This window comes from Hyphomonas sp. (assembly GCF_013823385.1).
Taxonomy (GTDB): domain Bacteria; phylum Pseudomonadota; class Alphaproteobacteria; order Caulobacterales; family Hyphomonadaceae; genus Hyphomonas.
In genome coordinates this window covers 1-55336 of the sequence record NZ_PNMA01000027.1, presented here as the reverse complement: position 1 = coordinate 55336, position 55336 = coordinate 1, and the positions used below count along the sequence as shown (strand labels likewise).

General features: G+C 63.6%; 47 protein-coding genes. 19 read left to right on the top strand and 28 right to left on the bottom strand.

The annotated features are described in order from the left end of the window. The first annotated feature begins 461 nt into the window (after window positions 1–461). The 8 genes from C0456_RS14850 to C0456_RS14815 all read left to right on the top strand — a co-directional run bounded on the left by C0456_RS14850 (window position 462) and on the right by C0456_RS14815 (window position 8993). Entirely contained in the window at window positions 462–1907 is a 1446-nt protein-coding gene (locus tag C0456_RS14850) for an amidohydrolase (protein ID WP_291053708.1), read from the top strand. Window positions 1908–2030: 123 nt separating this feature from the next. Continuing rightward, on the top strand, window positions 2031–2417 hold the full coding sequence (locus tag C0456_RS14845) for a DUF6614 family protein (RefSeq protein ID WP_367179285.1): 387 nt from the start codon (window positions 2031–2033) through the stop codon (window positions 2415–2417). Between the two features lie 243 nt (window positions 2418–2660). After that, window positions 2661–3803 carry a quinolinate synthase NadA gene (nadA, locus tag C0456_RS14840; RefSeq protein ID WP_291053704.1) on the top strand — a complete coding sequence of 381 codons (1143 nt, stop codon included), beginning with the start codon at window positions 2661–2663 and terminating at the stop codon, window positions 3801–3803. Window positions 3804–3878: 75 nt separating this feature from the next. Continuing rightward, the gene (locus C0456_RS14835) at window positions 3879–4340 is read left to right on the top strand and encodes a hypothetical protein (protein WP_291053702.1); all 462 of its coding nucleotides are present in this window, start codon (window positions 3879–3881) and stop codon (window positions 4338–4340) included. A gap of 12 nt (window positions 4341–4352) precedes the next feature. Beyond that, a complete protein-coding gene (locus tag C0456_RS14830; protein ID WP_291053700.1) occupies window positions 4353–5942 on the top strand; it encodes an L-aspartate oxidase in 1590 nt (529 codons plus the stop codon). Window positions 5943–5953: 11 nt separating this feature from the next. Next, window positions 5954–7177 carry a hypothetical protein gene (locus C0456_RS14825; RefSeq protein WP_291053698.1) on the top strand — a complete coding sequence of 408 codons (1224 nt, stop codon included), beginning with the start codon at window positions 5954–5956 and terminating at the stop codon, window positions 7175–7177. Between the two features lie 94 nt (window positions 7178–7271). Next, on the top strand, window positions 7272–8129 hold the full coding sequence (gene nadC, locus C0456_RS14820; protein ID WP_291053696.1) for a carboxylating nicotinate-nucleotide diphosphorylase: 858 nt from the start codon (window positions 7272–7274) through the stop codon (window positions 8127–8129). A gap of 54 nt (window positions 8130–8183) precedes the next feature. After that, the gene (locus C0456_RS14815; protein ID WP_291053694.1) at window positions 8184–8993 is read left to right on the top strand and encodes an SDR family oxidoreductase; all 810 of its coding nucleotides are present in this window, start codon (window positions 8184–8186) and stop codon (window positions 8991–8993) included. Here the strand turns inward: C0456_RS14815 and C0456_RS14810 are convergent. The 4 genes from C0456_RS14810 to glyS form a co-directional block, all read right to left on the bottom strand. After that, entirely contained in the window at window positions 8990–9646 is a 657-nt protein-coding gene (locus C0456_RS14810) for an O-methyltransferase (RefSeq protein ID WP_291053692.1), read from the bottom strand. The two genes, C0456_RS14815 and C0456_RS14810, sit on opposite strands and share 4 nt — an antisense overlap. A gap of 3 nt (window positions 9647–9649) precedes the next feature. After that, window positions 9650–10786: a cell wall hydrolase gene (locus tag C0456_RS14805; RefSeq protein ID WP_291053690.1), complete on the bottom strand. Its 1137-nt coding sequence runs from the start codon at window positions 10784–10786 to the stop codon at window positions 9650–9652. A 450-nt stretch (window positions 10787–11236) separates the two neighbouring features. Continuing rightward, complete coding sequence (gene ppdK, locus C0456_RS14800; protein WP_291053688.1) at window positions 11237–13954, bottom strand: pyruvate, phosphate dikinase; 2718 nt, start codon at window positions 13952–13954, stop codon at window positions 11237–11239. Window positions 13955–14105: 151 nt separating this feature from the next. Then, complete coding sequence (glyS, locus tag C0456_RS14795; protein WP_291053686.1) at window positions 14106–16415, bottom strand: glycine--tRNA ligase subunit beta; 2310 nt, start codon at window positions 16413–16415, stop codon at window positions 14106–14108. A gap of 248 nt (window positions 16416–16663) precedes the next feature. On the opposite strand from glyS, the gene C0456_RS14790 reads away from it, so the two are divergent. Beyond that, a complete protein-coding gene (locus C0456_RS14790) occupies window positions 16664–17383 on the top strand; it encodes a DUF3047 domain-containing protein (protein ID WP_291053684.1) in 720 nt (239 codons plus the stop codon). Between the two features lie 13 nt (window positions 17384–17396). Here C0456_RS14790 and C0456_RS14785 read toward each other — a convergent pair whose 3' ends face one another. From C0456_RS14785 to C0456_RS14760, 6 genes are all read right to left on the bottom strand, one after another. Then, window positions 17397–17930, bottom strand: a complete 534-nt coding sequence (locus C0456_RS14785) for a hypothetical protein (RefSeq protein ID WP_291053682.1) — start codon at window positions 17928–17930, stop codon at window positions 17397–17399. Window positions 17931–17988: 58 nt separating this feature from the next. Further along, window positions 17989–18876 carry a glycine--tRNA ligase subunit alpha gene (locus C0456_RS14780; protein ID WP_291053680.1) on the bottom strand — a complete coding sequence of 296 codons (888 nt, stop codon included), beginning with the start codon at window positions 18874–18876 and terminating at the stop codon, window positions 17989–17991. A gap of 263 nt (window positions 18877–19139) precedes the next feature. Next, complete coding sequence (locus C0456_RS14775) at window positions 19140–19892, bottom strand: methyltransferase (protein ID WP_291053678.1); 753 nt, start codon at window positions 19890–19892, stop codon at window positions 19140–19142. Beyond that, window positions 19889–20848: a type I pantothenate kinase gene (gene coaA, locus C0456_RS14770; RefSeq protein WP_291053676.1), complete on the bottom strand. Its 960-nt coding sequence runs from the start codon at window positions 20846–20848 to the stop codon at window positions 19889–19891. Before coaA ends, C0456_RS14775 begins: the two co-directional genes overlap by 4 nt. A gap of 166 nt (window positions 20849–21014) precedes the next feature. Then, complete coding sequence (locus tag C0456_RS14765; RefSeq protein WP_291053674.1) at window positions 21015–21221, bottom strand: DUF2007 domain-containing protein; 207 nt, start codon at window positions 21219–21221, stop codon at window positions 21015–21017. Further along, window positions 21221–21709: a hypothetical protein gene (locus C0456_RS14760; protein ID WP_291053672.1), complete on the bottom strand. Its 489-nt coding sequence runs from the start codon at window positions 21707–21709 to the stop codon at window positions 21221–21223. The genes C0456_RS14765 and C0456_RS14760 overlap by 1 nt, the downstream gene beginning before the upstream one ends. Window positions 21710–21878: 169 nt before the next feature. Between C0456_RS14760 and C0456_RS14755 the strand changes: the two genes are divergently transcribed. After that, complete coding sequence (locus C0456_RS14755; protein ID WP_291053670.1) at window positions 21879–22892, top strand: polyprenyl synthetase family protein; 1014 nt, start codon at window positions 21879–21881, stop codon at window positions 22890–22892. A gap of 1 nt (window position 22893) precedes the next feature. Here the strand turns inward: C0456_RS14755 and C0456_RS14750 are convergent, their stop codons facing one another. The 4 genes from C0456_RS14750 to C0456_RS14735 all read right to left on the bottom strand — a co-directional run bounded on the left by C0456_RS14750 (window position 22894) and on the right by C0456_RS14735 (window position 27820). After that, entirely contained in the window at window positions 22894–23961 is a 1068-nt protein-coding gene (locus C0456_RS14750) for a hypothetical protein (protein WP_291053668.1), read from the bottom strand. Next, a complete protein-coding gene (locus tag C0456_RS14745; protein ID WP_291053666.1) occupies window positions 23958–24854 on the bottom strand; it encodes a 4-(cytidine 5'-diphospho)-2-C-methyl-D-erythritol kinase in 897 nt (298 codons plus the stop codon). Before C0456_RS14745 ends, C0456_RS14750 begins: the two co-directional genes overlap by 4 nt. An 11-nt stretch (window positions 24855–24865) precedes the next feature. Continuing rightward, complete coding sequence (locus C0456_RS14740) at window positions 24866–26611, bottom strand: tetratricopeptide repeat protein (protein ID WP_291053664.1); 1746 nt, start codon at window positions 26609–26611, stop codon at window positions 24866–24868. 72 nt (window positions 26612–26683) lie between these two features. After that, the gene (locus C0456_RS14735; RefSeq protein WP_291053662.1) at window positions 26684–27820 is read right to left on the bottom strand and encodes an N-acetylmuramoyl-L-alanine amidase; all 1137 of its coding nucleotides are present in this window, start codon (window positions 27818–27820) and stop codon (window positions 26684–26686) included. A 497-nt stretch (window positions 27821–28317) separates the two neighbouring features. On the opposite strand from C0456_RS14735, the gene C0456_RS14730 reads away from it, so the two are divergent. Next, window positions 28318–31083, top strand: a complete 2766-nt coding sequence (locus C0456_RS14730) for a ribonuclease E/G (RefSeq protein ID WP_291053660.1) — start codon at window positions 28318–28320, stop codon at window positions 31081–31083. Between the two features lie 76 nt (window positions 31084–31159). Here the strand turns inward: C0456_RS14730 and C0456_RS14725 are convergent, their stop codons facing one another. From C0456_RS14725 to C0456_RS14690, 8 genes are all read right to left on the bottom strand, one after another. Continuing rightward, window positions 31160–31714 carry a hypothetical protein gene (locus C0456_RS14725; RefSeq protein WP_291053658.1) on the bottom strand — a complete coding sequence of 185 codons (555 nt, stop codon included), beginning with the start codon at window positions 31712–31714 and terminating at the stop codon, window positions 31160–31162. A 132-nt stretch (window positions 31715–31846) separates the two neighbouring features. After that, a complete protein-coding gene (locus tag C0456_RS14720) occupies window positions 31847–34078 on the bottom strand; it encodes a 3-hydroxyacyl-CoA dehydrogenase NAD-binding domain-containing protein (protein WP_291053656.1) in 2232 nt (743 codons plus the stop codon). 3 nt (window positions 34079–34081) lie between these two features. Further along, entirely contained in the window at window positions 34082–34498 is a 417-nt protein-coding gene (locus tag C0456_RS14715; protein WP_291053654.1) for an endonuclease domain-containing protein, read from the bottom strand. Between the two features lie 65 nt (window positions 34499–34563). After that, window positions 34564–35769, bottom strand: coding sequence for an acetyl-CoA C-acetyltransferase (locus tag C0456_RS14710; protein ID WP_291053651.1), 1206 nt, complete (start codon window positions 35767–35769; stop codon window positions 34564–34566). A gap of 182 nt (window positions 35770–35951) precedes the next feature. Continuing rightward, entirely contained in the window at window positions 35952–36389 is a 438-nt protein-coding gene (locus C0456_RS14705) for a PaaI family thioesterase (RefSeq protein ID WP_291053649.1), read from the bottom strand. 295 nt (window positions 36390–36684) lie between these two features. After that, window positions 36685–37860, bottom strand: coding sequence for an acyl-CoA dehydrogenase family protein (locus C0456_RS14700; protein ID WP_291053646.1), 1176 nt, complete (start codon window positions 37858–37860; stop codon window positions 36685–36687). 109 nt (window positions 37861–37969) lie between these two features. Next, window positions 37970–39754, bottom strand: coding sequence for an acyl-CoA dehydrogenase C-terminal domain-containing protein (locus tag C0456_RS14695; protein WP_291053643.1), 1785 nt, complete (start codon window positions 39752–39754; stop codon window positions 37970–37972). A 111-nt stretch (window positions 39755–39865) separates the two neighbouring features. After that, window positions 39866–40345, bottom strand: a complete 480-nt coding sequence (locus tag C0456_RS14690; protein ID WP_035593225.1) for a MerR family DNA-binding transcriptional regulator — start codon at window positions 40343–40345, stop codon at window positions 39866–39868. Window positions 40346–40618: 273 nt separating this feature from the next. Here C0456_RS14690 and C0456_RS14685 point away from each other — a divergent pair, with 273 nt between their 5' ends. Beyond that, the gene (locus tag C0456_RS14685) at window positions 40619–44326 is read left to right on the top strand and encodes a peptidoglycan-binding protein (protein WP_291053639.1); all 3708 of its coding nucleotides are present in this window, start codon (window positions 40619–40621) and stop codon (window positions 44324–44326) included. A 12-nt stretch (window positions 44327–44338) separates the two neighbouring features. Here the strand turns inward: C0456_RS14685 and C0456_RS14680 are convergent, their stop codons facing one another. After that, window positions 44339–46510: a beta-propeller domain-containing protein gene (locus tag C0456_RS14680; RefSeq protein WP_291053637.1), complete on the bottom strand. Its 2172-nt coding sequence runs from the start codon at window positions 46508–46510 to the stop codon at window positions 44339–44341. A 131-nt stretch (window positions 46511–46641) separates the two neighbouring features. Between C0456_RS14680 and nudC the strand changes: the two genes are divergently transcribed. Next, a complete protein-coding gene (gene nudC / locus C0456_RS14675; protein WP_291053635.1) occupies window positions 46642–47559 on the top strand; it encodes an NAD(+) diphosphatase in 918 nt (305 codons plus the stop codon). A gap of 104 nt (window positions 47560–47663) precedes the next feature. Further along, a complete protein-coding gene (locus C0456_RS14670; protein ID WP_114104887.1) occupies window positions 47664–47888 on the top strand; it encodes a hypothetical protein in 225 nt (74 codons plus the stop codon). Between the two features lie 228 nt (window positions 47889–48116). Here the strand turns inward: C0456_RS14670 and C0456_RS14665 are convergent, their stop codons facing one another. Beyond that, window positions 48117–48581, bottom strand: a complete 465-nt coding sequence (locus C0456_RS14665) for a YHS domain-containing (seleno)protein (protein WP_291053632.1) — start codon at window positions 48579–48581, stop codon at window positions 48117–48119. Further along, window positions 48578–49096: a hypothetical protein gene (locus C0456_RS14660; protein ID WP_291053629.1), complete on the bottom strand. Its 519-nt coding sequence runs from the start codon at window positions 49094–49096 to the stop codon at window positions 48578–48580. The genes C0456_RS14665 and C0456_RS14660 overlap by 4 nt, the downstream gene beginning before the upstream one ends. A 124-nt stretch (window positions 49097–49220) precedes the next feature. On the opposite strand from C0456_RS14660, the gene C0456_RS14655 reads away from it, so the two are divergent. Then, a complete protein-coding gene (locus tag C0456_RS14655; protein WP_291053626.1) occupies window positions 49221–50141 on the top strand; it encodes a LysR family transcriptional regulator in 921 nt (306 codons plus the stop codon). Here the strand turns inward: C0456_RS14655 and C0456_RS14650 are convergent. Continuing rightward, window positions 50125–50961, bottom strand: coding sequence for a prephenate dehydratase (locus C0456_RS14650; RefSeq protein ID WP_291053624.1), 837 nt, complete (start codon window positions 50959–50961; stop codon window positions 50125–50127). The two genes, C0456_RS14655 and C0456_RS14650, sit on opposite strands and share 17 nt — an antisense overlap. 162 nt (window positions 50962–51123) lie before the next feature. Between C0456_RS14650 and C0456_RS14645 the strand changes: the two genes are divergently transcribed. Then, on the top strand, window positions 51124–51897 hold the full coding sequence (locus C0456_RS14645; RefSeq protein ID WP_291053621.1) for a cytochrome c family protein: 774 nt from the start codon (window positions 51124–51126) through the stop codon (window positions 51895–51897). A gap of 80 nt (window positions 51898–51977) precedes the next feature. Here C0456_RS14645 and C0456_RS14640 read toward each other — a convergent pair whose 3' ends face one another. Both C0456_RS14640 and C0456_RS14635 read right to left on the bottom strand, forming a co-directional pair. After that, window positions 51978–52838, bottom strand: a complete 861-nt coding sequence (locus C0456_RS14640) for an NlpC/P60 family protein (RefSeq protein ID WP_291053619.1) — start codon at window positions 52836–52838, stop codon at window positions 51978–51980. 30 nt (window positions 52839–52868) lie between these two features. Beyond that, the gene (locus tag C0456_RS14635) at window positions 52869–53261 is read right to left on the bottom strand and encodes a MarR family transcriptional regulator (RefSeq protein WP_290917925.1); all 393 of its coding nucleotides are present in this window, start codon (window positions 53259–53261) and stop codon (window positions 52869–52871) included. A 120-nt stretch (window positions 53262–53381) separates the two neighbouring features. Between C0456_RS14635 and C0456_RS14630 the strand changes: the two genes are divergently transcribed. From C0456_RS14630 to C0456_RS14620, 3 genes are all read left to right on the top strand, one after another. Further along, on the top strand, window positions 53382–53867 hold the full coding sequence (locus C0456_RS14630) for a transcriptional repressor (RefSeq protein ID WP_291053616.1): 486 nt from the start codon (window positions 53382–53384) through the stop codon (window positions 53865–53867). Beyond that, the gene (locus tag C0456_RS14625) at window positions 53864–54787 is read left to right on the top strand and encodes a thioesterase family protein (RefSeq protein WP_291053613.1); all 924 of its coding nucleotides are present in this window, start codon (window positions 53864–53866) and stop codon (window positions 54785–54787) included. The genes C0456_RS14630 and C0456_RS14625 overlap by 4 nt, the downstream gene beginning before the upstream one ends. Before the next feature lie 78 nt (window positions 54788–54865). Then, window positions 54866–55153, top strand: coding sequence for a DUF1330 domain-containing protein (locus C0456_RS14620; RefSeq protein WP_291053611.1), 288 nt, complete (start codon window positions 54866–54868; stop codon window positions 55151–55153). Window positions 55154–55336 lie beyond the last annotated feature (183 nt).

The window sequence follows — 55336 nt, the reverse complement described above, 5'->3', positions numbered from 1 at the left end:
CGACATGGCAGGGAGTATACATCCGTTCCCGGAGGGGGTGGATGAAATTCCTGGAAATCGCGGTTTTGCTGCAGGTGCAGCGGGAATTTTGTTGGATAGGCTTCGTTTTTGCGGAGAGGGGCCCCACCCGCTGCTCGGGCAATCGCGGTGCGATTGCTTATCCTCGCAGCCCCCACATCCATGGGGAGGGGACCTGTTGCGTTTGGGGAGCGGGACGGTTTCGGCGAAGAGTGACTTGCCCCCTCCCCGCTGGCGGGGAGGGTTGGGGTGGGGTGGTTATCCGCTTGAAACGCCATTGGAGGTTTTTCCGGAAAGCTCCAAAAAACTCCAACGGCGCTCCAGGGACAGATCTGGACAAATCCGGACAATCCCGGACACTTCCCGGACGCCCCCTTCCCCCTGGGGGCATTCCTGACTAGGCTTTGGGCCGTTGAGGGAAATCTGCTTGAAGGGGCGCTGCCATGATGATCCGCCGGAGTTTGCTTGTTGCCGTGATGGCGCTGGGGCTGGCCGCGTGTGGCGGGGAGAAGCCCGAAGAGGGCGGCGGCCCGAGGGAGCTGCGCCCGGACAATGGGGCGGCGGTTTCTACCGCGAGCGCCGTGACCGGCCTGCCGGTGGGCGAGTTGCGCTCAGCCGAGCCCAGCCTGGTGGAGCTTTACAAGAAACTGCATGCCAATCCCGAGCTTTCCTTCCGTGAGGTGGAGACCTCCAAGCTGATGGCCAGCGAATTGCGGTCGCTGGGCTTTACGGTGACCGAAGGGCTGGGCGACGCCTGGGTGCGCGAGAAGGCAATGAAGGACATTGGCGAGGTGAAGCCCGGCGTGGGCGGCTATGGCGTGGTGGGTGTGTTCGAGAATGGCCGCGGGCCGACGATCCTGATCCGCGCCGACATGGACGGCCTGCCCGTGCCCGACCAGTCGGGCTTTGACTTTGCCTCCAAGGTGGTGTCCCAGACCTGGACCGGCGTGGAGAGCCCGGTGATGCATGCCTGCGCGCACGACATCCACATGACCGTCTGGGTGGGCACCGCGCGGGAGCTGATCAAGAACAAGGACAAGTGGAAGGGCACGCTGGTGATGATTGCCCAGCCGGCCGAGGAGATCGGCCTGGGCGCGCAGGCGATGCTGGCGGACGGGCTCTACACGAAATTTCCGACCCCGGATTATAATCTCGCCCTACATGTTTCGGCGAGTGCGCCGGCAGGCGTGATCAACTATTCCTCCGGCTTTGCGCTGGCCAATGTCGACAGCGTGGACATCACCGTAAAGGGCGCGGGCGGGCACGGCGCCTATCCGCATACGACGCGCGACCCGGTGCTGATCGGCAGCCATATCGTGGTGGCGCTGCAGAGCCTTGTCTCGCGCAACACCAACCCGCTGGAGTCTGCCGTGGTGACGGTCGGCTCGTTCAAGGCGGGCGCCAAGCACAACATCATTGCGGATGAGGCTGAACTTCTCATCACCGTGCGTTCCTATGATGATGCCACCCGCAAGATGCTGCTGGACGGGATCAAGCGCATTGCCGAAGGCCAGGCCGCCGCCTTTGGCGCGCCCGCCCCGGAGATCAAGATCGAGAGCGACTATACGCCCGCGACCTATAATGATCCCGAGCTGACCGAGCGGGCGATGAAGGCCGTGGCCAAGAAGCTCGGCCAGGACAATGTGCGCGCGGTGCCGCCTGTGATGGGGGGCGAGGATTTCAGCCAGTTTGCGCGCACGGACGAAAAGATCCCCGGCGTCATCTTCTGGCTGGGCGCGGTGAATGCGGACAAATACGCCGCCTCGCAGATTGACGGAATGCCCCTGCCCTCCCTCCACTCCCCGCTGTTCGGGCCGGACTATGATCCGGCGATTGCCACCGGCGTGGAAGCGATGACCACGGCGGCGATGGACCTGTTCAAGGACTGAGCTTCTGGAGGTGCGAGGCTGCCTGTCAGGACAGGGATTGCCTCGCAGCGCCCAATTATGAACGAGAAGTTCACTTGAAACTTCGGGCCCGGAGTAAGGCTTGTTAAACGTCCGTATGCGTTAATGGCGTCCGGCAATCCAGCAAAGAGGAACAAGCCAATGAATCTCTACCATTGCATGGTTGAGCTCAAGGATCCTGACCGGTCTCTGGCGTTTGCCGCAGCTGTAGACGCCTGGCTTGGACTGCTGGAGCAGCAGCGCCTCATCCGCAACTGGCGGATGCTGCGGCGCAAGTTCGGGCTGGCCTCCGGTGCGCATACTGATTTCCTCATCGAAATCGAGATCGACAGCATGGGCGCGCTGGAAGATACGTTCGCCAGCCTCGCCAAGATGGATGATGAAAGCACGCGGCTGTATGAGCGCATGCACGGCATGATTGCCTCGATGCAGATCGGCCTTTACCGGCCCTATCCCGATCCGGCGCAGCGCGAACGCATCTCCCTGCTCTGACACGGCCGCCGCAGGTTAAGCCGCAGTTTCAATAAAGGCAGGATTTAGGCAGCGGCCTTGCCTTGGGGGGGCGTCTGCGCTAGATACCCTTTTGCTCAGACTGCGTATAAGGTTCATGCCTCCGTCGCAAACGAGCCCTGAAAGCCGGAGCGTTTTTGAGGGAGCCCTTGAAACGCTTCTTTTCAGGCCTAACTTATACTCAAATCGAGCATAAATAGCTCGATTGGTTGAAGGAGGTTCCTCATGGCGCGTCTGATCGATGCTGGTCCCGGCTGCCCGACCCCCACGCCGCTGCGCGGCAAATCTGCCGCCGAGGCGCGCGGCCTTGTGTATGACGACGCCGTAAAGGCGGAGACCGATCCGCTTTACCCGCTGGTGCAGGACTTCGTGACGCCGATGGAATGGCCCGCGATTGCGCCGCTGGTGGCCGGTATCAACCGGCTGAAGCGCGAGAAGAATGCGGTGATCCTCGCCCATAATTACATGACGCCGGATATTTTCCGCCTGGTGGGCGATTTCCGGGGCGACAGCCTGCAGCTGGCGCGGGAAGCCGCGACGGTTGAGCAGAAGGTGATCGTGCAGGCCGGCGTGCATTTCATGGCCGAGACCTCGAAAATCCTCGCGCCGGAGAAGACGGTGCTGATCCCCTCGCTGGAAGCGGGCTGTTCGCTCGCAAGCTCGATCACGGGCGCCGATGTGCGGCTGATCAAGCAGAAATACCCCGATTACCCGATCGTGACCTATGTGAACTGCACCGCTGAGGTGAAGGCCGAGTGCCATATTACCTGCACCAGCTCCAATGCGGCGCAGGTGGTCGAAGCCATCGCGAAGGAATGGAATTCGGACACCGTGATCCTGGTGCCGGATCAGTATCTGGCCAAGAATGTGGCCGCGCAGACGGGCATCCGCATCCTCACCTGGCCGGGCGCCTGCGAGGTGCATGAGCAATTCTCCGCAGAGGACGTCAAACAGCTGCGCGAGGCCCATCCGGGCGTCGTCATCCTGGCGCACCCCGAATGCCCGCCGGATGTGCTGGAGGCGGCCGACTATGCCGGCTCCACCTCGGCGCTGGCCAATTATGTGTCGGAGAAGCGGCCCAGCAAGGTCGTGCTGCTGACCGAATGTTCGATGAGCGACAATGTGGCGGCGGAAAACCCTGGCGTGAACTTCATCCGCCCGTGCAATCTCTGCCCGCACATGAAGCGCATCACGCTGGAAAACATCTATGACTGCATGGTGACGGGCGTGCATGAGGTGACCATTCCGGAGGATGTGCGGGTGCGCGCCAAACAGGCGCTGGACGCGATGCTGGCGCTGCCCAAGATGGAGCGGCCGCTGGATTTCGTGACCGGCCTCAAGCCGATGGAACTCGAACTCGTTGTCTAGTGCGCAAACCGGCTTGCCAGAGGCGGCCCGGAGGGTTGAAGTCAGCATGGCGTGTTCAGGAGAGTGACCTTGCGGATGTTCGGTGGACGCACTGTAGCGGTGCTGATGATGGCCTGCATGATGGCGGGCCCTGCGCTTGCCAATTCGGGAAAGAACAAGGATCCGTCGGATGTGCTGGGCAGCTGGAGCTTCCAGACGAGCCCCTATCGCAGCGGCCAGTGTGTGATGAGCGGCACGATGCGCCTGTCTCCGCACCCGGATGAAGGGCGCTATACGTGTGAACTGACGGCGGTGGAGATGTGCTCCATGTGGGGCCGCTCGGTCGTGCGCCAGTCTTGCGAGGCGCGCCGGTTTGGCGATCAGGTGTCGATCCGCTCCACCATCGAGGAGATGCTGGAGACGAAGTTTGAAGGCCTGCTCTATGTTCCTGACAATTTCACGCTGACGATCCAGTCTCACGAACGCATGTTCGGAGCGCTCGTCTCTGCTGTCACCGCGCCGGTGGAATTCCGCCGCGCGAATGACGGCATTTCCTGATCGGATAGAACCATGCTTGCGGGGACAGATGACCGCCTCCAGGCCGGCGCGGGGGCGGCGACGGATGTGCTGATCGTGGGGGCGGGCCTTGCCGGCCTGTTCCTGGCGCTGAAGCTGGCGCCCCGGCCCTGCGTGGTCGTGTCCCCGGCCCCGCTGGGCCAGGCGTCTTCCTCCGCCTGGGCGCAGGGGGGACTGGCCGCCGCGCTGCATCCGCTCGACAGCCCGGCGCAGCATGCGGCAGATACAGTGGCCGCCGGGGCGGGCCTCGTGGACCCGGTGATTGCGCGGCTGATTGCCGAAGATGGCCCGGCCCGCGTGCGCGACCTGGTGGCGCTCGGCGTGCCGTTTGACCGGACGCCGGACGGCCAGCTTGCCCTCTCGCTGGAGGCGGCCCATTCCCATCCGCGCGTCGCGCGGGTTTCAGGCGACCTGGCTGGCAAGGCAATCATGGACGCGCTGGTGGCCGCCGTGGCGGCGGCCCCGCATATCGAGCTGATCGAGGGCGCGCGGGCCGAGGCGCTGCTGCAGGCCGTGCACGGCCGGATCGGCGGGGTCATCCTGCGCGGCAGCAATGGCCGGCCGTTTGTGAAAACGGCGCGGGAGACTGTTCTGTGTACGGGCGGATCGGGCGGGCTTTACCGCGTGACGACCAACCCGAAGGAAGCCCAAGGCGAGGCCATTGCCATGGCACATGTGGCGGGCGCCTTGCTGGCCGATCTGGAATTTGTGCAGTTCCATCCGACCGGTATCGACATTGGCCGCGACCCTGCCCCGCTCGCCACCGAGGCGCTGCGCGGTGAGGGCGCGACGCTGCACAATGCCGATGGGCGCGCCTTCATGGCGGATTATCATCCGCTGGCAGAGCTTGCCCCGCGCGACGAGGTGGCCCGCGCGATCCATGCCGAGCGCGCGGCCGGGCGCGGCGCATTTCTCAACTGCGTCACGGCGGTGGGCGAAGAATTTCCCCACCATTTCCCGACCGTATTTGCCGCATGCATGAGCGCGAACATCGACCCGCGCCGCGACATGATCCCGGTCGCGCCAGCAGCGCATTATCATATGGGCGGGATTGTTTCCGATCTCTGGGGCCGCTCGACCCTGGATGGGCTGTCCGTCTGCGGAGAGTGCTCCTCTACCGGGGCGCATGGGGCCAACCGGCTGGCGTCGAACTCACTCCTCGAAGCCGTGGTGTTTGCCGAGCGGATTGCCCGGCGCCTGCGCGAGGCCGACCTTTCCGAAGCGGGCGCCAGCAGCGGCGCCGTCACCCCGCGCCTGGCCGCGCCGGACATGCTGGCGCTGCGCGAGGCGATGTCACGCCATTGCGGCGTGGTGCGCGAGGCGGGCGGGCTGACCGAGCTGCTCAGCCTGATCGAGCGGCTGGAGGCAGGCTGCCCCGGCGCGCCGCAGCTGACCGCCGCGCGCCTGATCGCCAGCGGGGCGCTCGCCCGCACCGAAAGCCGCGGCGGGCACTTCCGCACCGATTTCCCGGCGACCGGCGCGCCCGAACGCCAGTTCCTTTTCCGCAGCGATACTCATGCAGCGATGGCAATCGGCGGTGAGGAAGAAAACCAAATCGGAACCTTTGGTTGCCAGCCTGCCTGACGGGCGCTATCTTGGGCGAACTGTCATCACGGGCGGCTGCTTCGCCTCCCGAACAGAGGGCTTGCCTGATGCGCATTGGCTGCAAGGCAGCAATTGCTGCGACCCTACTTTCAACATTCCTCGCATGGCAAAGCGGCCACACGCAGACTGAAGCCCTCGGCTATTTTCCTGACCGGGCATCCCTGCATCGCGACCTCTGGCAATCTTACGCCTATGTTACCTCCGGTGAAGTCAATCCCAACGTCATTGACTGGACTGTTCAATTTGCATCAGCCTACGGACGGGAAGACCTCATCGTCAGCATCGTGGAGAGATACATCAGCCGACCTTGCGTTTCGGAAGAACCGTTTGATCCGGAGAAAATAAGGGAGGCGATCAAAGCGCATCAAGTCGTAGTCATCAGCGAGACCCATCACTCGGCCGATGACCGGCAGCGCATTTTGGATATGGCCAGAATCTTCGCTGACGAAGGTTTCACCTACTACGCGGCAGAAACCTTTCAGGATGAAGTTTTTACGGCGGGGATAAAGACCGGCATCAATGCCGGGTTCTATTCCAGCGAGCCCTTCTACGGCAGACTTTTGAGAGAACTAGCGCATCTGGAATTTAAGTTTGTTCCGTTCGAAGCCCGTCTTTCAGGCCAAGTGGAGGGGGACAGGCGTATACTTCGGGAACAGGTACAGGCGGCAAACATTATTGATCGGGTGCTGAAGGAAAATCCTGATGCGAGGATTTTGGTTCATGTCGGCTGGGCGCATGCCTTTGAATCCCCGGAGGACGAATACGGCATGGCCTGGATGGCGCGGCGGCTGAAAGAAATGTCCGGCATAGACCCTTTGACCATTTCCCAGACCTTCTGCCGCGCCAATGGAGACGAAGCCGTTCTCATTCGCGGCGCAGACGAAGGCGGAAAGGACGAACTTTCTCACACAGACCTGGCTATCGGCATTCCTTCATGGTCCTTTCTGGATGGGCGGCCGTCCTGGCATCGAAATCTGGGGTTTCATCCAGTGCCCGTGCCGGCCGCTTTGAGGGATGAGACCCTGCCTGTGATCGTGGAGGCCATGCCGGAAGGCTCGGACGAACTGGCGGTACCCGAAGACAGGCTGCTAATCGCGCCGGAAGAAACCCATGTTCTCATGCTGCCGGACGGCACATACGACCTTTTCAGCTTCACGCAGGCGGGCCAAATGCGCGGCCCGGTCCGCATCGAGGTCACGTCTCTTGCGGAATGATATCGGTCCGGCAGTAAACCTTCGGTCATCCCTTGTTTTTATGAAACCGGGATTGTTCTAGTAGTTACAGATTCCAAATGCGAGATCGTCGCCGATGACACCCTATATTCCCCCCCTCTCTCCGATCATCCTTGATCCGATTGTGCGCCTGGCGCTGACCGAGGATCTGGGGCGGGCGGGCGATCTGACGACCGATGCGACGATCCCGCCCGAGACGCGGCTTTCGGTGGTGATTGCGGCGCGGAGGCCCGGCGTGATCGCGGGGCTGGACGCGGCGGCCTATGCGGCGCAGCTGGTGGACCCCGAGCTGAAACTGCAGGTCGAAAAGCCTGATGGCAGCGCGCTGAGGCCCGGCGATGTGGTCGCGCGGCTTGAGGGCTCTGCGCGCTCCATCCTGATTGCCGAGCGCACGATGCTGAATTTTCTGGGCCGGCTTTCCGGCGTTGCCAGCCTGACGCGAAAATATGTCGATGCGGTTGCGCATACGCAGGCGAGGGTTGTCTGTACAAGGAAGACAACGCCGGGGCACCGGGCGCTGGAGAAGCGCGCGGTGCGCTGCGGCGGGGGCACGTCTCACCGCTATGGCCTGGATGACGCGATCCTGATCAAGGACAATCACATTGCCGCCTGCGGCGGCTCAATTGCGGTCACGCTGGAACGGGCAAAAGCCTATGCCGGGCATCTGCGGATGATCGAGATCGAGGTGGATACCCTCGCCCAGCTGGAAGAGGCGCTGAAGCATGGGGCGCACGCTATCCTGCTCGACAATATGAGCCTTGATCAGCTGCGCGAAGCGGTGGTGATGACGGCCGGGCGCGTGGCGCTGGAGGCTTCCGGAGGGGTAACGCTGGAGACAGTCGGCGCGATTGCCGAGACGGGCGTGAACTTTATTTCGTCTGGCGCACTGACACATTCGGCGCCCAATCTTGACCTTGGCCTCGATGTGGTCTGACAGTCTCCGCCAAACACGCTGACATAGTCAGTGATAGATCATGGCGGAGGAAACATGGCAGGCGCAAACGGCCGCAAGGCAATCTTCATCACGGGCGCAGCCTCGGGCATCGGCGCGGAAACCGCGCGGCACTTTGCGCGCAAGGGCTGGTTCTGCGGGCTCTATGACGTCAACGAGATGGGCCTGAAGGCTGTCGCCGCCGAAATCGGCGCGGAGAACTGCCACCTCGCCAAACTGGACGTAACCAAGCGGGTTGATTGGGCCGCGGCGATGGACGGCTTTAGCGCCGCCACCGGCGGCAAGATGGACGTGCTGTTCAATAATGCCGGGATCGGGCGCCATGGCTGGTTTGAGGACATCCCGCCGGAAGAGGCCGACCTCATCATCGACATCAATGTGAAAGGCGTGGTGAACGGGGTCTATGCCGCCCTGCCCCTGCTGAAAGAGACACCGGGCGCGCGCATTGTGAACACGGCATCTTCTGCCGGGATTATCGGAGCGCCGCAGCTCTCGGTCTATTCGGCGTCCAAATGGGCCGTGCGGGGGCTGACCGAAGCGCTCGATGCGGAGTTTCGCGATCTCGGCATTCGCGTGACGACGCTGATGCCCTGGTTTGTCGACACGCCGATCCTCGACATGGGCAAGACGGAAGGGGCGAACGAGAAGATGTCGGACCAGATGAAGGCCAATGGCGCGAAGATCTATCCGGTGTCGATGGCGGCGGAGAAGGTCTGGGACGCCGTGCATGGCGACGACATCTACTACATGGTGGGCAAGGAGGCCGACCGGGTGCGCTTCATGACGCGCTGGATGCCAGGCTTCATTCGAAAATCCATTCGCAAGAATGTTCCGGCCAGGGATTAACGCCGGATGGCCAGGGCAAGGCCATCATGGCCCTTGATGCCGACCTGCTGAAGCACGATGGATTCAAACTGCGGGTGGGCTGACAGCTCTGCGAGGAAGCGCGCGGCGCCCTGCGCCATGGGATCATCCGCTGGCGGATCAAGCACCGCGCCCTTTCGCACGACATTATCTGCCAGCAGCAATCCGCCCGGCCGCAGGAGGCGCGCAGCCTCTGCAAGGTATTCCGGATACTCGTCCTTGTTGGCGTCAAGGAAGACAAGATCGAAGGGGCCGGTGAGGCTGGCAAGCGATTCGAGTGCGCGGCCGGGAAGGATCAGCGTCTGCGAGCCAATGCCGGCCTCGTTGAAAGAGGTGCGGGCGAAGGCGGCGTAGGCCGGATCGATTTCCAGCGTGACCAACTCGCCGTCGTCGGGTAATGCGCGGCCGAGCCATATGCCGGAATAGCCGCCCAGCGTGCCGATTTCCAGAATACGGCGCGCGCCGGAGAGTTTGGCGAGCAGGTAGAGCAGCTTGCCCTGCCCTGCCGACACTTCAATGTGCGGCAGGCTCGCATCTGCGGCCCGCTGGCGCAGCCGGATGAGCGCCTGATCCTCGGATGCAAAAAGGCCGTCGATGAACTGATCGACGGCCTCAAAGATCGGATTGTCTGCCATGGCCTATTGCGCGGCGGCGCGGGCGGCCTCGAGTTGGCGGGCGAGATAGTCGTCGATAACGGGCGCGGGCACAGCGGCCTCTTCGGTGGCAACGAGCGCAGCCTCAGCCGGAGCGTCGGCCTTCACCGTTTTCACCGTCTGCACCGACATCAGGCGCGGCGCAGGCGCCGAGACGGTGCGGGTGGAGGTGGTGACGCCGGCGGGCGCAACAGTGGGCGTGATGGTGTAATAGCCGTCATCGGCCGCGCTGGAGGCGTCTGCGAAGAGCAGGCCTTCGTCGAGGGCGGCCATATCGGCTTCCTTGGTGGCGTCGAGCGCGGCCAGGCGCAGCTCGGTCTGGCGCTTGCGGGCTTCGAAATTGCGCTCCACGCTCGCCCATTCGGCGCCGCGCGGGAAGCGGTAGAAGATATGCAGGCCAACCTGTTTGGTCTTGATAAGGCCGGCATTCCAGACCGGGTCCACATAGGTGGCGTGATAATGGGTGGCCCCGCCGGTGCGGTCCTCATTGAGGCCCATCATGACATGCGCAGCAATCCGCTGGGCCCGGTCCCAGGCTTCCCCGGCCGGCTTGTTCCGGTCCATCGACCCGTCGCAGGTGAAGGTGAACTGGCAGCCGGTGGTGCGGGTGGCGCCCTGGAACACGACGCCGCAGACGCTGTCGGGATAGCGATGGTCGCGAACGCGGTTAGCGATGACTTCGGCAACGGCGAGCTGGCCGTTGATCGGCTCCCAGGCCGATTCATAATAGACAGCCTGCGCCATGCACATCAGCTCGGCATCGATGGTCTCGGCGCGCTGGATCTGCTCGGGGCGGAAAGAAGCAAGGAATGCGAGGGCCGCGCCATCACGGTCGCGCATGGCATAGCGGCTCATCGAGGAGTCGATGTCGCGCTTGAGAGTGTATTCAACGGTGCGCAGCCAGGGCGAGTCCATCAGGGCGGGCGTGTGGCTGGCGGTGCGGACGGCGAGGCCGCCATCTTCGTAAAGGGCAAGACGCTCGGCTTCGGCGCGGAATTCCGCGTCGGCGCGCAGGCCTGCCTGTTGTTCAGAGATCGCCGGAAGCGAAACAGATGCCGTAACGGCCACAACGGCCACCATGCCGCCGCGAATGAAGACGTCGCGCTGTTCCTGGTCGGTCATTCCAAGCCACCACCGTGTGAGCTTTTCACGCAGCCCATTAACCCGGGATACACTCGCCCGGCCTGGTTTAAGAAACCTTAACATCACCGCTCCTCTTTATCTCCGGCCGGCAATTATTGGTTTGCCTGAAGCCCCGGAGTGTCCGAGATTATTCGTTTCTATTCGGCCGAAAGTGCCCGGCCAGACCCCGCAGGGACCGGAGGGACTTGGCCCACCCGCAACTATCTAGCAATATTTCAGCCAGATTCCTGAGTGACAATTCAGAAAGCCTTGGAACCGAACCGAATCCGGGGATTCGCTCAACACGCGAAGAAAACGGTATAATTATCTGAAAACTAAAAGAAAAACGGAGCCGCAAGCGACTCCGTTCCCTGTGTATCAAATGTCAAGTTGTTGCAGAAATGCAACGTTCAAGGCAGTCCGGCTTTTGGGCCGAACCGCCCAAAACCGCTATTTTTTTGCCCCGCGGATGGCCGCCTGTGCCGCCGCGAGACGGGCAATCGGCACCCGGTAAGGCGAGCAGGAGACGTAATCGAGGCCGGCGCGGTGGCAGAATTCCACAGAGGCCGGGTCGCCGCCATGTTCGCCGCAGATGCCGAGCTTGATACCGGCCCGCGTCTTGCGCCCGCGCTCGGCCGCGATCTTAACGAGTTCGCCCACGCCTTCCTGATCCAGGGTGACGAAGGGGTCTTTCTCGTAGATGCCCTTCTCCGAATAGGCCGGCAGGAATTTGCCCGCGTCATCACGGGAAATGCCCAGCGTTGTCTGGGTGAGATCATTGGTGCCGAAGGAGAAGAATTCGGCGGCCTGAGCGATTTCCCCTGCCGCGAGCGCGGCGCGCGGCAGCTCGATCATCGTGCCGACCATATAGTCCAGCGTGACGCCGGTTTCGGCGAAGACCTTCTGTGCGGTCTCGTCGACGAGCTTTTTCAGGATGTCGAGCTCGCGGTGGGTGGCCACCAACGGGATCATCACCTCGGGGACAGGCTTGAACTTGCCTTCGTTCGAGACGTTCACGGCGGCCTCGAAGATGGCGCGGGCCTGCATCTCGTAGATTTCAGGATAGGTGATGCCGAGGCGGCAGCCGCGATGGCCGAGCATCGGGTTGGACTCGTGCAGGTCCGCCGCGCGGCGGCGCAGTTCCTCGGCGCTGAGGCCCGACGCCTTGGCAACACCGGCGATGTCTTCATCCGTATGCGGCAGGAATTCGTGGAGCGGCGGATCAAGCAGGCGGATGGTGGCCGGGCGCTCGCCCAGGATGCGGAAGATTTCCTCAAAGTCCGAGCGCTGCATCGGCAGCAGCTTGGCGAGGGCTTCGCGGCGGCCTGCCTCATCGTTCGACAGGATCATCGTGCGAACCGCCGGGATGCGGTCTTCGTCGAAGAACATATGTTCGGTACGGCAGAGGCCGACGCCTTCGGCGCCGAATTCAACAGCGGTGCGCGTATCCAGCGGGGTTTCGGCATTGGCGCGAACCTTCAGCTTACGGCGCTTGTCGGCCCAGCCCATCAGCTCGCCGAAATCACCCGACAGGTCCGGATTGATAAGTTCGACCGCGCCGGCGATGACGCGGCCATTGACGCCGTCCACCGTGATCATGTCGCCCTTCTTGAAGGTGCGGCCACGGGCGGTGAACTCGCCCTTGGCGGTGTCGATGCGCAGGTCGGAGGCGCCGCAGACGCAGGGGCGGCCCATGCCGCGGGCCACAACAGCGGCGTGGCTGGTCATGCCGCCGCGTGCGGTGACGATGGCGCGGGCGGCGTGCATGCCCTTGATGTCATCCGGGCTCGTCTCGACACGGACGAGGATCACGTCCTCCCCTTTTGCGGCGAGGGTGAAGGCTTCTTCAGAATCGAACACGACGCGGCCGACGGCGGCGCCGGGGCTGGCAGGCAGGCCCTTGAAGGCGACGTCATAGTTCGGCTTGCCGGCTTTCTTGTTCTCGTCATCGCTGGGGATGCGGGGGTGCAGCAGCTGGTCGAGCGCAGTGGGGTCGATGCGCAAGAGCGCCTCTTCTTCCGTGATCAGACCTTCGCGGACCATATCCACGGCAATCTTGACGGCAGCAGCGGCGGTGCGTTTGCCGTTGCGGGTCTGGAGCATGTAGAGCGTGCCGTCTTCGACGGTGAACTCGATGTCCTGCATGTCCTTATAGTGGCGCTCGAGCGTCGCGGCGACGTCGATCAGCTGTTTGTAGACCGCCGGCATCGCCTCTTCGAGCGGGGCATCGGAGGAGCCGAGCGTGTTGGCGCGTTCCCGCGAGATCGGCGCGGGCGTGCGGATGCCGGCCACAACGTCTTCACCCTGAGCATTGATCAGGTATTCGCCATAGAAGATGGGCGAGCCGTTGGACGGGTCGCGCGTGAAGGCAACGCCGGTGGCGGAGGTATCGCCGAGGTTTCCAAACACCATGGACTGGACGTTGACGGCGGTGCCCCAGCTTTCGGGAATGTCGTTCAGCTTGCGATAGATGATCGCGCGATCGGACATCCAGGAATTGAAGACGGCGGAAATGGCGCCCCAGAGCTGTTCGCGCGGATCTTCCGGGAACGGGCGGCCGAGTTCCTTCTCAACGGCGGCCTTGTAGCGGACGATGACTTCTTTCCAGTTGTCAGCCGAAAGATCGGTGTCGAGGTCGAGACCCTGACGCTCCTTATAGTCGTCGAGGATGTGCTCGAACTCGTCATGGCCCATGCCGAGGACGACGTTGGAATACATCTGGATGAAGCGGCGATAGCTGTCATAGGCGAAGCGGTCGCCTGCCTTGCCGGCGAGGCCGGCGGCGACTTCCTCATTCAGGCCAAGGTTCAGCACCGTGTCCATCATGCCCGGCATCGAGGCGCGCGCGCCTGAGCGGACCGAAACGAGCAGCGGGTTGGCCGGATCGCCAAAGCCCTTGCCGGTCTTGGCTTCAAGGTCTGCCAGCGCAGCGGCGACCTGGGCCTCCAGCGTGGCGGGATAGGCGCGGGCATTTTCGTAATACGCAACGCAGACAGCCGTTGAAATCGTGAAGCCGGGTGGCACGGGCAGGCCCAGCTTTGCCATTTCGGCAAGGTTTGCGCCTTTGCCCCCGAGCAGGTTACGCATCGAGGCATCGCCATCGGAGGTTCCGCCTCCGAAAGCGTAAACCCATGTTTCGTCAGCGTTTTTTACTGCGGCGTTGCTCATACGAAGCGTTCCCCGTGTTCAGCTTTGATCTTCCGGCCCCCAAGCCTGGCGGCCAGCTTGCAAGTCCTATGCTGCATGCGCGAGCCAATTGCCAGTCACGCAATGGTCACGCGAAGGTTTGACGCAAGGTGACAAGGTTGCCCTGACCGCCTCAACCCTCGATTTTCGAGAAATCGGCCACCTTGTGGAGCGCGCCGCGCACCGCCAGCAGCAGGGCGAGCCGGTTTTCCCGCACTTTTGCGTCCGAATCGTTGACCATCACGGCTTCAAAGAAGGCGTCCACCGGGCCACGCAGGCCGGAGAGCACGCTCATCGCGCCGGCAAAGTCCTCCGCCTTGAGGGGCGCTTCGAGTTTTGCCTCGGCCGCTTCCAGCGCTTTCCAGAGTGCCTGCTCCTCGGCGGGGCCTTTGGCGATGAGGGCGGGATTGACCGTCAGCCCTTCCGGCAGAGCGCCCTTCTTCTCTTCGGCCTTGAGAATATTGGCGGCGCGGCGATAGCCCGCGAGCAGCGTTGCCCCATCCTCTGTGGCGAGAAAGGCGGCGAGCGCCTCGACGCGCTTGACGATGAGCACGAGGTCATCCTCGCCGAGGGCGAAGACCGCGTCGATCAGGTCGTGGCGCTTGCCCTGATCGCGGAGGACTTGCTTGAGGCGGTCGGCGAAGAAGGAGAGGAGGTCAGGCCCAAATTCTCCGTAACCTAAAATCTCCGGAGGGCCGTCGGACTTGAGTTGGCCCCATCCGCTTTCATAATCATACGCTTTGTCAAACTCGACTAGGTAAAAACCATCTTCGGCGATGATCCGAAGCATTTCGTTTTCATAGTCGTCATCATCGTGTTCCCAGCGCTCCGTGTAATTCAGTAGCGATACACCACCTTTAGGTTCCATATCTTCTGGATACTCGTATGCGTACGCAGCTCTGCCATGCCGGAAACATTGTTCTGCAAATTTTAGCATTACAATCGCTGGGATCGCACCGAGCCCAGTCCTGACTTCATTTTCTATTATTACCCTAGCTGCGCCGAGCGCAGCACGCCGCAGCGCGAAGGGGTCTTTCGACCCCGTGGGCTTTTCATCAATCGCCCAGAAGCCCACCAGCGTATCGAGCTTGTCGGCCAGCGCCACAGCGATGGAGATCGGGTCTGTGGGCACGGAGTCGCTAGGGCCTTGCGGTTTGTAATGGTCGCGGATGGCGTCAGCGACGCGGGCGTCTTCGCCGGCGGCGAGCGCGTAGTAGCGGCCCATGACGCCTTGCAGCTCCGGGAACTCACCGACCATTTCGGAGACGAGGTCTGCTTTCGCGAGACGCGCAGCGCGTTCGGCGAGATCGGGCTCAGCGCCTACTTTCGGCGCGAGTTCACGAGCGAGCGCGGCGACGCGTTCTACCTTATCACCCAGACTGCCGAGCTCTTCCTTGAAGGCGATGGTGTTCAGCTTTTCGCCCATCACTTCCAGCGGGGTGGCCTTGTCCTTCTCCCAGAAGAAGCGGGCGTCTGACAGCCGGGCCGAGAGCACGCGGGCATTGCCTTCAGCGATCTTCTTGCCGCCATCGGTTGCGGCGATGTTTGCGACGACGATGAAATTTGGCGCGAGCTTGCCGGTCTTTGCGTCATTGGCCGCGAAGTATTTCTGGTGCGTGCGCATCGAGAGGGTGATGACTTCGGGCGGCAGGCCGAGGAAGGCCGGGTCCATCTGCCCAAGGACGACCACGGGATGTTCGGCAAGGCCGACGACCTCCTCGAGCAGGCCCTTGTCTTCGATCCATTGCAGGCCCGCTTTGGCGCAGACCCCTTCGATGCCCTTGAGGATGGCCGCGCGGCGATCATCGCGGGAGAGGACGATCTGGCCCTTCCCTTCCAGCTGCGCTTTATAATCCGTCCACCCCGTAACTGTGTAGGGGCCGCGGCCATGCACGCGGTGGCCTTCGGTGGTGCTGCCGCTGGCGATGCCGCCGACTTCAAACGGAATGACTTTGCCATCAAGCACGCAGACGATGCCCTGCAGCGGGCGCACCCAGCGGAGCTCGCCGGTGCCCCAGCGCATGGATTTCGGCCAGTGGAAATCCCGGATGATGGCGGGCACAGCCTCGGCGATCACATCTGTGGCATCGCGGCCCGGCGTGGTGAGATAGGCAACGTAGAAATCGCCTTTCTTGGGATCGGAGACGATTTCCGCTTCGCTGATGTCCTTGAGGCCCGCCCCGCGCAGGAAGCCGGCAATCGCCTGTTCCGGCGCGCCGACCTTGGGGCCTTTCTTCTCTTCGCGCACATCGGCAGAGCGCGCGTCCAGCCCCTCGACCACAGCCGTCAGGCGGCGCGGGCCGGAAACGGCAAAAGCCTTCTTCCAGGCGAGGCCCGCCTCTTTCAGCTTGGCCGTGAGCGCGGCAAGCAGGTCAGCCTCGGCCTTTGCCTGCATGCGCGCGGGGATTTCTTCGGAGAAGAGTTCGATCAGAAGTTCGGACATGGGCCCTGCAATCGCCGGAAATGGGGGTGGGCACGGCTTACAGCTACAGACGGCGGGGTCAAGCGGGCGGGGCTATGGATTGCGCAGCGGCGTGCGCCTCAGACCCAGCAGCTGCCTTCGATGTGAGGCGAGAATACAGCGGCCCCGCGGCTCACCCTCAGCCCCGCTCACAAAACATTCAAGATTGCAGCCATGGAAACCGGAGCGAGCACGCGCTAATGTGAGAGGAGAAGCGAAAGCAAAGGCGAATGATCTCCAAAATCCTTTTCCTTCTCGCCGGCCTGCTGATGGCTGGCAGCGCCGCGATGGCAGAGCCACCCCCGCGGGACCAGCGCGCGCCTCCTTCCCACAAACCCGGCCAGCGCCCCCCCTTCGTCGACACCGACTGGAGACCGTCCTATCCGATCCCGTTTGGCTGGCGGCCGCGCTACTTCCATTATGAAACGAAGTACGAGGTTGTAAGCACGCCTGAGGGTAGCATCCTGACGACCTATGCCGACGGCACCGCCAGCTGGATCAGCCACGGCGTGAACGCCACGCTGGACACAGAAGAGTCCTCCTGCCTGAACTGGAGCTGGAGCGCCGACACGCTGCCCACGCTCAAAGAGCCGGAGGACAGCCTCGCCGGGGATGATTTCGCGATCCGTCTCTATGTTTTCGGAATTCTGGAAACCGGCCAGACCTTTGGCTTCAACTATGTCTGGTCGAACGATCATCCCCGCGGGGCGATCTGGACCAGCCCCTGGTCGAGCAACAAGCTCATGGCCCTGCAACAGGGACCAAACCCCACGGGCAAACTGGTTTTGGAATCGCGCAACCTGATCGCCGATATCTTCGCCGCAACGGGCGAGAAGCCCGTGCACGTCACCAGCATTGCCGTGATGAGCGACGCGGAAGGCTCAGGCAGTGTCGCCCGTGCCCGCATCAGCCCGGTTCAGTTTGGAGAATGCCGCCTGCTCATGTACTGAGGCGGCGGTCCGATCAGACCCCGCAGGTGCCTTCGATGGGGATGATGTCCCCCTGTACGGGGTCCATGATCCGGATTGTGCCCTCATAGGCGCGGTATTCGAAGCCTTCATCCGTTTCCGTCAGCGTCAGCTGGACTTCCACCGGCCGCTCTTCATTGCGGTAGGTCCAGATGGCGGCGCCGTCCTGTTCCGTCTTGGAGACCTCCTCCAGGCGGACCGCCTGCCCTTCCAGGCCGATGGCCGCAGGGGCTGGAACACCGGCAATTTCCGTGATGAACAGCGCGCCGCCCAGTTCCCCGTTTTCGGCCTGGCGCTGGAAGCGGCAATAGATTTCCACGGTGGTGGGCTCAAATGGGGTGAGCGCCAGAGTGTCTTCGCCGCCCGGCTCGCCCTCTGGCAGAGTTTGAGTGGCTGCCCCCACCGCCGGAGAGTGGGAAGCCACCGCCTCCGGCGTCCCAGCACTTACGCTTTCCGTTTGGGGGGAAGGCTTGCAGGCGGCGGCAGAGGCCGCCAGCGTCAGCGCTAATAGGGCGTAAAATGGTTTCATCGGAAATCTCCTCTGGCGCTGTTAACGCCTGAGCCTGAGATCCGTTCACCAGAAGCTGTTATGCCTGCTGCTCGGCCCATTGGGCGGCGGCGCCGCGGGCAAGGTCTCGCACGCGGGCGATATAGGCCTGGCGCTCGGTGGGGCTGATGGCGCCGCGGGCGTCGATCAGGTTGAAGGTGTGCGAGGCCTTCAGGGCGTAGTCATAGGCGGGCAGCGGTTTGCCGGCCTCACGCAGGGCAACCGACTGGCTTTCGCAATCGGCAAACCAGCGCTTCAGCATCTCGACATCGGAATGCTCGAAGTTGAAGGCGCTCTGCTGGCGCTCGTTTTCAAGGAAAACGTCGCCATAGGTCAGCGGGACGGCCGAATCCGGGTCGTTGAAGGGCAGATCGTAGACATTATCGACGCCGAAAACGTACATGGCGAGGCGTTCGAGGCCGTAGGTCAGCTCGCCGGAGACCGGGAACACGTCGAGGCCGCCGACCTGCTGAAAATAGGTGTACTGGCTGACTTCCATCCCGTCGCACCAGACTTCCCAGCCAAGACCCCAGGCGCCGACGGTGGGGTTTTCCCAGTCGTCTTCCACGAAGCGGATGTCATGGACGGTGGGGTCAATGCCGATGCGGTAAAGGCTTTCGAGGTAGAGGTCCTGAAGGTTTGGGGGGTTGGGCTTCAGGATGACCTGATACTGGTAGTAATGGCCAAGCCGGTTGGGGTTTTCGCCATAGCGGCCATCCTTGGGGCGGCGGCTGGGCTGAACATAGGCGGCGCGCCAGTTCTTGGGCCCGAGGGCGCGCAGGACGGTGGCCGGATGCAGCGTGCCGGCGCCGACTTCCATGTCATAGGGCTGAAGGATCGCGCAGCCTTGCGCGCCCCAATAGGCCTGGAGCGTCAGGATCAGGTCCTGGAAGGATTTGGGCTTGGCGTGGGCTTTGGGGGCAGACATGCAGACATCCCGGCATTTGGTACACGCTCGCACCTAGCGCTGACCGGGCGGGTTCGCAACCGGGGGCTGGCCTACCACCAGCCTTTCTTCTTGCCGGAACCGTTATGGTCGCGCGTGCCGAAGGCGCCGTAGATGGCGATGAACAGGCCAAGCGCCAGGCTGGCAAAGAAGAGAAGAGTGAACATGGGCCGGGCCTCCCGACGTCAGATTGCCGTCAGCTTCAGTTTGCGGGCTTTTCCGCAGGGTTCAAGGGTTAATCGCCGCTACCAGGCCAGGGGATAGCCTTCGATGATGGCCTGCGCGGCGGGGGTGCGGGCGCTGCCGTCATCGGTATGGGTGATCAGGGGCGGCAGCAGGGTGAGCGGGCCGCGCTTCAGGCCCTTGCGGCCGCGCACCAGCACGCGGCGGGCGGGCTCGCCCGCCTTGGAGGCCACGGGCAGCACGGTGATCTCGCCGGCCTGGCGGTCAAGCTGGGCGAGGATGCGGGCAAGCTCGGCAGCGCGGTGGACAAGGATGACCGGGGCGCGGGGTTTGGCCGCGTGGAGCATCGCCTTTATCCACGCTTCCAGAGATAGGGTTTCGATATAGGCGGCGGCCTTGCCCTCCCCTGGCTCGGAAATCTTGCCGGGTTCAAAATAGGGCGGGTTGGCGAAGACCAGGTCGAAGCGGTTCTCATGGGGCTTAACCCATTCTGATGCTTCGGTATTTTCGATGGTCACGCGGGGGTCAAACCCGTTCAGGATAGCGCCACGCCTGGACATCCGGGTGACAGTTTCGGACAATTCGAGACCAATGAAGGACACCCCCGGCATCCTCCAGGCCGCCGGGAGCAGCGCCCCGCCACACCCGCAACCAAGCTCCAGCGCCTCGCCCTTGTCCAACACCGGCAGGGCCGCCGCCAGGAGAAGGGAATCGAAGCCCGTGCGGAAACCCTTCACCGGCTGAACCAGGCGGACCCGGCCCTGATAGACCGTGTCTTCGGTGGTCTCTTCTTCCGGCTCCTCCGGCGCGGTCATAGCCGCCTCAGGGCGACTTCGCTGACGAGATGGTCAGCCCCCTTGCGCAGGATGAGATCGGCGCGCGGACGGGTGGGCAGGATATTCTCGTGCAGGTTTTTCAGGTTGATATTCTCCCAGAGGCCGATGGCGGTTTGCAGGGCTTCGGCTTCGGAGAAGGTGGAATAGCGGTGGAAATAGGATTCCGGGCTGCGGAAGGCTGTCTCCCGCAGCCGCATGAAGCGGGCGATATACCATTCCCGCAGCAATTCCTCATCGGCGTCGATATAGATCGAGAAGTCGAAGAAATCCGAGAGGAAAGGCACGATCTTGCCATCGCGCGGCAGGTCGCGCGTCTGCAGGACGTTCAGGCCCTCGAAGATGAGGATATCGGGCCGGTCGATGGTGACATATTCGCCGGGGATCACGTCATAGGTCATGTGGGAATAGACCGGCGCGCGGACATTGCGCTCGCCCGACTTGATGGTGGAGAGGAAGCGCAGGAGCGCGCCGACATCATAGCTTTCCGGGAAGCCCTTGCGCTGCATCAGCCCCTGCGCCTGCAGCACCGCGTTGGGATAGAGAAAACCGTCAGTGGTGACGAGATCGACCTTCGGGCTGGCGGGCCAGCGGCCCAGCAGCTCCTTGAGGATACGGGCGGTGGTTGATTTGCCGGCCGAGACCGAGCCGGCCATGCCGATGATGAAGGGCGAGGGCGCCGCATCCGGCGTGCTGAAGAAGGCCCGGCGCTGGTGGAAGAGGCGCTGCACCGTTTCGACATGCGCCGAGAGGAGCCGGGAGAGCGCCAGATAGATGCGGCGCACCTCGTCCAGATCGACCGGATCATAGAGGGAGGAGAGACGGCGGACCTCATCCTCGGTGAGCGTCAGGGGCGTATCGGCCCGGAACTGCGCCCATTCGGCGGCCGTGAAGACATGATAGGGCGAATACCTGCCCGCCGGTTCAAGCTGGTGCATAGGCGTGATCCCGTCCGCTCCGAAGTGTCCCGGCCAGGCCCGGACGCCTGCCGATGGTATAAGAGGTTCGGCCATCCGCGCTACACCCCTAGTTAAATACAGAATTTTCTCTTGAGGACTTTGGCGCGCGGTTCAAGTCCGACGCAAGGGAAGGAAAAACAGGGCCCTATTCCTGGCGCAACTCGGCGAGCAGCACATCGGCGCGCAGCTTGTCTTCACTCTTAACCATCAGCCTGCGCGGAAATGCGCCGATATTGCCCTCGACCGCCGAAATATGCTGGTCGGCCACAAAGCCCTCTATGCCCGCCTCTGCGAGCAGGTGCTGGGCATAGGACAGCTTCACCGGATCGTTCGTGCGGAGCACTTCTTCCATTACTGGAGCTGGGCGCGCAGGTTCATGTCGACCGAGCGGGCATCATAAACGGTGGCCTTTTCGGGCTTCGGGTTGGCGCCCGTGACGATTTCCAGCACGGCGGTCGCCTTGCCGCCGGAGCTTCCGCCGCCCAGCGGAATGCCGAAGCCCACCCCAACGCCAACACTGGACGAGCGCCCGTAAGTACCCGTGCCGCCGCTGATGCCGATGGAGGAGCCGCCGCTGCGGCTTGCCTCGGCATCCACATATTCGGAGGTGATCTCAAACCAGTCCCTGCCCTCCATGAGGGTGATCTCGGAGGCCCGCAGCAGCGCCAGATTGCGCGCCTTGCCGGGGTCCTTGTCGGTATAGGCAATCCTGTGGCGGCCAGCCTCGATCTGCTGGGAGGTATAGCCCATGGCGCCGTCGCGGGTAGCGGGGCCATATGCCGGAGTTGTGGCGCAAGCGGCCAGAGAAAGCGCCCCGAGGGCAATGATCAGAGGTTTCATCGGTTCCATACCACGTTAAACGCACCTGGCCGCCAGGTGGTTGCACGCTATCCTATTGCCGCGCCCGCGCCAATGCGCTCAAAGGCGTGCGGCCCGGTGCCACGTCGAGTTGTCCGGGTATTTGCGTAGATTTACTTATATCTATATCGCCGCTGCCGGAGTGCCCCGTTTGACCCTCGCGCCAAAACCGAAGAGCAAGGCCCAGCTCTCCTCGATCACGGAGCGCATGCAGGCACTTGTCGCAGATGACCTGACCGCCGTGGAGCGCCTGCTGGCCGAACGCGCGGCCAGCCCAGTGGCCGTCATTCCAGACCTTTCGGGCTATATCGTCTCGGCTGGCGGCAAACGCCTGCGCCCGATGATCACGCTGATCGCCGCCCATGCCGTGGGCAAGGCGACCCATGCGACCCATGCGCTGGCGGCTGCCGTGGAGTTCATCCACACGGCCACCCTGCTGCATGATGATGTGGTGGACGAGAGCGACCTGCGCCGGGGCAAACCCGCCGCCAAGGCGATCTGGGGCAACAAGGCCTCGATCCTGGTGGGGGATTTCCTGTTTGCGCGGGCGTTCAACCTGCTGGTCGAGGCCAACAGCCTTGATATCCTGAACCGGTTGGCGACCGCCTCTACCGTGATTGCCGAAGGCGAAGTGCGCCAACTGGCCGCGATGGCCGCGCGCGACCTGCCGACCGAGGAATATCTCGCCATCGTTGAAGCCAAGACCGGGGCGCTGTTTGAAGCGGCCGCCGAGACGGGCGCGATGTCTGGCGGGGGCGAGGAATATGCCGACGCGCTGGCGACCTATGGCAAGAACCTTGGCCTTGCCTTCCAGATCATTGATGACGCGCTCGACTATGGCGGGACAACTTCGGTGATCGGCAAGTCGGTCGGCGATGATTTCCGCGAAGGGAAAATCACCCTGCCGGTGATCATCGCGCGCCGCCGGGGATCGGACGAGGACCGGGCCTTCTGGGACCGCGCCCTGAACCCGGAAGCGCAGGAAGATTCCGACCTCGCCCATGCCGTTCACCTGATCCGCGCAACGGGCGCCGCCGAGGCGACCGTGCAGGAGGCCGAAGCCTATGCGGCGCTGGCCAAGGGCGCGCTGCGCACGCTGCCGGCCTCGCCCTATCGTGACGCGCTGGAAGACCTGGCTGATTTCTGCGTGAGCCGCGCTTACTGAGCTAGCGGCCTTCAAGCGCCAGGCGGCGGCCCAGCGTGACCCGCTGCCCGATCCAGAGCGCGCAGCCCACCCCCAAGAGGATGGCGAACAGGCCGAAGGCGGCGCCGGGGCCCTGACGCGCGCCGGCGATCGCGGCGAGCGATGTAACGAGGCAGAATCCCCACCAGAGAGAGGCGACTTTCAGATGGCTCCAGCCTGCGCGCAGGAAGAGCTGATAGGCATGGTCCCTGTGGGCCTGCATCAGCGGGCGGCGGAGGCGGGCGCGCCAGATCAGCGTGAGGAAGACGTCGATCAGGATGGGCAGGACGAGTGTGGCCGGAACCCAGGCTGAATGGATGACGGCGGCCGAGAGCCCTGCCCCGCCGATGAGCGCGCCAATGGCGAGCGCGCCGGTGTCGCCCGCATAGAGGCGGCCGGCAAGGTTCCAGGCGAGGAAGCCGCAGAGCGCGGCGACGGCAGAGACCAGCAGCAGGAAGAGAATGCCCGGCGCTGCCCCCGGCGGGGGCGCGGCGATGACGGCCAGCGCAGCCAGCAGGATGGCGGAGGAGCCCATGGCAATGCCATTGGCGCCGTCCAGGAAGTTGACCGCATTGGCCATGACGAACATCCAGAGCGCCGCGCAGACGATCCCGAGGAAGACAGGCACGGCGAGCCCCGCCTCGCCCATGCCGGGCAGCCAGAGCTGGGTGACATGGGGGGCATAGATCGCGGCCAGGAGGGACGCGGCAGCGAGCACCAGCAGCTTGCGCCGGGCGGGAAGGTTGAACCTGTCATCGGCAAAACCGAGCAGGCCAGCGATCAGCACAAGGAGCATCACGCCTGCAAGCGCGCTCTGGGCAAGGGTTGTCAGGGGATTGCCCAGAGCGGCGGGCTGGACCGCGCTGCCGGCAAGGAGGGTGACCGCGATGCCGGCCAGAACGCCGAGGCCGCCGGCGCTGGGCACGGGGCGGGCCTGCGTCTTGCGGCCGCCATCGGGCGCATCCTTCGGGCCGAGGCGGGTCATCAGCGCGCAGACGGCAAAGCTGACCATCAGCGGCAGGGCGGCCCAGACCAGGGAAAGCGCCATCATGGCGCGGCCCCCAGACGGCAGGCTGCCGACCACCAGTGTTTCCTGCCTGCGTCATTGCGGAGGACCACCATCGCACGCTCGGCAAAGGCGATGGCTTCGAAGAGGGCAAAGCAGGTGGCGCCCGATCCGCTCATCCGGGCGAGCAGCACGCCGGGCTGGGCGCGCAGGAAGGCGAGCGTGGCGGCGATTTCCGGCACCATGGCGGCGGCGGGCGGCTCGAGGTCGTTGCGTTGCCCGCTGAGCCAGGCGGCGAGGGCGTGGGCGTCTGGAAATTCCGGCAGCGGATGGATTTCGGCAAAGTCTGCGCCGCCGCCGGCCGCGTCATGGGCGCGGAAGACCGGACCTGTGGGGCATGGCAGGCCGGGATTGACCAGGAGGGCAGCAAGCGGCGGGAGAGACGGCAGCGGCGTGACGCGCTCCCCTTCCCCGCGCATCAGGGCGGGCTGGCCCGCGAGCGCGACGGGAACGTCGCCGCCAAGGCCGGGCGCGAGGGCGGCGGCATGGGCGGGGTCAATATCCCAGAGCTTCGTCAGGAGACGGAGGGTCATGGCAGCGTCCGACGAGCCCCCGCCAATGCCGGCGGCAACGGGAAGCCATTTCCTGAGCGTGAGGCGCGCGCCCTGCTGCACGCCGGCAGCGATCTGGAGCGCGCGGGCCGCCTTGAGGACGAGATTGTCCTCGCCGGATCCGGCAGCGGCGGCTGCGGGACCTGAAACGTCGAGGGTAAGGGTGTCGGCGGGCTCTACGGTGAGGTGGTCGGCGGCGCGCGCATCGGCGAAGACGACGAGGGAATCGAGATCATGCCGGCCATTGGATTTGGGAGGGCCGACATGCAGGTAGAGGTTCACCTTGGCAGGTGCCCAGCCGGAAAGGCCTGTTTCTACGATACCCATGAGCGCGGCCTTCAGGGCGTTTCCGGCACGCCGGCCGGGAGCGCAGCCGGGGCGGCCGCCTCGGGCGCGTCAGGGCCCAGCTTGGAGTGCAGCTTGGCATTGATCCGTTCCCGGTCTTTCTCGGCCGGATCCAGCGTCAGGGCGCGCTCCCACTGGAAAGTTGCCTCCAGCTTGCGCCCCGCGCGCCAGTAAGCGTCCCCCAGATGATCATTCAGGATCGGGTCGCCGGGCATGAGTTCGACCGCGCGCTCGAGATAGTCGATGGCTTCCTCATACTGGCCGAGCTTGTAATGCGCCCAGCCGAGACTGTCGATGATATGGCCCGACAGCGGCTCGAGGATTACCGCGCGGCGGATGAGGGCGAACCCTTCCTCAAGGTTTTCGCCCCGGTCGATCCAGGAATAGCCGAGATAGTTGAGGACAGTGGCGCTTTCCGGGCGCAGTTCCAGGGCATGTTTCAGGTCTGCTTCGGCTTCCGGCCAGTTGCCCTGACGCTCCCGCGCGGCGCCGCGCGCGAAGATGACACGCCAGTCTTCCTTGGCGCCATCAGCGGCGATGATCTCATTGAGCACCGCCTCCCCTTCTGCATAGCGTTCGAGGGAAATGTAGAGATCGGCGAGTTGAAGCTGGAGGCTGCGGTCAGGGGTTCCGGCCAGCGCCTCGGCGGCGACGCGGAGGGCTTCCTCACTCTTGCCTTGCGCGTTCAGGAGACCGGCAAGCTGGCCCTGGGCGTTGGCGTAATAGGGAGAGGAGGAAGGCACTTCGCGCAGTACACGGATGGCATCCTCGCGGCGACCGCCATTCTCCAGCGCCTGCGCCCAGAGGGAGCGGGCGACCTGCAGGTCCGGGTCGAGCGCCAGCGCCAGCACGAAATAGACCGAGGAGAGATCATCATTGGTCTGATACATCAGCGCGGCAGCCGGGACGTACAGCGACAGGGCCGCGCCCTGGCGGGTGGTCAACCGGCGCGGCTTGATCTGCTCGCCTGCCTCGATGCGGCGGGCAAGCTGGGCCAGGGCCGCATTGGTACCGACCTCAGAGCGGAAGGTTTCGATGATCTCAAGCGCGCGGGCGCGCTCTCCGCGGGCGGCGAGAAGTTCGGCATGAGCCTCGACGCCGATGGCGAGGCGGGCCCCGGAGGCCCAGACACGCTCGAAATTCGCCAGAGCCTGATCCTCGGCGCCGCCCGACATCTGCAGGAGGCCCAGCATGTAGAGAGCCGGGCTGTCATAGCGCAGATCGCCGGTGAGCCCCTGCTCCAGATAGCCTGTCGCCAGAGCGAGGCCATCCTTGTCCAGCGCGCGCCAGGCCGAGATGCTGTTGGCGATATTCCGGTTGAAGGGCAGGAAGGCCGACTCTTCGAGATAGGGCTGCGCCTTGTCGGGCTTGCCGCGCACGATGGCATCGACGGCGAGCGTGAGCCGGATGAGGCTCGCCTCGCTGCCCGCCGCAAGCGCGCGGCTGGAAAGCCCGGCAGCGGCAGGATAGTCGCCTGCCAGCAGCGCAGAGAAGACGGCGCGCTCGGCAATCGAGGCCTTCTCAGGCATGACATCAATGATGGCCGCATAGCGCCGGGACGCGGTTTCGGGATCGTTTGTCAGCGAGGCAATCCGCGCGATCATGAAATCCCGATAGGCCTGCGCTTCAGGCGGACGGTCGCCGGAGAAGTCGTAGGATGACCCGTGCGAACCGGAGGTGGCGCAGGCACACAGGGCGAAAAGACTGGCAAGGAGGATCGGCGAAAGGATGCGTTTCATGGGGCAAACACTTGCAGTATCCGATGGGCGCTACAAGTGGCGCGCAGCGGTCTGCCACGCGCCATTTCGGCGCTATTGTGAGGCAAGCCGCACGTCCTGACGGTCAAAATAGGTATCGATGGCATTCTTGATGGCACGCACGGCGGCCTGGCGCCCCTTGTCCGACTGAAGCCGCTTGGCGTCGTCCGCATTGGTGAGGAAGCCGAGTTCCAGAAGCACGGCGGGCACGTCCGGCGCCAGCAGGACATAGAAGCCGGCGCTGCGGTGGGTATTGCGCAGAACCGGGCCAGCCTGCTCAAGCTCGGGCAAGAGCAGCTCGGCAAATTCGGCAGAGCGGGTCTTGGTCTCGCGCTTGACGAGATCCGAGAGGATGCCGGTGAGGCGCTGGGGCGTTCCATCTTCGATCGGGATGACCCAATTGTTGCGGCTCGCCTCGCGGTCGATCCGCCCCTCCCCGCGCGCGGAGATGGTGTAGACCGAAGCGCCTGCAACCGAGCTGGAACCGGCCGCATCCGCATGCAGCGAGATGAAGAGTTCCGCGCCCCAGTTTCGCGCCTTGGTCACCCGGTCTTCATGGTCGACATAGACATCGGTGTCACGGGTGAGCTTGACGACATAGCGGCCATCGGCCTCCAGCAGGTCTCGCAGGGCGAGGGCCGCCTTAAGGGTGACATCCTTTTCCCTGCCGCCATTGATCGCCATGGCGCCGGGATCCTTGCCGCCATGGCCGGCATCAATCACCACGACATGGCCCTTGCTGCGGGGCGGCGCCTTCCGGCCCGCCGCCGCCGCGCCCGCCCCTGCCAGGATGGCCGTCTGCGTTTCGGCAGCTTTCGCGGCATCCGTTTCCGCCTTGGCCAGCCGGCGCTGGTCGCGCTTGGCCAGGCTGGAGAAGCGGGCCTCGGAGACGGTGTCGAGATCGACGATCACGCGATAGGATTTTTCCGTGCCGGTGGGCGGCAGGCGCAGGACGCGCGCCACCGACATCGGCCGGTCGAGCGCGAACTCCAGCCGCCCCGGGTTCAGCGACCAGACGGTGACCCCGCCGCCGCCGGGGCCCTCTGCAGAATAGGCGTTCGACCTTAGCGGGAAAATGATGCGCCGCACACCGCCGGTTTCGCTGGCATAGGCTTCAGCTTCCTCAGGGGCATCAGTCCAGATCGTGATTCGGGTCGGGGCGCCGTCCCCCACAACGCGCACTTGTGACACGTCCGCAAGGGCGCCAAAAACGGCGCCAAAGCAAAGTATTAACAGGACTGAAACAATACGTGTCAGCATCAGCTCGGCGGGTTGGAATGGGCGGGCGGTGCCCAATTTCAGGTCACTGATGTGGATACCCACAGGAAGATTAACCCAGCCTTGACCGCAGATTAGCTGTTACAGCACCCCGAGCGGGAATTTGGCTCTTTCAATTGCAGGGAAAATTGGGCACTATTCTCATGTGGCCGCCGTAAAGGGTCGGCCCAACGGTTTCCCAACAGCGCACCCCGGCCCGGCTTCCCCGGAAAGGCAAGCGGGCGGCGCGCTCCGGAAAGCAGGAAAAATGCGCACTGGTGCCGCGAACACTGCAGGTTTGATCGACTCGCCGAGGCGAGACGGCTCTCTGCGCCCGCAACGCGCCTCCCTCACCACTTATTCCGGCCTGCCAGCCAACCAGAGGCGCCCTGCGCCCTGGCGAGCGGCGCCGGACCGAAAGGTTCTGTTTAATGAGCAGACTAATGCTGATCGACGCGGCCCACCCCGAAGAAACGCGGGTGGCCATCGTCAACAATGGCCAGGTTGATGACTTCGATTTCGAAACAACCGGCAACGAACAACTCCGCGGAAATATTTATCTCGCCAAAGTGACCCGGGTGGAGCCTTCGCTCCAGGCCGCCTTTGTCGAATATGGTGGCAACCGCCACGGTTTCCTCGCTTTCAGCGAGATCCACCCGGATTATTACCAGCTGCCCGCAGCCGACCGCGAAGCGCTTCTCAAAGAAGCCGCCGAGGAGGCCGCCGCCGCCATCGAGGATGATGATGACGGCCCGTATGTTCCCCATGGCATGAGCGCCGAGCTGGAAAACGGCGCTGGCGTGGATGTTCCCGGCGCCGATGACGGCGAAGAGGACGATGGCGACGAAGATGACGCCGACGCGGACGCTTCAGCCGATGCAGACGGCTATGGCGAGGACGATGGCGAAGAGGCCCGCCCGCGCGCCGCCAAGCCTGAACGCCGCAATGGCCAGAAAAAGACCCAGCGCACCCCGATCTCCAAGCGCTACAAGATCCAGGAAGTGATCCGCCGCCGCCAGGTGATGCTGGTGCAGGTGGTGAAAGAGGAGCGCGGCAACAAAGGCGCGGCCCTGACGACCTATCTGTCGCTGGCCGGGCGCTATTCCGTGCTGATGCCGAACACCCCGCGCGGGGGCGGCATTTCCCGCAAGATCGTCAATTCGGCTGATCGCAAGCGGCTGAAATCCATCGTTTCGGAACTGGATGTGCCTGAAGGCCAGGGCCTGATCGTGCGTACGGCCGGCGCCAAGCGCACCAAGGCCGAGATCAAGCGCGACTATGACTATCTCTCGAAACTGTGGGAACAGATTGTCGAGAAGACCCTCTCCTCCGAGGCCCCGGCGCTGATCAATGCCGAGGGCGGGCTTGTCCACCGCGCGATGCGGGACATGTTCGACAAGGAGATCGAGGAAGTCTGGGTTCAGGGCGATGAAGCCTATCGCGAGGCCAAAGACCTCGCCAAGATCATCATGCCGAGCCAGGCAAAGAAGGTTCAGCAATGGCGGGAGGAAGACCCGCTCTATGTGGCCGAAGCGGTCGAGAACCAGCTTGATTCGATCTATTCTCCGGTCGTGCAGCTGAAATCGGGCGGCTATCTGGTGATCAACCAGACCGAAGCCCTTGTTGCCATCGATGTGAACTCCGGCAAATCCACCCGCGAGCGCAATATCGAGCAGACCGCCGTGCGCACCAACCTGGAGGCGGCCGAAGAAGCCTGCCGCCAGATGCGCCTGCGCGATCTTGCCGGTCTGATCGTGATCGACTTCATCGACATGGAGGAGAACAAGAACAACCGCGCAGTCGAAAAACGCCTGAAGGAATGCCTGAAGGTGGACCGGGCGCGCGTTCAGCATGGCCGCATCTCGCAGTTCGGCCTGATGGAAATCTCGCGCCAGCGCCGCCGCCAGGGCGTGCTGCAGGCGACATCTGACCCCTGCTCTGCCTGTAACGGCACCGGCCGCCGCCGCTCGATCCCGTCAGCTGCGCTGCAGCTGATCCGGGCAATCGAGGCGCGCGCCGCCACCGGCGGCCTCAAGGGCATCGGTGTGAAGGCGCCGACGGATGTGGCGCTCTACATTCTCAACAACAAGCGCGAGGCGCTGATCGAGATCGAACGGGTCGCGGGCTTTGCCATCTCGATCCATTCCTCCGAAGACATGCTGCCCGGCGATTTCGAGATCAATGCCGAGCGGGATCCTGGCGCCAAGCCGAAGAAACGCCCGACGCCGCGCTCTCTGATGAAACCGACACCGCCTTCGGCGCGCGACGAGGATGATGAGGATATCGAGGACGAAGACCTGATCGAGGCCGATGACGAGGCCGGCGATGAGGATGAGGCTGGCGAAACGCGCAGCTCTGACGCTTCTGAAGAGAAGCAAGGTGGCAGCCGCCGCCGGCGCCGCCGCCGCCGGGGTGGCCGCAGCCGCGGGGAAACCCGCGAGACCGGTCTCGAAGTGGTGGATGCCGAACGCCCTGCCGATGCAGAGGCAGACGCGGGCGAAGACGACGAAGACGAGGATGACGGCGAAGAGGCCGTTGGCGCTGGTGAAGCAGAGGCCGACGACAGCGACGCCGCGCGTAAGCGCCGCCGCCGGGGCCGCCGGGGTGGCCGCCGCCGCCGCAGAGGCAGTGAGGGCCGCGGTGAAGGCGGCGAGATTGCCGCCATTGCCGATGGCGGGGCATTCCTGGATGGCCTGTCAGTCAGCGCAGATGTGATGCTGTCAGAGGAAGAGCCGGCGATTGGCCTGCCCGCGCCCGCCGAAGTGCTGCAGATCGAAGCCGAGGTGGCCGAGGAGCCGGTTGCGGCTGAGGCAGAGCCTGCTGAGGCTGACGCGGAGGACGCGCCTGCGCCCGCCGCTGACGAGCCGCGCACAGGCCGGTCCCGCTCGCGCCGTGGCCGGGGTGGCAGCAAGGCAGCGGCGGATGAGACGCCTGCCGCAGAGGCTGCGCCTACTGTGGAGGCCGCGCCGGAAACGTCCGAGCCTGCTGCAGAAGCAGAATCTGCTCAGGTGGAGACCGCTCCTGTCGAAGCGCCCGCACCTCAAGCAGCGCCCGAGCCAGAGCCTCAGCCTGCCATGGCGCAAGCCGAGGCCGCGCCTGTGGCCGTCGTTGAGCCTGAACCGACACCGGCAGCCCCTGCCCCGGCCGAGCCGACCGGCCCGAAACGCACCGGCTGGTGGAACCGCGGGAAGAAGTAAGCCCGGAACTCAGACAACGGAAGAAAAAAAGGGCCGGAGCATCGCTCCGGCCTTTTTGTTTGCTCGCGGGCAAATTTCAGTTGGCGCCAGCAAGCGTTTTGAATTGCGGATCAGCAACTGCCTTACCGATCAACTCCTGAACAGCAGGCGTGAATGCATCAATCACATTCTGGCAAGCTTTGATCGCCGAATAGCTGGTTTTAAACGTGTAATGAGTCGCTATTGTGTAGCCTTCCGGGAGTTCATCCGAGCTCAGTTTCAAGCCGATGTCCCAGCTTCCGGTGCCCATAGAGTTGAAATCAAGCTCGGTAACTTCGCCGCGGATAACTTTTCCGGTGGCCGCATCGTACATACCAGATGCGAAAAGCTCATCGCGCATCGCGCCTTCGATGAATTCTCGGGCAGTTTTTCCCGGTGCGACTTCCAATGCCCCCAGTGCACGGCACGTCATGTTTTCCGACACGCCCGGCGTCATGCTGAATGACGCGACCTGGACCTTAGCGTCGGACTCTTTCAGAGCCGCCTGAAAGGCCAGAATATTCGACGTAGATGGCGTATACGGACGGCTGGAAGTTGTCTCGCAAGCCCCGAGCGCCAATACTGCCGCAGCAGCACATACATACTTGATCATGTGTTCCCCAACAAAAAAGCCCGCAGCCGAACGCTGCGATCGCCACGTTCAACCTGCGGGCTATTCTGTCAACGGGCATGCCGTTTCATCCACAGGTTTCTCCAACCGAGAGAAGTCTGTGGATTCAATTCACTAGGCAGCCACTTTCTTCTCACCAGCCGGCGGGAAGCGGTCGTAGAAGGATTGGCCCTTCTCGGCCATTTCGCGCAGGAGTTTGCCGGGGCGGAAGCGCTCGCCATACTTGTCAGCAAGGCGGTCTGCCTCAGCGACGAAGGCGGGCACGCCCCAGATGAGATCCATGTAGCTGACGCAGCCGCCGGTATACGGCGCAAAGCCCCAGGCGAGGATGGAGCCGATGTCGCCATCGCGCGCATCCTGGATCACGCCCTCCTCGAAGCAGCGAGCGACTTCGATGGCCTGACGGATCAGGAGACGGTTGGTCAGCTCTTTCTTGAGCGCGGGCGGACATTCGTCGATCTTGACTTCGACCTGCTCATTCAGGTCCGGCCAGATACGGTCGGGTTTGCCCTGCTCGTTATAGTCATAGAAGCCCTTGCCAGCCTTGCGGCCAACGCGGCCCTTGTCTTCCACGATCCAGGCCATCATGCGGCCAAGCGGGGCTTCGTTATAGTCGAAGCCGGTGGCCTTGGCAGTGGCGCGGCCGACCTTCAGCGCCGTGTCGAGACCAACCGAATCGGAGACTTCCAGCGGCCCCATCGGCATGCCGGCCTGGCGGCCGACGTTTTCGATGATCGCCGGCTTGATGCCTTCGGAAAGCATTTCGAGGCCTTCCTGCGTATAGGTGCCAAAGCAGCGCGAGGTGTAGAAGCCGCGGCTGTCATTGACGACAATCGGCGTCTTCCGGATCTTCAGGACATAGTCGATCGTCTTGGCGAGGGTTTCCTGGCTGGTTTCCTTGCCCATGATGATCTCGACGAGGCCCATCCGCTCGACCGGCGAGAAGAAGTGGATGCCGATGAACTTGTCCTTGCGCTTCAGCGGCGTGGAGAGCTGGGTGATCGGCAGGGTCGAGGTGTTGGATCCGACGATGGCGTTTTCGCCGAGAGCGGCTTCGGCGTCGGAGAGCACCTTGTGCTTCAGGTCCATGTCTTCATAGACGGCTTCGACGATCAGGTCGCAGTCTTCCAGAAGCTTATAGTCCGTGGTCGGCGTGATGAGGGAGAGGAGCGCGTCGCCCTTCTCCTTCGTGCTCTTGCCGCGGGAGATGTCCTTCTCGACGAGGCGTACGGAGTATTGCTTGCCCTTCTCGGCCGCTTCCTGCTTCACATCAACAAGGACCGTGCGGATGCCCGCCCGTGCCTGTTCATAGGCAATGCCGGCGCCCATCAGACCGGCGCCGATGACGCCGACCTTTTTGATCTCAGCCTTCTCGAAGCCGGCCGGGCGGTTTGCGCCCTTCGACAGGGCCTGCGTGGAGAGGAAGAGCGAACGGATCATCGCCTTCGCCTCTGGGCGCTGCTGGGTGTTAATGAAATAGCGGGTCTCGATGCGCAGGCCGGCATCGATGGGCACCTGAATGCCTTCATAGATGCAGGAGAGGATGTTCTTCTGAGCGGGGTAATTACCATAGGTTTTCGAGGCCAGCATCATGTTGGCCATCGTGGCCACCTGACCGGCGCCGGGCGATTTATGCGGCACGCCGCCGGGAACCTTGAAGCCTTTTTCATCCCACGGGGCTTTCGCCTTCGGGTTTGCCTTCACCCAGGCCTTGGCGCGGGCAACAGTCTCCGCCCCCGGAGCAAGTTCCTGAACGACGCCCATGGCATGGGCTTTCTCGGCATTGAAGCTCTCGCCCTGAAGGATCAGCGGCAGCGCGGCCTGAACGCCGACGAGGCGGGGAAGACGCTGCGTGCCGCCTGCGCCCGGCAGAAGGCCGATCTTGGCTTCCGGCAGGCCGAACTGGATGCGCGGATTGTCATTTGCCGCCACGCGGTAATGACAAGCGAGCGCCACTTCGAGGCCGCCGCCGAGGGCGAGACCGTTGAGGGCCACGGCCACCGGCTTGCCGCAGGTTTCCAGTTTGCGCAGCGTGCCATTGAGAGCAAAGCCTTGCTCGAACTGTTCTTTCTTCAGTTCGTCGGCGGACTTTTTCTTCTCGCCGCCGCCACTGCCGGCGCGGTCGCCCATCTCGCCGAGGTCTGCCCCGGCGCAGAAGCCGGTTTCCTTGCCAGAGGAGATGACGAGGCCCTTGATGTCAGCGTTGGAGGCAACCTCATTGGCGATCGCGATGATGTCCGCCACGGCCTTGCCGGTCAGCGTGTTCATGCTGCGGCCGGGAACGTCGAAAACGGCGTGGGCGATGCCATCGGCATCAATGTCGAATTTGAAGGTTTCGAGTTTCATATCTTACTCCTGTTCGCTTTGCGCACTCCTCCCCCGTTTACGGGGGAGGTGGCCGGCGGAGCCGGTCGGAGGGGGGAGCCGCAAGGCAATTGCTTTGAGGACTTCATCAGTCCGGTTGAGTATGTCGTCATTTGAGAAGCGCAGAACATGCCAACCAAGCTCCATGAGCTTGCGGGTGCGGCTCGCATCGCGCTCGACAGCATCGGCTGAACCATGCGCGGAGCCATCGATCTCGATGACAAGCCGGGCAGGAATACAGGCGAAATCGGAGATGAAGTCGTCAATCGGATGCTGCCTTCTGAACTTCTGTCCACAGAGTTTCTGTCCTTTGAGCCGGGCCCAGAGAATGGTCTCGGCTGTGGTCAGGGTCCGGCGGAGAGGTTTTGCATGAGGAGCGGAACGCCATTCCTGTTCGCGCATGCTGCTCCCCCCTCCGTCACCTTCGGTGCCACCTCCCCCGTAAACGGGGGAGGAGTGCGTGACCGTTACACCCTTTCGATGATCGTGGCGGTGCCCATGCCGGCGCCGACGCAGAGTGTGATGAGGCCGGTTTCCTTGCCGGTGCGCTCAAGCTCGTCGAGGACCGTGCCGAGGATCATGCCGCCGGTGGCGCCGAGGGGGTGGCCCATGGCGATGGCGCCGCCGTTCACGTTCATTTTCTCATGCGGGATATCCAGCATCTTCATCATCAGCATGACGACAGACGCGAAGGCTTCGTTCAGCTCATAGATGTCGATATCGCCGGGGTTCATGCCGGCTTTCTTCAGCACCTTCTGGGTCACATAGGTCGGGCCCGTCAGCATGATGCCGGGCTCAGACCCGATGGAGGCCATGGCGCGCACGCGGGCGCGGGGTTTCAGGCCCATGGCTTCGCCCATTTCTTTCGAGCCGAAGAGAACGGCAGAGGCGCCGTCCACAATGCCCGAGGAGTTGCCGGCATGGTGAACGTGGTTGATCTTTTCCAGCTCGGGATAGCGCTGCTTGATCACCTCATCAAAGCCCATCGCGCCCATACCCGCGAAGGACGGGTCCAGCGCAGCAAGGCTCTGCATGGTCGTGTCGGGGCGCATATGCTCGTCATGGGCAAGGCGGATGCCGCCCATCTGGTCGCGCACAGGAACGATCGACTTGGCAAAGCGGCCTTCCTTCCAGGCCTGCGCGGCGCGGCGCTGGCTTTCCAGCGCGAAGGCATCCACGTCATCGCGGCTGAAGCCGTACTTTGTGGCGATGGTATCCGCGCCGATTCCCTGGGGCGTGAAGTAGGATTTCAGCGCGATCTGCGGGTCGGTGGACCAGGCGCCGCCGGCAGCGCCCATCGGCACGCGGCTCATCGATTCAACACCGCCGCCGATGGCCATGTCGGCCTCGCCGGTCATCACTTTCGAGGCGGCCATGTTGCACGCTTCCAGGCCCGACGCGCAGAAGCGGTCGACCTGCACGCCGGCGGTGGTTTCGGCATAGTCCGCATTCAGCACGGCGATCCGCGCGATATCGCCGCCCTGCTCGCCCACGGGCGAGACGCAGCCGAACACAACGTCGTCGACCTTGGATGTGTCGAGATTGTTCCGGTCACGGATGGCCTGCAGCACCTGCGTGCCGAGACTGAGCGCGGTGATTTCATGCAGCGCGCCGGAGGATTTGCCTTTGCCGCGGGGCGTGCGCACGGCGTCGTAGATATAGGCTTCGGGCATGGGGTGGCTCCTTTTTGGAACTTAGAAAAAACAGGACGCAGACACAGTATGTGCCTGATAGGGGGCGTCATCCCGGAAAGCGTGAAACGCTTGTCCGGGACCCAGGCCTGAAACGGCGGTGACTTGCCGCTTCTGGGTCCCGGGTCGCTGCGCGCCCGGGATGACACAAAACTTATGTGGGCTCATCTGTCCCCTCCAGCCGGTGCCTTCACCGGATTGAGCGTGAGGGAGGCGGTGGCCCGCGCGGCTTCCTTGCCGCGGGAGTCGAAAAGGTCGGCCTCGGCGAAGACCATCGCCCGGCCGACATTGCGAAGCCGCGCGGCCACCTCAATGGGACCAACGCGGACGGGACGGAGGAAATGTGTGTGCAGGTCCACCGTTGAGGGATACTTCGAGGTTCCGGCTTTCACGGTTGTCAGCATGCCGATGGTATCGTCCATCATGGCGACGAGAAAACCGCCCTGGATGTAGCCGGCGGGATTGGTGAAGTCCTCGCTGCCATTGAACCGGACGCGCGTGGTCATCGCCTTCGCGTCCAGTTCAATGATCTCAAAGCCGAGGGACACCGAGCTGCGCGCAGGCGTAGGGAAGACTTCGCGGAGGAGATGGCGATCAGGCATCAGTCGACAAGATCTACCTTCCTGTGCCTCATCTCCGCCGACACTTCTCGCAAAATTCTCAGAAACTCACCATTTCGAAAACTTGACAGAGATCGACAGTTCAAAAACCGCAAATTGACTTCACCAGGCCATCCTGGCCCGCCCCACTCAACTGCATCCCAGTATGCATCCAAGTTTCGACCGAACAAATGACCAAGTTCGGGCTTAGTTGCGGTAAGATAGCGATCCCAAAATTCGGTCTCGCTTTGCACACCGCAACAATCAACCTCGATAACCGGCCAGTTGCTCCAATCCCTCAAAGCGTCCTCGCGATCAGCATTTTCATCACTTCGTTGGCACCGCCATAGATGCGCTGGACGCGGGCGTCGGCATACATCTGGGCGATGGGATATTCATCCATATAGCCGAAACCGCCATGCAGCTGGAGGCATTCGTCGATGATCTTGCACTGCAGATCGGAGATCCAGTATTTCGACATCGAGGCCGTGGACGCGTCCAGCTCTTCCTTCAGAAGAAGCTCTGTACAGTGATCGGCGAACACTTTTGCGACAGTTGCCTCGGTCTTGGCTTCGGCGAGCTTGAACTGGGTGTTCTGGAAATCGAAGATCGTCTGTCCGAACGCCTTGCGGCCTTTGACATAGTTTACGGTCTCGTGGATCGCGCGCTCGATCATGCCGACGCCCTGGAGGCCGATGATGTGGCGCTCCTGGGGCAGTTTCTGCATCAGCTGGATGAAGCCCTTGCCCTCTTCCCCGCCAAGCAGGTGAGCGGCGGGCACGCGGACATCATCGAAGAACAGCTCGGAGGTATCGGCGGCGTGTTGGCCAACCTTGTCGAGGTTGCGGCCGCGGCGGAAGCCGCCTTTGCCTTCAACCGCTTCTGTCTCGACACAGATGATCGAGATGCCTTTGGCGCCTTTGGTCGGGTCGGTCTTGACGCAGAGCAGGATCAGGTCAGCGGTCTGGCCGTTGGAAATGAAGGTCTTCGAGCCATTGATAACGTAGTGATCGCCATCCAGCTTTGCCGTCGTCTTCATGCCCTGCAGGTCAGAGCCGGCGCCCGGCTCGGTCATCGCGATGGCGGTGACAAGGTCGCCGGAGCAGATTTTCGGCAGCCAGCGCTGCTTCTGTTCCTCGGTGCCATAGGCGGTGATGTAGGGGGCGATGATGGCGTTGTGCAGGGTGATGCCGAAGCCGTCGATGCCCTTCCATTGCTGCTGCTCGATGATGATGGCCTCATGGCGGAAGTCCCCGCCTGCGCCGCCATATTCTTCCGGAACCGAGGCGCCGAGCAGGCCCATCTCGCCGGCCTTCTTCCAGATCTCGCGCGGCACGATACCGGCCTTGCGCCAGGCGGGCACATGCGGGGCGCATTCCTTCTCGAAAAACTGGCCCACGGCATCGGCGAAAATGTCGAGCTCTTCATCCTGGCGCCAGGCGGCCTTGGGGACGTTCAGGGGGCTCTCATGCATCGGTATCTCCACATCTTTTCGTAGCGTAAAGTTGCCGCTTACGTTCACGTCAGCATGTAAGCGTGGCGGCCCGGATTCTCCAGCCGTGCCGCCACGTCAGGGAACCGCGTCAGAATTGCGCGGCGTCGAGCGCCATCATGGTCCCAGCGCCGGTTTTCACCTTGATGAGATGGGCGCCGGCATCAGGCAGCATCCGCTCGACAAAGTAACGGCCCGTGGCGAGCTTGGACGCGTAGAACGGGTCGCCGCTATCCTTCTTCTCCAGGGAAAGCTTCGCCATGCGGGCCCACATATAGGCCAGCGCCGTGAGGCCCATCAGGTGCAGATAGTCATGGCTGGACGCGCCGGCATTGTTGAAGTCGCTCATGCCGTTCTGCATCAGCCACATCGTGCCGTCCTGCAGCTGGGCACGCACGGTTTTCAGGCCCTCGATGAAGGGCTCAAGGCCTTCCATCTTTTCATTGGCGGAGATGAACTCGTCGATCTCGCCGAAGAAGGAGAAGACCGCGCGGCCGCCATTGGCGCCGAGTTTGCGGCCAACGAGATCCAGTGCCTGCACGCCATTGGTGCCTTCATAGATCAGGGTGATGCGGCAATCGCGGACGATCTGCTCAAGGCCCCATTCGCGCGTGAAGCCCGAGCCGCCATGCACCTGCAGGCCGAGATTGGCGCTCTCATAGCCCTTGTGCGTCAGATAGGCTTTCACCACCGGCGTCAGCAGGGCCATATAGTCGCCCGCCTTCTCGCGGACTTTTTCGTCGGGAGATTTGTGCTGAAGGTCGCCCTGGAAGGCCATCCAGTAGGTGAAGGCGCGGCCGCCCTCGATGAAGGCTTTCTGCTCCAGCAGCATGCGACGCACATCGGGGTGGACGATGATCGGGTCTGCCGGTTTTTCCGGGGCCTGCGCGCCGGTGAGCGAGCGGCCCTGGACGCGGTCCTTGGCGAAATCGAGGGAGTTCTGATAGGCGATCTCCGCCTGGGACAGCCCCTGCAGGCCCACGCCGAGGCGCGCCTCGTTCATCATCACGAACATGGTGCGCATGCCCTTGTGCTCTTCCCCGACGAGCCAGCCGGTGGCCCCGTCATGGTTCATCACGCAGGTGGCATTGCCATGGATGCCCATCTTCTCTTCCAGGCCGCCGCAATAGACGGGGTTGCGCTCGCCGAGACTGCCATCCTCATTGACGAGGAATTTCGGCACGAGGAACAGGGAGATGCCCTTGATGCCTTCCGGGCCGCCTTCGATGCGGGCGAGCACAAGGTGGATGATGTTGTCGGTGAGGTCCTGCTCGCCGCCGGAAATCCAGATCTTCTGGCCGGTGATCTTGTAGCTGCCATCGGGCTGGGGAACGGCCTTGGTCTTGATGAGGCCGAGATCGGTGCCGCAATGGGGCTCGGTCAGGTTCATGGTGCCGGCCCATTCGCCCGAGGCCATCTTCGGCCCGTATTTCTGCTTCTGTTCGTCAGAGCCGCCGGCCATCAGGGCCTGGAAAGCGCCATGGGTGAGGCCGGGATACATGCCGAACGCCATGTTCGAGGAGGAGACCATCTCGGTCCAGGCGATGTTGACGACATGGGGAAGCCCCTGCCCGCCCATCTCCGGATCGGTGGCCAGCAGCGGCCAGCCATTCTCCACCAGCTGCTTGTAGGCGTCCGGGAAACCGTCGGGCGTCTTCACGCTGGCATCGGCGGCGCGCTGGCAGCCCTGCTTGTCGCCCACCGCGTTCAGCGGGAACAGCACGTTCTTGGCGAACTTGGCGCCCTCATCGAGGATCTGGTCGATCGTCTCGGGCGAGGCGTCAGCGAAGCCCGGCAGGTTGGAATAATTCTGCAGCTCAAGCACTTCATGCAGCACAAACTGCATGTCGCGGACGGGGGCATCATAACGGGGCATCTTCAGACGACTCCTTGGCAATAAGAAAGTTTGAGCCCTTCAATGCCAAAGCGCGTTGGAAAAGTCATTCCAACGCGCTTCATTATCTTCAAAAATGTCAGTAACGGCCGATCAGACTTCGTCGAGCTGTTTCCGGGCGACCTGCTCATAGGCGGCTGCCTGGCGCTTGGTCTCTTCCGACGGGCCGGGGTTTTCCACGATGCCCTGCAGCCAGTCGATGCCCTTATAGAGTTCTGTGAGGGCAGTATCGATGTCCTGGCGCTGGACTTCCAGTTCGCGGGCCTGCTTGCGGAATTTCTCCAGCATCATGCGCGTCTGGGCGCGTTTGCCGTCGTTCAGGGCGTAAAGGTCCAGGATTTCGCGGATATCGGCCAGCGGCAGGCCAAGACGCTTCAGGCGAACGATGATGGTGAGGCGCGCGCGGTCGCGGTTGGAATAGAGGCGCATCATGCCATCGCGGGCCGGATGCAGCATGTCCTTGTCTTCATAGAAACGCAGGGCGCGGGGGGTGACACCAAACTCGCGGGCGAGTTCGGAGATCGTGTAAGTACGTGATTCTGCAGCAGAAATGGATGAGGTGGGCTTGTGCATGGCTGTCTCCCTTGAAGTGCAATTTTTATTGTTCTTATTATTAGTCAGCGCAGACTATCCAGCTTTCCGCGTACGTCAACGTCAATTTTCCGCTTACGCGAACGGAAAGTGTTGGCACGCCCTCTGTCAGCTTCCTGCATCCCGGCTAATCCCCGGAATTAACAGAATTAACGCGCCCTTAAGGGAATAAGACGCATTTCTGGCGAAGTATGAACAAATCGGCCGCTCGCCTTAACCCGGCGCAGCGGCGCGGGTGCGCAAGGAGTGGGCGCGATGAGCCAGACGGGGCCCTGGAGCGTTAAGGGGATCGATCAGCGAGCCCGGGAAGCCGCGCGCGAAGCCGCGATGGCGGAAGGCATCACGTTGGGCGAATATCTCAACCGTCTGCTGATGTCGGCGGAGGAGTCCCATTACGAGGAGATGCGCTCTCCCTATGAGGGGCCCTCTTACGGCGATCCCTCCTACCGCACCCCGCCTCGGCCGCCGCGCAGCGACTACCGGGGCGAACAGCGCCCCCAGCAGGACGCCGCCACAGCGCTTGAACGCCTCTCCCGCCGCATCGAGGCCACCGAAGCCCGCTCGACCCTCGCCATAACCGGCATCGACCATACCGTGCTGGGCCTCGTGGCCCGCATCCAGAACGCCGAGCAGACCAGCGCGGCCGTGGCCGGCCATGTCGAAGGCCTCATTGATGAGATGCGCGAAACGCATGAGGCGCTGCAGGCCAAAGTCCGCCGGATGGAGCAGGACGAAACCGGCAAACAGAATATCGAAGCGCTCAAAGCGCTGGAAGCAGCCCTCGGGAAGCTCGCGAGCCACGTCTATGAAGAAGCCGAGCTGACCCAGAACGAAGCCCTTGCCATCAAGGGCCGCGTCGAGGCCGGCTTTGCCGATGTGACCGAACGCGTCGAGACCATCGACACCCGCGTCCAGCGCACGCTGTCGGAAACAGCCGCCCGCATCGACCGCGCCGTGGAGCAGGCCGAGCAGCGGGCCGAGGGCGTCACCCGCCACCTCTCCGAACGGATGGGGCAGCTGGAAACGGAAGTTCGCGAACAGACATCCAAACTGGAAGGCCGCCTGGATGCGCGCGCCAGCGACATCGAAGCCAGCCTTCAAGGCCGCGTCGATGATCTGGAACTGCAAACCGCCGCCCGCGCAGGCGATGTTCAGAAGGCAGAGGAACGCCTGAGCGCCGTCGAGGACGATGTCTCCGGCGCGCTCTCCTCCATGGAGGCAACCCTCCTGCGCGTGCAGGAGCGCCTGAACCGCGCCGAGACGACGACCGACGCAGCTCTGAAGGGTCTTGAGTCCACCTTCGCCTCGCTCGACGAACGCATTGATGCCGTTGCCAAGACCGTTGACCCGGAACTGGCAGACCGCCTGCGCAAGGAATTTGAAGCGCGTTTTGAGGACATCACCCAGCTCGTCCGCTCCACCGTCGACAATGCGCGGATGGAACTGGCCGGCGAGATCACCCGCGCTGCCGAGCAGGACGCCGAAACCGAAACGCAGCTGCGCACGGAAATCGGTGAACTGAGGGCCCGCCTGGCCGAAGTGGAAGCGCGCGATCCCGAAGAGCTGACCTCCGGCGTGCGCGAAGAGATCGAACGCCTCGGAACAACCGTCTCGGAACGGATCGATGCGCTCGCAGAGCATGTCGAGAACCGTCTGGAAGAAAGCGAAATCCGCGGCGCCGAAGCCATCGAACAGGTCGGCGAACAGGTCACTGTGGCGGCTGTCCGCCTTCAGAAGCGTCAGGACGAAGCCCTCACCGCGCTCGCCCAGGAAATCGAAGCCAGCCGCAAGTCGGCCGATGCGCGTCTCTCCGACGCGCTGGCCAGCGTGTCCGAACGTCTGGAAGAGATTCACAATCAGTCCGCCGACTCGCTCTCCCCGATGCAGCGCGCCATCGCCACGCTCGCCTCGCGCCTCGAGAGCCTGGAAGCCTTCACGGTGCCGCCTGGGGCCGAGCTGCCCCCGCCTGCGCTGACCCCCGAAGCGCCTACGACCTTCACCGAAGAGCCCGCCGCTGATCCTTATGCGGAGACGGAAACCTCAACCGAAGAAGAAAGCGAAGAAGCAGAAAGCAGCGAGTTTGAAGCCGGCGTTCCCGAGATTGAGTTTGAAGACCTGATGCCCGGTCATCCGTGGTCTGAGGAAGAAGAGTTCAACTCCGGTATTGAAGACTGGGAGACGCCTGCCAAAGCAGAAGCAGAGGCGCAGCCGGAGGAAGAAAGCCCCTTCGGGTCTGACTTCGAGGCCATCCGCGCCGCTGTCGAGCGCCTGAGCAATGTAAGCGCGCAATCTGCCGCGTCTGCCCAGGAAGAGACGGAAGAAGAAGACGCCCCGGAGCTTGCCGCGCCCGCCGTCAGCGAAGACGCCTTTGATGACGCGTTCGAGCACGACTTTGAAGACGATCTGGACGACAGCGAGTTCATGGCGGGAATTCCCGATACGTCCCCGCCGGATATCTCAGCACAAGATTATGATCCGCTGGCAGAACTCGCCGGGCTGGAAGAGGCCCGCAGCGAGGCGCGCGAATCCGACATTTTCGACAGCGAGATCGAAGGGGCGCCTTTCATTGCCGAAACGCTGCCGAAGGCAGATCACGAGGATGAGGATGGCCTGATCGATACGCTGGACAATGCCGCCGCCGACCGCGACGCCGAGACCAGCGACTATATCGCCCGCGCGCGCCGCGCCGCGCTGGCGGCAGCCGACACGCAAGGCAAGCCCCGCCGCCTGCCTGTCTCCCCGGCCAAGCAGACGAAAACCGGCAGCAACCGCACGCCGCTTCTGATTGCTGCCTCCGCCGCCGTGCTCACCGGCGCGGCCGCTGGAGGATACCTCTACCTGCGGGGCAAGCAGCCGCATGATCCCTCCCTTTCGGGGCCGGTCGACACCTATGTCGATCCGATCTTCTCATCTGCGCCCCCTGCAGAGGCCGACATCCGGCAGCTGGCAAGCCTCAACGGCGAAGCAGGCTTTGGCGAACCCGCCGAAGAAGACCTCTTCGACAGCGCGGCCGGCGCCATTGAGGAAGACATCTTTGGTGCGCCGGACGCTGACGAAACTGCTGCCGCGCCGGCGCCGGCCGCTGCGGTGAAACCAGCCCCCACCATCGCCTCCCTCAGCCCGCAACCCGCTGCGAGCTATCCGCCCATCCCGGCCGTGGTGACGGTCGAGTCCGAAGCCAATGCCGGCAATGCGATTGCCCAGTACCAGCTGGCGCAAAGCTATCTGACGCAGAATGATCTGGAGGCGGCGGTTCCGCTTCTGCGCCGCGCCGCCCTGAAGGGCGCAGCGCCCGCGCAGTATGATCTCGGCAAACTCTATGAGCAGGGCCTGGGCGTCGATCAGGACATGATCGAAGCGCGCAACCTGATCACCAAGGCCGCAGAAGCAGGCCATGTCGGCGCGATGTACGATCTTGCCCTGTTCATGGCCGAAGGCGAAGGCGGCCCGGTGGACGAGGCCGGCGCGGTGGAATGGTTCAGCAAGGCGGCCGATCATGGCTTCCTGGATGCCCAGTACAATCTCGGCGTGATGTATGCTGAAGGCATCGGCACGCAGCAGGATCTTGCCGAAGCGCTCTACTGGTTCGAACTGGCCACCCGCAAGGGCGACAGCGCCGCTGCCCTGGAAGTGCGCAACCTCACCGGCCGCCTGCCGCCGCAGACAGTGCGCGAAGTGATGGAAGCGGCCGATGTGTGGAGCGAGCTGCCGAGCATCGCGCTCGCCAATGGCCGCTTTGGCGCGCAGCGCTGGAACACGGGCAACCCGCTCCAGGTGCAGGCGGTACAGACCGCGCTCTCCCGCCTTGGCTACCTCTCCAGCCAGCCGGACGGCGTGATCGGTCCGCAGACGGCAAATGCCATCCGCGAGTATCAGCGCAGCGAAGGCCTCCCGGTGACCGGCACGGTAACCCCGGAGCTGATCGAGCGCCTCAACACCGGCGCCTCGCGCGGCCGGGGCTGAGGCGCCCCTTCCCTATTCCGTCAAGGGCGCGGTGAGGTCGATCCGGCCGGTCTCGGTGACCTTGCCGTCCTTGACCTCCCCTTCGACCAGTTCGGAATTGATCAGCGCCAGCACGCGCCCGCCGGTGAAGATCGGCCGGGCATTGCCATACCAGTCGATGCAGGACACCTCGCAGGTATAGCCGGTCTCCGAAGGCAGGCGCGGATCGCGGCGCGTGGCGCCGAGCATACCGGCCTCAGACAGGCTGCCGTCTGCACTGGCAGAGACGTAGCTCATGTCAGAGCTGCGTGACCACCACCACCAGCGCGCCGCTTCCTCAGAGCGCGGAACAGTCGGCAGGCCGATCAGGCCGGCGCCATCGGCGCCAATGCGGCTGTTGAAGGCATGGCTGCGGTTCTCGCTTTCATACCGCCCCTTCAGCTTGAGCGTTCCGGAAACCCGCGGCTCAGCTCTGAGGTCGATCAGCGAGAGGCTGAGGCCCTTGCTGTCATGATAGCCGGTGAGCGCCATATAGGGCCCGGCACGCTCGGCGCGGATCACGTCATGGGTGAGTTCCACCGTCACCGGCTGGTTAGGCGCATCGACGGGCACAATGATCGCGCGCCCCGCATCCCGGGTCTCGCCTTCTCCCGGTGGCCAGCTGCCCCAGCCCTCGCGCGCGCCATAGACCAGATGCTTCTCGGTGAAGCGGGCCTCATAGTCTGAGGCGCCCGGCGTCGGCAGATCGAAGTAGCGCCCGCCTGCGGTGTCCTGGAACACTTCATCCAGCGCATCGAGCGGCACATCGAAGAAGGTGAGATCAGCTTCATCCTTGCTGTCCCAGCTATCGCAATCCCGGTGGCGCCAGTCGAGCACGGCGCGGAAGGTGCCGGCGTCCATGTCCATGGAGAACTGGTTCTGCGGCGTGCCGCGCACACCCAGCACGGCCGGCTTGGCGCCATCCACCGGCAGACGTACCAGAGCCGAAGGCGCAATATCGGCAAGCTGCGGGCGCGGCCCGGCGGAACAATCAGGATAGGGAACACCCCGCCGCAATTCCCGCTCCCGCTCTTCATCAGCGGGACTCATCCAGAGCCAGAAGGCATCCTTGGTGACGAGGAACTCATGCGTCTCGGTTCCGACAATCGCGGTTGCCTTGCAGGCCGGAATGGCAGCATCGGTCAGGCCGGAAATATCGCACACCGTCACCGTATGGATCACGGGTTTCAGCGTCCGCTGAACCGGCATCCAGATGTCGGTGGCGCTGAACAGCGGGCGGCCATCTTCAAGCTCCGTACGCTCACGGAAACCGTCACCATCCTCCTGGCGCCATTCGCGGATCACCGGAATATCAAGCTCGTCCCACCAGCCACGCCCCACCAGATAGATCGGCGTATGGATCACGAGCTTCCCGTCGATCATGCGCGTGGCATAGTTGGAGCCGGAATAATAATCGTTGGACGAAATGTAGAAGGTCGCCTGGCGCGTCACCTTCCCGTCTTCGCCAAGATTGAGCACGGTGTATTCGGTTGCCTCCTCACGATAGGAATATCCCGTCACCAGGATCGTGCGCCCGGCGACCAGCACTTCATCATACCAGGTGTCTTCATTGCTGGAGCGATAGACATTCGCGCGGTCTGCCAGTTTCAGGCCCGGCTGCCCGCCCGGCATCAGGTCCGTCACGAAGAGGCGGCCATCCTGAAGGATCACCAGATGCTGGCCGATCTGCTTGATGATGCCGCCTTCATCGACCCCGGCTTTCTGATTGTTGGTGATCTCGGGATTATCTGCCGACCCCGGAACGGCGCTGGCGGTCACAGTGACTTCCTGAGAGGGCGCAGCCTCTGCGGCTGGCGCCGGCGTGCCTATCGCCATCGTCATATCAGATGTCGGCGGCGGCGCGGAGAGCACGGGATAGGGCCGGCCGATGCCGCGCGCTTCAGCGGCCTCGCGCGTTGCCCTGATCCAGTCCTTGAATTCCTCTTCGCTGCGGAACTTCGAAAGCGATGTTGCGCGCAACCTGTCCAGCGCCGGGTCTTCAAACGCGGCGAGCCTTTCTTCCTGCTCGGGCACTTCAAAACCGGCATAGCGGTTTTCCAGCGGCGCCGGCGGCTCGGGCGGATCCACAAAGGTCTGCCGGGGTGAAAAATAGGCGCAGCCACTGGCGGCCAGCGCAACAAGCGGTAATCCGAGATAGCGTTTCATGATGTGCGTCCCCTCAAACATGTGCGCACACTACCGCATGCGAGTGCGGCGGAGTAGTGGCAGACCCGTGGCGAGGCTGGCGCGGCGTCCGGTGTTCCCTTCTCCGAAAAACCAATCTAGTCCTCTGGCCCATGACGAACTCGAACGACATGCCCCTCGCCGCCAAGCCCATCAACCGCGCCGCCCACCGGCGAGATGATGAGGCCTGGCTTGAAACAGCCATCCAACAGGACAACGCCCTGATCCTTCTCCTGCGCGCAGGCGAACCCTTCGTCGCGCGCGACGGCGGGCTCTACTGGTTCGGCCCCGAAGCCGTCCGCGTCTCGCCCGGCAGTCCGCGCCTCTTCCTCGGTGAAGACAAATCCGGCGCGCCGGTCTTCGCGCTCGACCTTCCGGCCAAGTTTGATGTCGCCGGTTCGCTGATTGCCGGCGCAGGGGAGTTCCTCGACTTCCGCCAGGCATCTGCGCGCATGCCGGACATGGATGCCAACTGCGCCTCGACCGCGCGCAGTCTTTTCCTGTGGCACCAGAGCCACAGGTACTGCGCAAAATGCGGGGGGCAGAATGGCGTCGTCGAAGCGGGCTGGAAAGCGCAGTGCGCCGAATGCGGCGCCGAACATTTTCCGCGTACCGATCCTGTCGCCATCATGCTTGCCGTAAGGGGCGAGCGTGCGCTGATCGGACGTCAGAAGTTCTGGCCCGCCGGCTTCATGTCCTGCCTCGCCGGTTTCTGCGAACCGGGCGAAACGATCGAGCAGGCAGCGGCGCGCGAACTCTTCGAAGAGGCTGGAATCCACTGTGATCCCAGCAGAGCAGAGTATGTCGCCTGCCAGCCCTGGCCCTTCCCATCCTCGCTGATGATGGGCTTCATTCTGCCTGCTGACTCAGAGGAAATCAGCATCGACTCCAAGGAGCTTGAGAGCGCGCGCTGGGTGACACGCGAAGAGATGCGGGACATCCTCAACGGCACGCACAGTGAACTCTTCTGCCCGCCACCGACCGCCATCGCCCATCATATCATGAAGGTGTGGGCCTTCCGGAACGATTGATCGTGTACGGACTGCTACACGGATTCTCCTCATTTGTGAAAATCAGGAGTTGATTTCTCCCGAATCACGATATTATTGGCTGGCCAGATGATAGGAGATCAGACATGGCAGTTGCAAAGAAACCCGCCGCTAAAGCTGCCACCAAAGCAGCCCCGGCAAAAAAACCGGCAGCCAAAGCTCCGGCCGCTAAAGCAGCACCGGCGAAGAAGCCCGCTGCCAAAGCTGCCCCGGCGAAAAAGCCGGCCGTGAAAGCCAAGGCAGCTCCTGCTGCTAAAGCTGCTCCGGCAAAAAAACCGGCCGCTAAAAAACCGGCCGCAAAAAAGAAGTAAGTCTACGGACAATCTTCACATGAAACGGGCGAGCTGGTCTCGCCCGTTTTTTTATATTTAAATCAAGGAGTTGCGGGAAACTCCGCCGGCGCCGTCGCGTCCGCCCAATTCCCGCCCGCTGTTTACATACCGCGCGGGCCACTTTCGCTCACCCTTCCCTCCAGCTCCCATGCGGCTCGGCTGAGTTACGAAACGGCTGGCACGCCAATCGGTCCCTGCGTGCCCGGATCACCTCTGCCGGTTGAGGTCTGGCCAGGTCTCATCGGCCTTCGCGATGAAGCCTGGAATGTCGTCTTCCCACTTCTGCTGAACCGAGGCGCTGTAGTTCAGGTAGAGCTTGCCATCGACGATCTTCCAGAAGCGCGCATCCCCCTTGGCATGGTAGCCTTGGCTGACGGCCCAGGCGCAATAACCTCCATACTGAGGTGCATACTTTTCCGGATTCCCGAGAAAGACATCCCGGTTGGCGCCGCTGGCAAAACGGAAAGTGGCGCCATGATACTCGGCGGTAAAATCCTTTGATCCCTTGCTGGGTTTGCCGTCCTTGAAATAGGCGACCGGATCATATCCCTGCACCGCAACATCGGAGAAGAGGTCGGTATAGACCGGCGGCTCTGCGGCAGCAGGCGCGGGCAGGATCAGCATGGGCGAAGCCGCCATCAGCAGGGCGACCAGAAGCGCGCGGGGTTTCATCCGTGAGGAACCTTTTCTGCTGAAGGCGACGAGGCAGGCGGCAGAATCAGCGCGCCGGAAAGCGCGCGTCCCAAATCGAGCAATGTCCGGCGGCCCGCGATGAGCATCCCGATCGATGCGAGCCAGACGACAACTGCCATCGCAAACAGGCCGCCGCCATCGCCGTTGGGATCAACGCCGAGCGGCGTGAAGAGGTGAAAGCTCACCGCGCCGGTCATCACTGCAGTCGCGATCAGCGCGCCGATGACACGCAGGCGCTTCAGGCGCGGCACAAGGCTGGCAAGCAGCAGCGATGAGGCCACAAGTTCCGCGCTGCCGATGACATACTGGCTGAACAGACCCGTCTGGGCAAAGAGGCCCGCCGCGCCCAGGCTTGCCGCCCAGGCATCCAGCTTGCCGAAGATGGTTTGCGTCTCCGGCGCGTTGGTAAACTTGAAACGCAGGCTGTCGAGAAACACGCCGGCGGCGATCAGGCTGTAGGCCGGCCCGCCGAGATTTTTAAGATGAATGGCCACTGGCCCCTCCCCATATGTGTGGTGGCCTCATTTGCGCCCGCTTGGGTTCTTGCGGCAAAGCAAGTAGTCGTGAACACTCTACACAGCCGCGTGATGGCGGCCCGTCAGTTTCCGGAGGACCGGTTTGGACAGAATTGAAGCCATGCAACTGTTCGTGCGGGTTGCTGATGCGGGCAGCTTTTCGCGCGCCGCTGCCGATCTCGAGCTGGGCCAGCCGACCGTCTCGCGGCGGATCCAGGATCTGGAAGCCAGCCTGGGCACAACCCTCTTCCAGCGGACGACCCGCGCCCTCAGCCTGACTGAAGCCGGCGAACGCTTCTACCGCCGCGCCGTCGACATCCTCACCGAGTTTGATGAAGCCGAAGCCGAGGCGCGCGGGCTCGAGCATTCGCCGGTCGGGCTGCTCCGGGTTTCCTGCTCCCATTCCTTCGCCCGGCGCGTGGTGGCGCCTGCCGTTCCGGTTTTCCTCGCCGCCTATCCCAGCATCCGGTTTGACCTTGTCTCCGACGATTCGCTCACGGACCTTGTGGCCGAAGGGGTCGACATTGCCTTCCGCCTGGGAGAGCTGCGCGACTCCCGCCTCATGGCGAAGAAGCTGGGAGAGGCGCCACAGGTGCTCTGGGCGTCTCCGGATTACATCGCCCGGCACGGCGCGCCGCAGGCGGTGGAAGAAGTGGTCAACCACAATGCCGTCGTCTTCCGGCATACGCGTCAGACGGTCTGGGATCTGCGCCGGGGCGAGGAGCATTTCGAAGCCCGCGTCGATGGCCCCTTCCGTGCCTCTTCGGGCGAGACACTTCTGGAGGCCGCCGCCGGCGGGCTTGGCATTCTCATGGCGCCTGCCTGGCTGGCGTCAGAATGTTTCGGGGATCAGCGCCTGGTCCGTGTGCTGCCGGAATGGCAGGGCCCGTCCCTGCCGATCCATGCGGTGTGGACGTCCGGCAAGCTGCGCGGCAAGGCGCGGCTGTTCGTCGAGCATATCGAACCGGCCATCGCGCATGCCTGCTCGATGGCGCGGCTGGAAGCGGCTACAGCCGCGCGTTGACCGCCTTGGGAAAGACGCCCAGAATCTTCAGCGACTGGGAGAAGAAGCCAAGCTCCTCCAGCGCCAGCTGTACCGGCCGCTCGTCCGGGTGGCCTTCAATCTCCGCATAGAATTGCGACGCCTCGAATGAGCCGCCGACGAGATAGCTTTCCAGCTTCGTCATGTTGACGCCATTGGTGGCAAACCCGCCAAGCCCCTTATAGAGCGCGGCCGGAATGTTGCGGACCTCGAAGATGAACGCCGTCTTGGCCGGGCCATCGCCGGCATCGATTTCGGCAGGCTCGCGGGACATGATGACGAAGCGCGTGGTGTTATGAGCCGCGTCCTCAATATTCTCGGCCAGGATTTTGAGGCCGTAGACTTCCGCCGCCAGGCGCGGGGCAATCGCGGCGATGCTGGGATCGCGGAGTTCGGAGACCTCTCTGGCGGCCCCAGCAGTGTCTGCAGCCGTCACCGGCTCAATCCCATGCTTGCGCAGGAAGTTGCGGCACTGGCCAAGGCCCATGATATGGGAGCGCGCCTTCCGGACATCTTCCAGCTTCGTGCCCGGCAGGGCCATCAGCTGAAACCGGATGGGCAGGTAATATTCGCCGGTGATGTGCAGCTGGGTGGTGGGCAGCAGGTAGTGAATGTCGCCTACCCTTCCGGCAATGGTGTTTTCCACCGGGATCATGGCGAGATCGGCGTCGCCGCGCTCCACGGCGATGAAACAGTCCTCGAACGTCCGGCAGGCCATCGGTTCGAAGCCGGGGAACGCTTCGCCGCAGGCGATATGCGAGTTCGCGCCGGGTTCGCCCTGATAGGCAATTTTGCTGGTCATGCCGGAAATCCCTGTCTGAATGACCCCCGGCATGCGTCTGATCGCCGCGACGGCGGGGGGAAGCGCCCCGAACAGGCACCCGTTATATTGTGCGCACCCGGTTAGCGTGCCAAAAGGCGCGCGCCAAGACAGAATAACGCTACAGATTCGAAGGAATGCCCCATGGGAGAGCTCGGTCTAAACAAGATCATTGGAGCGGTGCTCGCAAGCGCGCTCGGCATCATGTTCCTCATGCAGCTCCCGAACGTGGTGTTCGCCAGCGGCGCTGGCCATCACGGCGATGAGCATGGCGAGGCAGCATCGCTTTCTGAGCAGATGTGCCAGAAGTTCCATTACTGCGTGGAAGTGGCTGAAGCCGCCGGTGCTGGCGCAGCCGCTGCAGAAGAGGTGTTCGACCTGGGCGCCGCCCTCGCCAGCGCCGACCTGACGCGCGGCGAGCGCCTGTTCGCCAGCCAGTGTTCGACCTGCCACACCATCAACCAGGGCGGCGCAAACGGCACTGGCCCCAATCTTTACAACACTGTAGGCGCCGACAAGGCCCACATCCCCGGCTTCGCCTATTCCGGCGCCATGACCAATGCACCGGGCACCTGGACCTATGAAAACCTCGACGAGTGGATCAAGAACCCGGCTGCCTATCTGCGGGGTACGTCGATGTCCTTCGCCGGTATCCGCCGTGACAATGACCGCGCAGCCGTGATTGCCTATCTGGCCGCCAACACCGCCAACCCGCCTGCCTTCCCGGAGCCGCTGCCGGCGGCTGATGAGGCCATCGATGCTGTTCCGAGCGATGGCGAACTGATCGACGGGGAAGCTGTTCCTGTTGAAGGCGCTGTTGTTCCGGGCGAAGGCGAAGCGGCGCCGGCCGAAGAAGGCGCGGCCCCGGCCGAAGCCCCGGTTGAACCGGCCCCGGCAGAAGAAGCCCCGGCCGAGTAATCCGGCCAGCAAACGACCCCATCAGACGTCAAACCCCGGCCTTGGCCGGGGTTTTTCGTTTGGGAACAAGGCCGTAAAACTCAGGCGGTGAGCCAGGCAGGCGGCTTGCCACGCTCGGCCGCCAGATCGATCCGCCGCACGCCGGTGACCGGGCCTGCGATCTTGCCAATGCGCTCAATGGCCTCGGTCAGGGGTTCCTCGGCGACGGCCATGTGATGGGCGTTGGCGTGCAGCAGCGTGCCGGGCCCGGTCAGGATGCCGGCATGGCCCTCCCAGAACACGACATCGCCGCGACAGAGCCGGACATCGGATGGACAAATCCGGACAGTTTGGGACACTTCGGTGCCAGCCCAGGCCGCCTGCATGTCAGAATCGCGCGGCAAGAGGACACCGCATGCCTCGAAGGCCTGCTGGAGGAGGCCCGAGCAATCAAGCCCCAGGCTTTCCCGCCCGCCCCAGAGATAGGGCGCGCCGAGGAAGCGGAGGGCGACGGCGGCGGGGTCGTCCTCGAACGTGTCGAGCGCGCTCAGATGCGCCGCATGGACCCAGCCTGCCCGCGCGCATTCGACCCAGGGGCCTTCGCGCCGGCCGGTGGCCACCAGACGGGCGCCGAGGCTGAGCAGGAAATGCGGGGCGGATTTGAGGTCTGCCTGCGAGAAGGCATAGGTGCGCAGGGCGGAGACCTTGTGGGTGACCGGGCGGATGGGCGCCGAGAGGGCCGCCATCAGCGCCCAGCCGACATACCGGTCCCGCTGGCACTGGACGAGGCCGAACTCCCCCTCCTCGCGGAAGACCTCCACAGCCTCCCCATGCAGGGCGAAGGTGGAGACGGGGCCATCGGGGGCGGGCGTTTCGCGGATGGCCACAGCGCCGGCGGTGACCTGAAAGGCTGCGCCTTCCCCTTCCGGGCGGGCGAGGCGCTTGTCAGTCAGATCCGGCATGGGCGGGCCTCCCAGAGGGGCAGCCCGGCGTCAGGCCACAGCGGAGCTGCGGCGGGAGGGCTTGCCTGAGCCTGTTTCTTCGCCGGAAGCGGCCGCCAGCACAAGCCGCGCGAAGGCGCGCAGATAGCTCATGCCTGCGGGCGTGCGCTCCACGAAGATCGAGCGCAGGTCTGTATCGTCGGGCAGGCGGCGGATGAAATCGAGGCGTTCGAGCGCATCGAGCGCGCGGGTGACGGCCGGCTTGGCGATGCCGAGATGTTCGGCCAGGCCGCGAACGGTGTGCGGGCCAGGGGTGAGGGCGATGGTCATCAGGACCGCCTGCTGGCGCGCGGTGAGATCGGGCGCATCCGACCGGACAGAGGCCGTGACCGCCTTGCGCCAGAGTTCCAGACCATCCCGCTCCGACAATTGCATCCCGGCCATGCCTCCACGCTACGATTATTTCGCTACAGGAAGGAATCTCGGGTGATTTGCCGGTAGCGTCCAGTGCCTCTTGCGGCGTTACCCCTTCACATTCAGCACAAAACACCAGACATTAGCGCCATGGCCCAGTCACACACTCATGATCCTGCTTCCGCCAACACGCCCTGCGCCCCGCAGGATGTGGACGCCTTCCTGGCCGAGGCCGAAGCGCTGGTGGCCCGCCAGGGCCAGCGGATGACGCGCATCCGCCGCAAGGTGTTGCGCCTGCTGCTGGAGAATGACGGGCCGGCCAAGGCCTATGACCTGCTGGCCAATCTGGACGGGGAAGGCGCGGCCAAGCCGCCGACCATCTACCGCGCGCTGGACTTCCTTCAGGAGACCGGCCTCGTCCACAAGATCGAAAGCCTCAACGCCTATGTGGCCTGCGGCCATACGAGCCATAATCATTCGGCGGTGTTCCTGATCTGCGAGGTCTGCCAGAACGCCGAGGAACTTCACGCCGTGGCGACCAGCCAGGCGCTCAAGAAAGAAACCGAAGCCGCCGGCTTCCAGATGACCCGCGCCGTGATCGAAGTGCGCGGGCGGTGCAGGAGATGTCACGCATGATCCCACTCTGGCAGGGTAGCTGTAACCAGTGGGATTGCGATGAGATGGGGCACATGAATGTGCGCATCTATGTCGAAAAACAGCTGGAGGGGATGGTCGCGCTGGCGAGCCATCTCGGCTTGCCCGAAGCATTTCGCCCCAACGGGCCCTCTACGCTTGTCCCCATCGACCAGCATATCCGCTTCGTGCGCGAAGTGCTGCCGGGGCGGCCGCTGGCCATGCAGGGCTGCGTGCTGGAAATCGGCGAACATGACGCGGTGATCTATCAGGAACTGCGCCATGGCGACGGGCAGCTTGCCGCTGCCTTCCGTACACGGATCGCGCATATCGACACCGCCGAAGGAGAGCCCTTCCCCTGGACCGCCCGAACCCGCCGGAAGATGGAACAGCTCATCGGCACAACGCCCGAGGAAGCCCTGCCGCGCAGTTTCGATCCCGACGCGCCGGGCCTGCCCTATGCGGAAATCACCATGGAAAAGGTGAAGGCCACCGGCGTGCGCCAGATCGGCATGGGGGCTGTTCCGCCCGGCCATTGCGGCGCACACGGATGGATGGAGCCGTCCTGGTTCATCGGGCGCATTTCGGACTCGGTGCCCAACCTGCTGTATGAATGGCGCCAGAAAGTGGCCGAGAATGCTGGCGGCAAGCGGATGGGCGCGGCAGTGCTTGAATACCGCCTGCGCTATCACCGCCTGCCCCGCGCCAGCGATCTCTACACCGTGCACACCTCTCTTGGGAAAGTCGCCGGCAAGACCCATTCGCTGGTTCACTGGGTGATGAACCCCGCAACCGGCGCGGCCTGGGCCACCTGCGAAGCCGTTGCCATCACGCTGGACCTTGACGCGCGCAAGGCCATTCCCGCGCCGCCGGAGATGCTGGGAGAACTTGAGGCGCTCGCGCCGAAAGGGCTTACGGTCTGACATCCGCAACGGCAGGGATTTACAAGCCCTGCCCTGCCCGCCGATGGTGTCTGCCACCAGAAACGGGAGAGACACGACATGGCCGCTTATGTAATCCTGATCCGCGAGAAGCTGCGCGATGGCGAGGCGATGGCCCGCTATGCCGAGGCCGCCAAGAACGCCCGCGGCGATCACCAGATCACGCCGCTGGCCTTCTACGGCAAGCATGAGGTGACCGAAGGGGCCGATGCCGATGGCGTGGTGATCCTCTCCTTCCCAAGCATGGCCGAAGCCCGGGCCTGGTATGACAGCCCGGAATATACCGCCGCGCGCGCCCACCGCTATCAGGCGGCGGATTATCGCGTGATCTTTGTGGAAGGGGTTTAAGCGGGGCGGGGTGTGGGGCGCGGCTAACCGGCGGCGCCTCTTTTTGCCTTGCACGGCCCCACCCCAACCCTCCCCGCAGAGCAGGGAGGGGGCAGGTTTCGCCATTGGAGAACCTTCCTCTCCCCACAGAGCAACAGGCCCCCTCCCCATGACTATGGGGAGGGATGGGGTGGGGTGGCTCGA

Coding starts and splice junctions, on each gene's coding strand:
- C0456_RS14850 (WP_291053708.1), top strand. CDS start 462: ATGATGATCCGCCGGAGTTTGCTTGTTGCCGTGATGGCGCTGGGGCTG.
- C0456_RS14845 (WP_367179285.1), top strand. CDS start 2,031: ATGGCGTCCGGCAATCCAGCAAAGAGGAACAAGCCAATGAATCTCTAC.
- nadA (WP_291053704.1), top strand. CDS start 2,661: ATGGCGCGTCTGATCGATGCTGGTCCCGGCTGCCCGACCCCCACGCCG.
- C0456_RS14835 (WP_291053702.1), top strand. CDS start 3,879: ATGTTCGGTGGACGCACTGTAGCGGTGCTGATGATGGCCTGCATGATG.
- C0456_RS14830 (WP_291053700.1), top strand. CDS start 4,353: ATGCTTGCGGGGACAGATGACCGCCTCCAGGCCGGCGCGGGGGCGGCG.
- nadC (WP_291053696.1), top strand. CDS start 7,272: ATGACACCCTATATTCCCCCCCTCTCTCCGATCATCCTTGATCCGATT.
- C0456_RS14815 (WP_291053694.1), top strand. CDS start 8,184: ATGGCAGGCGCAAACGGCCGCAAGGCAATCTTCATCACGGGCGCAGCC.
- C0456_RS14810 (WP_291053692.1), bottom strand. CDS start 9,646: ATGGCAGACAATCCGATCTTTGAGGCCGTCGATCAGTTCATCGACGGC.
- C0456_RS14805 (WP_291053690.1), bottom strand. CDS start 10,786: ATGACCGACCAGGAACAGCGCGACGTCTTCATTCGCGGCGGCATGGTG.
- ppdK (WP_291053688.1), bottom strand. CDS start 13,954: ATGAGCAACGCCGCAGTAAAAAACGCTGACGAAACATGGGTTTACGCT.
- glyS (WP_291053686.1), bottom strand. CDS start 16,415: ATGTCCGAACTTCTGATCGAACTCTTCTCCGAAGAAATCCCCGCGCGC.
- C0456_RS14790 (WP_291053684.1), top strand. CDS start 16,664: ATGATCTCCAAAATCCTTTTCCTTCTCGCCGGCCTGCTGATGGCTGGC.
- C0456_RS14785 (WP_291053682.1), bottom strand. CDS start 17,930: ATGAAACCATTTTACGCCCTATTAGCGCTGACGCTGGCGGCCTCTGCC.
- C0456_RS14780 (WP_291053680.1), bottom strand. CDS start 18,876: ATGTCTGCCCCCAAAGCCCACGCCAAGCCCAAATCCTTCCAGGACCTG.
- C0456_RS14775 (WP_291053678.1), bottom strand. CDS start 19,892: ATGACCGCGCCGGAGGAGCCGGAAGAAGAGACCACCGAAGACACGGTC.
- coaA (WP_291053676.1), bottom strand. CDS start 20,848: ATGCACCAGCTTGAACCGGCGGGCAGGTATTCGCCCTATCATGTCTTC.
- C0456_RS14765 (WP_291053674.1), bottom strand. CDS start 21,221: ATGGAAGAAGTGCTCCGCACGAACGATCCGGTGAAGCTGTCCTATGCC.
- C0456_RS14760 (WP_291053672.1), bottom strand. CDS start 21,709: ATGAAACCTCTGATCATTGCCCTCGGGGCGCTTTCTCTGGCCGCTTGC.
- C0456_RS14750 (WP_291053668.1), bottom strand. CDS start 23,961: ATGATGGCGCTTTCCCTGGTCTGGGCCGCCCTGCCGCTGATGGTCAGC.
- C0456_RS14745 (WP_291053666.1), bottom strand. CDS start 24,854: ATGGGTATCGTAGAAACAGGCCTTTCCGGCTGGGCACCTGCCAAGGTG.
- C0456_RS14740 (WP_291053664.1), bottom strand. CDS start 26,611: ATGAAACGCATCCTTTCGCCGATCCTCCTTGCCAGTCTTTTCGCCCTG.
- C0456_RS14730 (WP_291053660.1), top strand. CDS start 28,318: ATGAGCAGACTAATGCTGATCGACGCGGCCCACCCCGAAGAAACGCGG.
- C0456_RS14725 (WP_291053658.1), bottom strand. CDS start 31,714: ATGATCAAGTATGTATGTGCTGCTGCGGCAGTATTGGCGCTCGGGGCT.
- C0456_RS14720 (WP_291053656.1), bottom strand. CDS start 34,078: ATGAAACTCGAAACCTTCAAATTCGACATTGATGCCGATGGCATCGCC.
- C0456_RS14715 (WP_291053654.1), bottom strand. CDS start 34,498: ATGCGCGAACAGGAATGGCGTTCCGCTCCTCATGCAAAACCTCTCCGC.
- C0456_RS14710 (WP_291053651.1), bottom strand. CDS start 35,769: ATGCCCGAAGCCTATATCTACGACGCCGTGCGCACGCCCCGCGGCAAA.
- C0456_RS14705 (WP_291053649.1), bottom strand. CDS start 36,389: ATGCCTGATCGCCATCTCCTCCGCGAAGTCTTCCCTACGCCTGCGCGC.
- C0456_RS14700 (WP_291053646.1), bottom strand. CDS start 37,860: ATGCATGAGAGCCCCCTGAACGTCCCCAAGGCCGCCTGGCGCCAGGAT.
- C0456_RS14695 (WP_291053643.1), bottom strand. CDS start 39,754: ATGCCCCGTTATGATGCCCCCGTCCGCGACATGCAGTTTGTGCTGCAT.
- C0456_RS14690 (WP_035593225.1), bottom strand. CDS start 40,345: ATGCACAAGCCCACCTCATCCATTTCTGCTGCAGAATCACGTACTTAC.
- C0456_RS14685 (WP_291053639.1), top strand. CDS start 40,619: ATGAGCCAGACGGGGCCCTGGAGCGTTAAGGGGATCGATCAGCGAGCC.
- C0456_RS14680 (WP_291053637.1), bottom strand. CDS start 46,510: ATGAAACGCTATCTCGGATTACCGCTTGTTGCGCTGGCCGCCAGTGGC.
- nudC (WP_291053635.1), top strand. CDS start 46,642: ATGACGAACTCGAACGACATGCCCCTCGCCGCCAAGCCCATCAACCGC.
- C0456_RS14670 (WP_114104887.1), top strand. CDS start 47,664: ATGGCAGTTGCAAAGAAACCCGCCGCTAAAGCTGCCACCAAAGCAGCC.
- C0456_RS14665 (WP_291053632.1), bottom strand. CDS start 48,581: ATGAAACCCCGCGCGCTTCTGGTCGCCCTGCTGATGGCGGCTTCGCCC.
- C0456_RS14650 (WP_291053624.1), bottom strand. CDS start 50,961: ATGACCAGCAAAATTGCCTATCAGGGCGAACCCGGCGCGAACTCGCAT.
- C0456_RS14645 (WP_291053621.1), top strand. CDS start 51,124: ATGGGAGAGCTCGGTCTAAACAAGATCATTGGAGCGGTGCTCGCAAGC.
- C0456_RS14640 (WP_291053619.1), bottom strand. CDS start 52,838: ATGCCGGATCTGACTGACAAGCGCCTCGCCCGCCCGGAAGGGGAAGGC.
- C0456_RS14635 (WP_290917925.1), bottom strand. CDS start 53,261: ATGGCCGGGATGCAATTGTCGGAGCGGGATGGTCTGGAACTCTGGCGC.
- C0456_RS14630 (WP_291053616.1), top strand. CDS start 53,382: ATGGCCCAGTCACACACTCATGATCCTGCTTCCGCCAACACGCCCTGC.
- C0456_RS14625 (WP_291053613.1), top strand. CDS start 53,864: ATGATCCCACTCTGGCAGGGTAGCTGTAACCAGTGGGATTGCGATGAG.
- C0456_RS14620 (WP_291053611.1), top strand. CDS start 54,866: ATGGCCGCTTATGTAATCCTGATCCGCGAGAAGCTGCGCGATGGCGAG.